The organism is Rhodoluna sp. (genome assembly GCF_044232805.1).
Taxonomy (GTDB): Bacteria; Actinomycetota; Actinomycetes; order Actinomycetales; family Microbacteriaceae; genus Rhodoluna.
In genome coordinates this window covers 57672-98711 of the sequence record NZ_JBIILG010000001.1, presented here as the reverse complement: position 1 = coordinate 98711, position 41040 = coordinate 57672, and the positions used below count along the sequence as shown (strand labels likewise).

Annotated in this window: 53 protein-coding genes (1 of these 53 cut by a window edge); 13 read left to right on the top strand and 40 right to left on the bottom strand. The window is 47.5% G+C overall.

The features are described 5' to 3' along the window. From AC9UES_RS00535 to AC9UES_RS00475, 13 genes are all read right to left on the bottom strand, one after another. On the bottom strand, positions 1-225 hold a 225-nt coding region (locus AC9UES_RS00535; RefSeq protein ID WP_509525572.1), incomplete at its 3' end, for an HU family DNA-binding protein. 108 nt (positions 226-333) lie between these two features. Beyond that, positions 334-639, bottom strand: a complete 306-nt coding sequence (rpsN, locus tag AC9UES_RS00530; protein WP_509522843.1) for a 30S ribosomal protein S14 — start codon at positions 637-639, stop codon at positions 334-336. 2 nt (positions 640-641) lie between these two features. Beyond that, positions 642-809, bottom strand: a complete 168-nt coding sequence (rpmG, locus tag AC9UES_RS00525) for a 50S ribosomal protein L33 (protein ID WP_509522844.1) — start codon at positions 807-809, stop codon at positions 642-644. Between the two features lie 10 nt (positions 810-819). Further along, complete coding sequence (gene rpmB, locus AC9UES_RS00520) at positions 820-1056, bottom strand: 50S ribosomal protein L28 (RefSeq protein WP_509525570.1); 237 nt, start codon at positions 1054-1056, stop codon at positions 820-822. 138 nt (positions 1057-1194) lie between these two features. Further along, positions 1195-2682: a glycosyltransferase gene (locus AC9UES_RS00515; RefSeq protein ID WP_509525567.1), complete on the bottom strand. Its 1488-nt coding sequence runs from the start codon at positions 2680-2682 to the stop codon at positions 1195-1197. Positions 2683-2750: 68 nt separating this feature from the next. Further along, a complete protein-coding gene (locus AC9UES_RS00510) occupies positions 2751-3155 on the bottom strand; it encodes a Fur family transcriptional regulator (protein ID WP_509525564.1) in 405 nt (134 codons plus the stop codon). After that, positions 3156-3992: a metal ABC transporter permease gene (locus tag AC9UES_RS00505; protein WP_509525561.1), complete on the bottom strand. Its 837-nt coding sequence runs from the start codon at positions 3990-3992 to the stop codon at positions 3156-3158. Next, the gene (locus AC9UES_RS00500; RefSeq protein ID WP_509525585.1) at positions 3992-4774 is read right to left on the bottom strand and encodes a metal ABC transporter ATP-binding protein; all 783 of its coding nucleotides are present in this window, start codon (positions 4772-4774) and stop codon (positions 3992-3994) included. The genes AC9UES_RS00505 and AC9UES_RS00500 overlap by 1 nt, the downstream gene beginning before the upstream one ends. 23 nt (positions 4775-4797) lie before the next feature. Further along, positions 4798-5769 (bottom strand): metal ABC transporter solute-binding protein, Zn/Mn family, encoded by a 972-nt coding sequence (locus AC9UES_RS00495; protein WP_509525559.1) that lies wholly within the window; start codon positions 5767-5769, stop codon positions 4798-4800. Between the two features lie 51 nt (positions 5770-5820). Next, entirely contained in the window at positions 5821-6030 is a 210-nt protein-coding gene (locus AC9UES_RS00490; RefSeq protein WP_509525557.1) for a DUF4287 domain-containing protein, read from the bottom strand. Positions 6031-6042: 12 nt separating this feature from the next. After that, on the bottom strand, positions 6043-7389 hold the full coding sequence (locus AC9UES_RS00485; protein WP_509525555.1) for a dihydrolipoamide acetyltransferase family protein: 1347 nt from the start codon (positions 7387-7389) through the stop codon (positions 6043-6045). A gap of 14 nt (positions 7390-7403) precedes the next feature. Beyond that, entirely contained in the window at positions 7404-8387 is a 984-nt protein-coding gene (locus AC9UES_RS00480) for an alpha-ketoacid dehydrogenase subunit beta (protein ID WP_509525552.1), read from the bottom strand. After that, positions 8384-9472 carry a thiamine pyrophosphate-dependent dehydrogenase E1 component subunit alpha gene (locus tag AC9UES_RS00475; protein WP_509525583.1) on the bottom strand — a complete coding sequence of 363 codons (1089 nt, stop codon included), beginning with the start codon at positions 9470-9472 and terminating at the stop codon, positions 8384-8386. The genes AC9UES_RS00480 and AC9UES_RS00475 overlap by 4 nt, the downstream gene beginning before the upstream one ends. Positions 9473-9546: 74 nt before the next feature. Here AC9UES_RS00475 and AC9UES_RS00470 point away from each other — a divergent pair, with 74 nt between their 5' ends. After that, the gene (locus AC9UES_RS00470; RefSeq protein WP_509525550.1) at positions 9547-9972 is read left to right on the top strand and encodes a phage holin family protein; all 426 of its coding nucleotides are present in this window, start codon (positions 9547-9549) and stop codon (positions 9970-9972) included. On the opposite strand, the gene AC9UES_RS00465 is transcribed toward AC9UES_RS00470, so the two are convergent. After that, positions 9959-11017 carry a PGAP1-like alpha/beta domain-containing protein gene (locus AC9UES_RS00465; RefSeq protein WP_509525548.1) on the bottom strand — a complete coding sequence of 353 codons (1059 nt, stop codon included), beginning with the start codon at positions 11015-11017 and terminating at the stop codon, positions 9959-9961. The genes AC9UES_RS00470 and AC9UES_RS00465 overlap by 14 nt on opposite strands. Continuing rightward, positions 11014-11175: a hypothetical protein gene (locus AC9UES_RS00460; protein ID WP_509525546.1), complete on the bottom strand. Its 162-nt coding sequence runs from the start codon at positions 11173-11175 to the stop codon at positions 11014-11016. The genes AC9UES_RS00465 and AC9UES_RS00460 overlap by 4 nt, the downstream gene beginning before the upstream one ends. 97 nt (positions 11176-11272) lie before the next feature. Between AC9UES_RS00460 and purB the strand changes: the two genes are divergently transcribed. Next, a complete protein-coding gene (gene purB / locus AC9UES_RS00455) occupies positions 11273-12655 on the top strand; it encodes an adenylosuccinate lyase (RefSeq protein ID WP_509525581.1) in 1383 nt (460 codons plus the stop codon). Here purB and AC9UES_RS00450 read toward each other — a convergent pair. From AC9UES_RS00450 to AC9UES_RS00430, 5 genes are all read right to left on the bottom strand, one after another. Then, positions 12652-12864, bottom strand: coding sequence for a hypothetical protein (locus AC9UES_RS00450; protein ID WP_509525544.1), 213 nt, complete (start codon positions 12862-12864; stop codon positions 12652-12654). The genes purB and AC9UES_RS00450 overlap by 4 nt on opposite strands. Before the next feature lie 15 nt (positions 12865-12879). Beyond that, complete coding sequence (locus AC9UES_RS00445) at positions 12880-13392, bottom strand: hypothetical protein (RefSeq protein ID WP_509525541.1); 513 nt, start codon at positions 13390-13392, stop codon at positions 12880-12882. A gap of 13 nt (positions 13393-13405) precedes the next feature. Continuing rightward, complete coding sequence (gene dnaB, locus AC9UES_RS00440; RefSeq protein ID WP_509525539.1) at positions 13406-14761, bottom strand: replicative DNA helicase; 1356 nt, start codon at positions 14759-14761, stop codon at positions 13406-13408. A gap of 308 nt (positions 14762-15069) precedes the next feature. Next, a complete protein-coding gene (locus AC9UES_RS00435; RefSeq protein ID WP_509525536.1) occupies positions 15070-16059 on the bottom strand; it encodes a hypothetical protein in 990 nt (329 codons plus the stop codon). 3 nt (positions 16060-16062) lie between these two features. Further along, positions 16063-17352: a glycosyltransferase gene (locus tag AC9UES_RS00430; RefSeq protein ID WP_509525534.1), complete on the bottom strand. Its 1290-nt coding sequence runs from the start codon at positions 17350-17352 to the stop codon at positions 16063-16065. 148 nt (positions 17353-17500) lie between these two features. On the opposite strand from AC9UES_RS00430, the gene AC9UES_RS00425 reads away from it, so the two are divergent. Then, positions 17501-18568: a glycosyltransferase family 2 protein gene (locus AC9UES_RS00425; RefSeq protein ID WP_509525533.1), complete on the top strand. Its 1068-nt coding sequence runs from the start codon at positions 17501-17503 to the stop codon at positions 18566-18568. Here AC9UES_RS00425 and AC9UES_RS00420 read toward each other — a convergent pair. Then, positions 18501-19430: a glycosyltransferase family 2 protein gene (locus tag AC9UES_RS00420; RefSeq protein ID WP_509525530.1), complete on the bottom strand. Its 930-nt coding sequence runs from the start codon at positions 19428-19430 to the stop codon at positions 18501-18503. The genes AC9UES_RS00425 and AC9UES_RS00420 overlap by 68 nt on opposite strands. A gap of 53 nt (positions 19431-19483) precedes the next feature. Beyond that, on the bottom strand, positions 19484-20056 hold the full coding sequence (locus tag AC9UES_RS00415; protein WP_509525527.1) for a dTDP-4-dehydrorhamnose 3,5-epimerase family protein: 573 nt from the start codon (positions 20054-20056) through the stop codon (positions 19484-19486). A 52-nt stretch (positions 20057-20108) separates the two neighbouring features. Here AC9UES_RS00415 and rfbD point away from each other — a divergent pair, with 52 nt between their 5' ends. Beyond that, positions 20109-20942: a dTDP-4-dehydrorhamnose reductase gene (gene rfbD, locus AC9UES_RS00410; RefSeq protein ID WP_509525525.1), complete on the top strand. Its 834-nt coding sequence runs from the start codon at positions 20109-20111 to the stop codon at positions 20940-20942. Here the strand turns inward: rfbD and rfbA are convergent. Beyond that, entirely contained in the window at positions 20931-21791 is an 861-nt protein-coding gene (gene rfbA, locus AC9UES_RS00405) for a glucose-1-phosphate thymidylyltransferase RfbA (protein ID WP_509525579.1), read from the bottom strand. The two genes, rfbD and rfbA, sit on opposite strands and share 12 nt — an antisense overlap. An 85-nt stretch (positions 21792-21876) precedes the next feature. On the opposite strand from rfbA, the gene rfbB reads away from it, so the two are divergent. Then, a complete protein-coding gene (rfbB, locus tag AC9UES_RS00400; protein ID WP_509525523.1) occupies positions 21877-22827 on the top strand; it encodes a dTDP-glucose 4,6-dehydratase in 951 nt (316 codons plus the stop codon). Between the two features lie 18 nt (positions 22828-22845). Here the strand turns inward: rfbB and AC9UES_RS00395 are convergent, their stop codons facing one another. The 7 genes from AC9UES_RS00395 to AC9UES_RS00365 all read right to left on the bottom strand — a co-directional run bounded on the left by AC9UES_RS00395 (position 22846) and on the right by AC9UES_RS00365 (position 27687). Then, the gene (locus AC9UES_RS00395; protein WP_509525520.1) at positions 22846-23586 is read right to left on the bottom strand and encodes an ABC transporter ATP-binding protein; all 741 of its coding nucleotides are present in this window, start codon (positions 23584-23586) and stop codon (positions 22846-22848) included. A gap of 2 nt (positions 23587-23588) precedes the next feature. Continuing rightward, a complete protein-coding gene (locus AC9UES_RS00390) occupies positions 23589-24347 on the bottom strand; it encodes an ABC transporter permease (RefSeq protein ID WP_509525517.1) in 759 nt (252 codons plus the stop codon). A gap of 61 nt (positions 24348-24408) precedes the next feature. Then, entirely contained in the window at positions 24409-24861 is a 453-nt protein-coding gene (gene rplI / locus AC9UES_RS00385) for a 50S ribosomal protein L9 (RefSeq protein ID WP_509525515.1), read from the bottom strand. Between the two features lie 11 nt (positions 24862-24872). Continuing rightward, complete coding sequence (gene rpsR / locus AC9UES_RS00380; RefSeq protein ID WP_506557816.1) at positions 24873-25130, bottom strand: 30S ribosomal protein S18; 258 nt, start codon at positions 25128-25130, stop codon at positions 24873-24875. 23 nt (positions 25131-25153) lie between these two features. Beyond that, positions 25154-25660 (bottom strand): single-stranded DNA-binding protein, encoded by a 507-nt coding sequence (ssb, locus tag AC9UES_RS00375; RefSeq protein WP_509525512.1) that lies wholly within the window; start codon positions 25658-25660, stop codon positions 25154-25156. 2 nt (positions 25661-25662) lie between these two features. Then, positions 25663-26148, bottom strand: coding sequence for a 30S ribosomal protein S6 (gene rpsF / locus AC9UES_RS00370; RefSeq protein WP_509525510.1), 486 nt, complete (start codon positions 26146-26148; stop codon positions 25663-25665). 123 nt (positions 26149-26271) lie between these two features. Beyond that, on the bottom strand, positions 26272-27687 hold the full coding sequence (locus tag AC9UES_RS00365) for a CCA tRNA nucleotidyltransferase (RefSeq protein WP_509525508.1): 1416 nt from the start codon (positions 27685-27687) through the stop codon (positions 26272-26274). 81 nt (positions 27688-27768) lie between these two features. Here AC9UES_RS00365 and AC9UES_RS00360 point away from each other — a divergent pair, with 81 nt between their 5' ends. Genes AC9UES_RS00360 through trxA form a run of 5 tightly spaced genes read left to right on the top strand, consistent with a single transcriptional unit; the run spans position 27769 to position 31705 of the window. After that, positions 27769-28224: an NUDIX hydrolase gene (locus AC9UES_RS00360; protein WP_509525505.1), complete on the top strand. Its 456-nt coding sequence runs from the start codon at positions 27769-27771 to the stop codon at positions 28222-28224. Further along, positions 28221-28724 carry a DUF6049 family protein gene (locus tag AC9UES_RS00355; RefSeq protein WP_509525502.1) on the top strand — a complete coding sequence of 168 codons (504 nt, stop codon included), beginning with the start codon at positions 28221-28223 and terminating at the stop codon, positions 28722-28724. The genes AC9UES_RS00360 and AC9UES_RS00355 overlap by 4 nt, the downstream gene beginning before the upstream one ends. Positions 28725-28733: 9 nt before the next feature. Beyond that, complete coding sequence (gene murJ, locus AC9UES_RS00350) at positions 28734-30362, top strand: murein biosynthesis integral membrane protein MurJ (protein WP_509525499.1); 1629 nt, start codon at positions 28734-28736, stop codon at positions 30360-30362. 52 nt (positions 30363-30414) lie between these two features. After that, on the top strand, positions 30415-31338 hold the full coding sequence (gene trxB / locus AC9UES_RS00345) for a thioredoxin-disulfide reductase (protein WP_509525577.1): 924 nt from the start codon (positions 30415-30417) through the stop codon (positions 31336-31338). Positions 31339-31378: 40 nt separating this feature from the next. Further along, positions 31379-31705 carry a thioredoxin gene (gene trxA, locus AC9UES_RS00340; protein ID WP_509525575.1) on the top strand — a complete coding sequence of 109 codons (327 nt, stop codon included), beginning with the start codon at positions 31379-31381 and terminating at the stop codon, positions 31703-31705. Positions 31706-31786: 81 nt separating this feature from the next. Here trxA and AC9UES_RS00335 read toward each other — a convergent pair whose 3' ends face one another. The 10 genes from AC9UES_RS00335 to rpmH form a co-directional block, all read right to left on the bottom strand. After that, on the bottom strand, positions 31787-32374 hold the full coding sequence (locus tag AC9UES_RS00335) for a hypothetical protein (protein WP_509525497.1): 588 nt from the start codon (positions 32372-32374) through the stop codon (positions 31787-31789). 160 nt (positions 32375-32534) lie between these two features. Next, entirely contained in the window at positions 32535-33467 is a 933-nt protein-coding gene (locus AC9UES_RS00330; RefSeq protein WP_509525495.1) for a ParB/RepB/Spo0J family partition protein, read from the bottom strand. Next, complete coding sequence (locus AC9UES_RS00325) at positions 33460-34374, bottom strand: ParA family protein (RefSeq protein WP_509525492.1); 915 nt, start codon at positions 34372-34374, stop codon at positions 33460-33462. The genes AC9UES_RS00330 and AC9UES_RS00325 overlap by 8 nt, the downstream gene beginning before the upstream one ends. After that, entirely contained in the window at positions 34358-34516 is a 159-nt protein-coding gene (locus AC9UES_RS00320) for a hypothetical protein (protein ID WP_509525490.1), read from the bottom strand. Before AC9UES_RS00320 ends, AC9UES_RS00325 begins: the two co-directional genes overlap by 17 nt. Further along, the gene (rsmG, locus tag AC9UES_RS00315; protein ID WP_509525488.1) at positions 34517-35158 is read right to left on the bottom strand and encodes a 16S rRNA (guanine(527)-N(7))-methyltransferase RsmG; all 642 of its coding nucleotides are present in this window, start codon (positions 35156-35158) and stop codon (positions 34517-34519) included. A gap of 6 nt (positions 35159-35164) precedes the next feature. Further along, positions 35165-35659: a Jag family protein gene (locus AC9UES_RS00310; RefSeq protein ID WP_509525486.1), complete on the bottom strand. Its 495-nt coding sequence runs from the start codon at positions 35657-35659 to the stop codon at positions 35165-35167. A 9-nt stretch (positions 35660-35668) separates the two neighbouring features. Then, entirely contained in the window at positions 35669-36622 is a 954-nt protein-coding gene (yidC, locus tag AC9UES_RS00305) for a membrane protein insertase YidC (RefSeq protein ID WP_509525484.1), read from the bottom strand. A gap of 4 nt (positions 36623-36626) precedes the next feature. Continuing rightward, a complete protein-coding gene (gene yidD, locus AC9UES_RS00300) occupies positions 36627-36929 on the bottom strand; it encodes a membrane protein insertion efficiency factor YidD (protein WP_509525482.1) in 303 nt (100 codons plus the stop codon). Continuing rightward, positions 36926-37252 (bottom strand): ribonuclease P protein component, encoded by a 327-nt coding sequence (rnpA, locus tag AC9UES_RS00295; RefSeq protein WP_509525479.1) that lies wholly within the window; start codon positions 37250-37252, stop codon positions 36926-36928. The genes yidD and rnpA overlap by 4 nt, the downstream gene beginning before the upstream one ends. 8 nt (positions 37253-37260) lie before the next feature. Beyond that, positions 37261-37398, bottom strand: a complete 138-nt coding sequence (gene rpmH / locus AC9UES_RS00290; protein WP_509525476.1) for a 50S ribosomal protein L34 — start codon at positions 37396-37398, stop codon at positions 37261-37263. Between the two features lie 300 nt (positions 37399-37698). Here rpmH and dnaA point away from each other — a divergent pair, with 300 nt between their 5' ends. The 3 genes from dnaA to recF form a co-directional block, all read left to right on the top strand. Continuing rightward, positions 37699-39117, top strand: a complete 1419-nt coding sequence (gene dnaA / locus AC9UES_RS00285; protein WP_509525474.1) for a chromosomal replication initiator protein DnaA — start codon at positions 37699-37701, stop codon at positions 39115-39117. A gap of 296 nt (positions 39118-39413) precedes the next feature. Continuing rightward, the gene (gene dnaN / locus AC9UES_RS00280) at positions 39414-40556 is read left to right on the top strand and encodes a DNA polymerase III subunit beta (protein ID WP_509525471.1); all 1143 of its coding nucleotides are present in this window, start codon (positions 39414-39416) and stop codon (positions 40554-40556) included. A 27-nt stretch (positions 40557-40583) separates the two neighbouring features. Beyond that, positions 40584-41040 carry the start of a DNA replication/repair protein RecF gene (recF, locus tag AC9UES_RS00275; protein WP_509525469.1) on the top strand. It continues 707 nt past the right edge of the window, so only the first 457 of its 1164 coding nucleotides appear in the window; it begins with the start codon at positions 40584-40586; its stop codon lies beyond the right edge, outside the window.

Sequence of the window (41040 nt, the reverse complement as noted above, 5' to 3'; positions counted from 1 at the left end):
GTTTGAGGCTGCAATCTGGATTGTTGCACCAGTCTGTGGGTTACGGCCCGCACGTGCTGCACGGAAGCCCTTCTCCACTGATAGCCAACCTGGAATGGTCACCTTGGTGCCACCTCTGATTTCCTTGGCAATAGTGTCAAACATTGCGTCAACAATGCGGTTTACGGCTGCCTGTGACTCGCCAGTGCTATCTGCGATTGCAGCTACTAGTTCGCTCTTGTTCATGTGGTCCTCCTGGACGATCTCTACGTGACTTGATGTCCGAATCAATCTAACGGCGGCCTAATGGCCTGGACCCTTTATTTCGAGACGGCGTGTTGCTATGGCTAAAAACTACCAGCTGGACTTGGTAATGCCAGGCAACTCGCCTCGGTGCGCCATATCGCGGAATCTGATGCGGGAAACGCCAAATTTGGCCAAAACTCCCCTTGATCTTCCGTCGATTGAGTCGCGGTTACGAAGTCTTACCGGGGAAGCGTTCCTTGGAAGCTTCTGAAGGCCTAGGCGAGCTTCCTCGCGCTGGGCATCGGTGGAATTAGGGTCTACTAGGGCCTTTTTCAGGGCTAGACGCTGCTCGGCGTAGCGCTCAACCACGATCTTGCGCTGTTCGTTACGGGCAATCTTGCTTTTCTTGGCCATTTTTAGCGCTCCTCGCGAAATTCGACGTGCTTGCGCACAACAGGGTCATACTTTTTCAAAGTAATACGGTCTGGGTCATTACGACGGTTCTTCTTGGTGACATAGGTGTATCCAGTGCCAGCAGTGGAACGCATCTTGATGATTGGACGGATGTCCTTTTCTTTGGCCATTTAGCTGTCCTTAGATCTTCTCGCCGCGGGCAAGCATTTCGCTAACCACAGACTCGATGCCACGGGCATCGATGACCTTGATTCCGCGAGCGGATAGTTGCAAAGTTACGTTTCTCTTTAGAGAAGGAACGAAGTAAGTCTTCTTCTGGATGTTTGGGTTAAAGCGGCGCTTGGTCTTGTTCTGAGCGTGCGAAACGGCATGGCCAAACTGTGGTTTGGTCTCAGTTACCTGGCAGTAAGCTGCCATCTGTTCCTCCTACTGGGCAAAACAAGCCAAAACAAAGAAAAATTTGCTTGAAAGCTTTTATTTGATTTGTGAATAAACCCTCACAACTCCTGCCAGTCTAGGCCAATTTCTGACCTGTTTGCAACTTTTTTCTAAGGCCTAGAGCCCTGACCTGGGTCCCGAGGCAGTGACCTGGGTGAGTAGCTTTTCCCAAGAAGCCAGGGTTTTCTTAGGGCCAGCCGATTTGGCCCATTTGATAGCCTCGGCCGAGAGTTTCGAGGCAAGCTTTTGATCCCCAAGGATCTTGACAATTGCACTGGCCAAAGAATCAATGTCGCCACTTGGCACCAACAGGCCAGAGAGCCCGTCTGAAATCATTTCTGGCGGTCCATAGGAGATCTCATAAGAAATCGATGGGCAGCCAAGAGCCATGGCCTCTGCGATGGCCAGAGACTGGCCTTCGTAGCTGCTGGTCAGGATATGACAGATAGCGGTGCGAGCTTGCTCGCGCGCGTTTTCAAGGTAGCCATGCAAGGTGACTTTATCTTCGAGCTCTAGTGAGTGAATCAGGTCTTGGAGTTGATCTTTTTCTGGACCGTCACCGTAAATATCTAACTTAGCTCCGGGAAGTGATTGAACAACCTTCTGCCAAGCTCTAATCGCATGGTCAACTCTTTTGACAGTAACAAGTCGCGTGATCATGATTGCGCGAAGCGGTTTCACTGTTTCCCCGCTAGCAATTGAATTCAAAATGCTTTCCGAATCCGCCGGAATAGTTGGCGGGTTTTGAATAACGAAACTTACCAGCTCTGTTTTACCCAAGCGCTTTTCAACATCTAAGCTCTGTTGTTCGCTCAACCAGACCACGGCGTCGTATTTGTGCGCGCCACTTAGCCATTCGCTCCAGATTTTATCCATCGGGCTATCCCAGTTATGGGGAGCTAAGGTGTGTGAGCTGTGAACGGTGTGGACAAGGTAGACACCCTTGTAACCAAGAAAGAGCTCGCCCACCTGTCTGGCTTCGGAAATGGCAACAATTGGGGCAGTGGGCTTTAGTTCCCGAGTTTGCGAAACTACCACATCCCACCAAGCCCGATACAAAGCTCCAAAACCTGCAAGGCCGCCAACGCGGGTTGGGTTCTGATTGTTTTTAGCGGCGTCGAAGACGTCGATAACTATCGGAGCTCGCCACCAATCCACTTGCTCAACAAACGGTAATCTAAAAAGTAGAAGGCCATTGCTGTCAAAAATATCTGTATAGACAATTGCTCCATCCGACAATCGCGAGACCTGTCGCCATGCAATGCCTTGCTCATCAAGCTCAACCTCGTCGGCAACTGCTTCTTTGTTGGAAAGACTAGTTTCGAGGAACGGTTTAGCAGCTTTTCGAAGAATATCCGGTGACGTGCGAACTTCTTCTAGAAAGTTTCGAATTTTGGTTTTTTCAGTAGCTAGGCCGATGGAGCGAAACTTATCCAGAAAGGGCTGGTAGTTAGGGTGAAGATCAACCGTGACAAGGGTCACCGGCAATCCAGAATTTGCAAGGAGCATTGCTCGTTGAAGAGTGGAGACGGTATGACCACCGTCAAGTCCAGGGCGAAGCCGACTTGTCAATACAAGAACAGAAGCATCCGCAGTTTCCGACATGCTCGAATCCTAACAAATCTCAATAAGTTGCCGTATGGAAAGAAACTGCACGCGCAGGTTGATTGGAACTACTTTGCTAGTTTCTTTCTGCAACTAGAGCAGTCGCCAAAGATATCAATCACGTGACTCGAGTTTGAAAAACCATGCTCTCTTGCAACCTGGTCGGCCCAGGATTCGAGTTTGTTTGCTTCAATTTCTACAGTCTTGCCACAGTTTCGGCAAATCAAGTGATGGTGGTGTCCACCACCGCAGGCTCGATAGAGCATCTCGCCATCGGTAGATTGCAACGAATCCGCTTCACCAACAGAAACCAAATCACTTAGCGCACGATAAACAGTTGCTAGACCGATTGCTGGACCTTTGTCTTTGAGCGATGAATGTAGTTGTTGTGCAGAACAAAAACCAGCCGATTCAGAAAGAGCTTCCTTGACGGCTGATTTTTGCCAGGTGTTGCGCTTTATCCCTTGAGACATTTACTTCACCGCTTTCCACGACTTAGATTTTTCAATAACTCTGGCAACTAAATAGATTGCAAAAGACAAAGTTGTAACGTACGGGCTAATTGGCAACCCGCCACCCAGTGCTAGCAATATTCCCCCAACTACAGATACCACCGCAAAGCTAACGCTAAGAACCGGAACCAATACTGGGGAGGAAGTTAGTCTAAGCGCTGCTGCTGCGGGGGTAACAAGCAAAGTCATCACTAGCAGTGCTCCAACAACCTGAACTGATGCCGCTACCGCTAAAGCCAGCAGCAGCATAAAAACAATTCCAAGCGTCTTGGTAGGTACTGCTCTAGCTTCAGCGACTTCCAGATCCAAGCTCGCAAAAGAAAGTGGTCGCCAGATAACTAGCAAGGCGCTCACCACAACAAGCGAGGTTGCGATCAGCCAGAAAACCTGAGGGTCATCAACTGCAATTATCTGCCCGGTAAGCAACCCAAACTTGTTTGCTGCCCTTCCTTCATACAGGGCAAGGGCCAAGATTCCAATACCAAGTCCAAATGGCATCAGCACGGCAATTATTGAGTTTCGATCCTTAGCCCGAGATCCCATGATGGCAATAATTACCGCGGCAACTATTGAGCCAAGGGTTGCACCGAGTGCAATGTTGAGTCCGAATAGTAAAGCAAGCGCAGCGCCTGCAAAAGATAGTTCGCTGATGCCATGAACCGCAAAGGACATGTCTCTTGTCATTACGAACACACCAATTAGTCCACCCATGAGACCAAGTAGTGCGCCGGCAATGAGCGAGTTTTGAACCAGCGGAATTAGCTGGTCGTAATCAGAAAAGTCAAACAATCTGTCCATTAGATCCACTTCTCATTCTCGTGATGATCGTGATTCGAAGAACCTAAAACTGCAATACGTCCCTGGTTTCTAACAACATCGACATCGCGGCCGTAGAGCTTGGACAAAACATCGGATCTTAAAACTTCATCCGGCGTTCCAATTCGGAACTGCCCGTTAGCTAAATACAGCACTCTGTCGATGTAATCAAGAACCGGGTTCACATCATGGGTGACAAACAACACCGCAGCGCCACTTAGTTGGCGCTGATTATCTATCAGTTCCGCCACCACAGACTGCTGTTTTAGATCAAGTGCGCTAAGTGGCTCATCCGCCAAGATTAACTTCGGCTTATCGATAACTGCTTGAGCGACTCGGATGCGCTGTAGTTGTCCACCGGAAAGTTGACCTATTGGAGTGTTAGCAATATCGCTTGCTCCGACCATTTCTAAAACTTCTGCAATTCGCTTGTTGGTTTTTGAAGAAGGCAGTGGCAAACCAAAACGATGACCGTCTAAACCCATGCGCAGCAAGTCTTTGGCTCTTAGTGGCACTCCACTATCTGCTTGGCGGTGCTGGGGGATATAGCCAACGTTTCTGGAGCCGTGACGAACCGGTTCGCCAAATAGTTCAATCGATCCAGCAGATAAAGCAAGCTGCCCCAAAATTGCTTTTAGTAGCACTGTCTTTCCTGAAGCATTCGCTCCAATTACCGCAATGAACTCACCTGGTTTTACGCTCAGGTCTAGATTGCTCCAAACACTCTTTTCAGCAAAACCAAGGCTTGCGTTTTTGACCTGCAGTACGGCCTCGTTGGAAGAAGTGATTACTTTAGACCTGCCTCAATTGCGGAGATGTTTTGTTCCATCCATGCGAGATAGCCTAAACCTTCAGGCAAAAGCTCGCTCACCTGAATTACTGCTACCCCGTTAGCTTCCGCCAGTTCAACTAGTGCGTCAATCTGAACCGATCCGGTTTGGATGTTCACAACGAACAGGTTCACCGAGTTTGTTGAAATAAGGTTCTGAATTTCTAGCAGATCCGCAGGAGAGACATCTAGCTCCTCCTCAATTGCTTGAGAGAAGGACTCGGGCGTGATGTTTGTTAGGCCCAATTCAGCAAGTAGGTAATCGGCCACTGGCTCTGATGAAATTACCTTCGCGTCAGAAACCGAACTAGCAACAGCCGCTGCACGTTCTTCTAAGGATTCAATTCCAACTAGGAACTCTTCAAGGTTTGCTGTGTATTGCGCAGCGTTGTCTGGATCTAGAGTCCTTAGCTGCTCAGCTAGTCGAGTTGCAAAATCCTCCACCACGTGGAAGTCGTACCAGACGTGTTCGTTACCGTGAGCATGATCGTGGTCGTGGTTGCCTTCTTCTGTGGCGTGGTCCTCTTCTGCAGCGTGGTCCTCTTCTGCAGCGTGGTCCTCTTCCTTGCCCTCTTCAGGTAGGTAGGCATAAACAACGTTGCTGTTGCCAGCGGCCTCAGCCAGGGTGTCAATGAAAGAGTCATAGCCGCCGCCATTAGCAACAACTACATCGGCATCGTTGACTGCAAGCTGATCTCTAGCTGACGCCTCATAGGAGTGTGGGTCCTGGGAGAAGCTATCGATGATTGAGACCACCTGAACTAGGTCTCCGCCTACCGACGAGGCGACATCGCCCCAGACGTTGGTGGAAGAAACAATGGTGAGCCCTGCAAAGGGCTCGTCTGTGGCATCTGAGGTCGAATCAGTGGCTGCACAGCCTGCAAGAAGAAGGACTGTGGCGGTTGCTAGGGCAAAGGTTTTAGTTTTCATACCCACAAGATAACACTTATTGATAATGATTGTCAATAAAGATAGTGAAGGCTATAGACCGTTCTTTTTCCGGAACACCGCAACAATGGCGTTTGCGTGCCCGTGGCCCATTTCGAATTTTGTCTTTAGGTGAGCTACTTGCTCCATGTGGGTGAGCTTTATAACCTTCTTGAGCTCTTTCATCCAGTGCTCAATTGGCTTTCCGTACTTCGCCTCAATCGAAGGAAAATACGAGGCTGGGCCAGTTACCTTTTCTGCCATTGCTTTGTCTTTCTAGTCCAGCAGCAGCGCCGGTTCTTCGATTACCGATGCTACATCTTGAACAAATCTGGACGCAACATCTCCATCCACAACGCGGTGGTCGAATGTGGCACCGATGGTTGTTACCTGGCGAATTACGATCTCGTTATTCACAACCCATGGCTTTGGGCGAATCGATCCGAGGGCAACGATTGCAACCTGACCTGGGTTCAAGATAGGGGTTCCGGTGTCAACACCAAAGACACCGATGTTGGTGATGGTGATAGTTCCATCCTTCATGTCTTCTGGTGTTGTCTTTCCTTCACGTGCAGTTGCAGCCAAAAGCTCTAGTTGACGAGCTAGCTCAAGCATCGACATACGATCAGCGTCTTTGATGTTTGGAACGATCAAGCCTCTTGGTGTTGCGGCAGCAACACCAAAGTTCACAAAGTTGTGGACAATGATTTCTTTGTCTGTCCAGGTGGAGTTAACGGTTGGGTTTCTTCTAACCGCCCACATCATCGCCTTTGCCATAAGAAGCAATGGGGTAACTTTCACGCCAGCAAAGTCAGTTGATGCTTTGAGTCTCTTTACGTATTCCATGGTTCTTGTTGCATCGACATCAACAAAGATCGAAACGTGGGGTGCAGTGAAGGCAGACTGCACCATGGCTGTTGCAATGGCCTTTCTAACGCCCTTGACTGGAATGCGCTCTTCGCGCTCCGACGGAATTGCAGGTGTGGTTAGATTTCTAAATACCGAAGCTTGAGTCGCTGCATTGACAACATCTTCTCTAGTGATTTCGCCGGCTGGACCCGTAGCTACAACTTTGGAAAGATCCACGTTTAGATCTTTGGCAAGTTTGCGAATTGGTGGCTTTGCGATTACGTCACCACTTAGCGCAGATGGAATCGCAGAAGTGGCAGTTGGTATCGCGCTTGCCAATGAAGCCGTAGCAACAGCGCCAGAGCGTTTACGCCTGGTTGCGCCGTGACCTGAAGAACCGTAACCCACCAAGTTGGGCTTGGTTTCATCTGATGCAACCGATGAGGCAACATCGGCGACCGCTTCGTGCATGGTGTCAGACTCGCTAATTATCGGAATAGAGCTGGTGGCAGGACCTGCCACCAAGATGTTTCCTTCGGCTTGCACCGAGATGATTGGGTTACCAACCAAGACAGTGTCGCCTTCCTTGGCAAAAAGTTTTTCGATTGTTCCTGCAAACGGACAAGGAAGCTCAACGATTGATTTTGCAGTTTCAATCTCGCAAATTACTTGGTTCACGGTTACCTGGTCGCCAGCAGCTACTTTCCAAGAAACAATTTCGGCTTCAGTTAGACCTTCGCCAACATCGGGCAAGTTGAATACTGCAAGTGACATCTTCTTACCCTTTCTTAGTAGGCGAGCGAGCGATCTACTGCTTCTAGAATCCGATCAGCATCGGGTAGGAACAGTTCTTCAAGTTTGGCAGGTGGATATGGCACATCAAAACTTCCAACCCTTATAACCGGTGCCTCGAGGCTATAAAAGGCCAATTCGGCCACCCTTGCGGCCACTTCAGATGCAACCGAGTATGAAGTTGAGGCTTCCGAAGCAATTACCAAGCGACCGGTTTTTCGAACCGAGTTCAAGATAGTTGGAAAATCTATTGGAGAAATTGATCGAAGATCAATTACCTCCAAGCTGATTCCCTCAGCGGTGGCAAGGTCTGCAGCTTGCAAAGCGGTAACCACCATAGGTCCATAGCTAACAAGCGTTACTTGAGTTCCCTCGCGCAAAACTTTTGCCTGGTGCATGGTGGCTGGCGGTGTATCTAGATTCACTGTTCCTTTGAGCCAGTAGCGTCTTTTTGGTTCAAAGAAGATTACTGGGTCGTTTGATTCAATTGCTTGCTGAATCATCCAGTAAGCATCATTTGGATTTGAAGGGCTGATAACTCGAAGTCCTGGAGTGTGAGCAAAATATGCTTCGGGGGATTCACTGTGATGCTCGACGGCACCGATTCCTCCTCCGTAAGGAATACGAATGACAACCGGCATGCTCAAATGGCCTTCAGATCTGTTTGTTAGCTTCGCAAGCTGCGAAACAATCTGATCAAATGCCGGATACACAAAACCTTCAAACTGAATCTCCGCTATTGGTTTGTAGCCGCGCATTGCAAGACCAATTGCAGTTCCAACAATTCCCGATTCGGCAATTGGTGAATTGAAAACTCTCTTGTTGCCAAACTCGGCTAGTAATCCTTCGGTGACTCTAAACACGCCACCAAGTTCTGCAACGTCTTCTCCAAAAACCAAGACCTTGGAATCTTTTTGCATTTGCTTCTGAATGCCGGCGTTGATCGCTTTTGCAATACTCATCTCAGCTGTGTTGGTCATTTGGAATCCTCCTCGAAAGAAGATTCGTAGTTTTCAAGCCAGGCCTGCTGTTCTTGAACCAGAGGGTGCGGATCGGTATAGACGTGCTTGAAGATGTTCTCCAAAGGAGGGTTAGGCATAGCAAAGGTAGCTTCCCGAATTTGAGTCGCTAGATCATCGCCGGCTTGAGCAACCTCTTGGAAGAACTCGTCGCCGACACCTTGGCGGCGAAGGAACTTCTCAAATCGGGTTATTGGGTCTCGGGCAATCCAGTAGTCAGTTTCTTCTTGAGGTCGGTACTTCGAAGGATCATCGCTGGTGGTGTGCGCTCCTACTCGGTAGGTCAGTGCCTCGATAAGTGATGGGCCGAGTCCATTTCTGGCATCATCCATGTGTTTGGCGGTTACCGCGTAACAAGCCAAAACGTCATTGCCGTCAACTTGGATTCCAGGAACCCCAAAGCCTTCACCTCGAAGATATAGAGGAACTACCGTTTGGGCAGATACTGGCGAGCTAATTGCCCACTGATTGTTCTGACAAAAGAAAACCAATGGCGATTTGTTGACTGCGGCAAACAAGAGGGCTTCGCTCACGTCACCCTCAGCGGTAGCACCATCACCAAAGTAAGTAATTACTGCTTGGTCAACCTCCGGGTCACCAGTTCCAACATTGCCATCGAAGTTGACTCCCATCGCATAACCGGCTGCGTGCAGCACCTGAGTTCCTAGAACGATTGCATAAAGATGAAATCTAGTTTCTTCGGGATTCCAACCACCGTGATTCACACCGCGCATCATCTTGATGATCGACATCAAATCAATTCCGTGGGTTATTGCCACCCCGTGCTCTCGGTAGCTAGGAAACATGTGATCGTTCTTGCCAACGGCGTAGCCTGAACCGATTTGAGCGGCTTCTTGACCCACTGCTGGAACCCAGAGACCCATTTGGCCTTGGCGTTGTAATGCGGTGCACTCGTTATCAAAGCGACGAATTCTCGCCATGTCGCGATAGAACTTCAAAAAGTCGTCGAGGGTTAGCTTTTCAATGTATTTGCCATAGTGTGCGTATTCGCTAGGCACCTCAAACACGCCATCCGGAGACAGCATCTGAACTTGTGGCACGCGGCCCGCCGAGGTAGTCACAGGCTCTAATTTAGCTCTAATGCTGCGACAATAGAAAAATGATTCGTTTCTTTGTCTCCACCTCAATAAACGCGCTAGCTCTATGGGTTGCAACAATCCTTATTCCAGCCATAACTCTCACCCCTTACGGTGGTGAAGGGCTCTGGCAGCGAATTGGTTCCTTCTTACTTGTTGGAGCGATCTTTGGTTTAGTGAACGCGATAATCGCACCGATTATCAAAGTGCTGACGTTCCCGCTTTACATTCTTACTTTTGGTCTGATCTCATTTGTTATCAATGGAGCGCTTCTTCTGTTTGTTGCCTGGCTTTCATCTCAGATTGGATCCGACATCTTCACAATCGATGGCTTCACTTCTGAAGGTCTAACGATTGAGTCCATGGGTTGGGCAATCTTGGGTGCGGTAATCATTTCGATTGCTTCCCTAATTGGTCGCTGGATTTTCAAGATTCTTAGAATTCTCTAGCAATAACGAAGTCCATTGCCTTTCCAACAGGCGCCCCCTGCACCTGAGACAGTAGCTGCTGCTTGATGTTCAAAATCCCCTTATTTTTCGACGCGTCCACTTCTTGAGTTGTGTTCTTGTAACTTTTCAAAGAATGAGAATGCATCGGGGCATCTGATTCCAAAGCCTGTGAAGTGCGTTGAATAGTCACCCAGTTTTTAGTTAGTGGATTTACTTTCCCGGAAACATTTGGGATTGGGTCATTCACATGCTCGATTGCCATCACCGGAACCTTGGTTAATTTCAATTGCGCAATCGGAGCGCCGATAGTTACCAAACCAGCGGTTATGTAATCGGCTGGGTGCTGAGCTAGATTGCCCGCCACCATGCCTCCTTGTGAGTGACCAACAAATATCACCTCGTCGGTTTCCGCAATTCCTGCTTGGTTCATCGCCTCCAACACTGCCCGCTCGCTAGCTGCCAAACCGTTACCCTGCATTGCCAAAATGTTGGACTGCAGATCAAGCGGATTTGACCCATCTCCAAGGCCTAGGGTTTGTGTGCCAGGAATGTAAACAATTGCGGTTCTTTGATCCGCTGTTTGGAAGAAGTCAATGCCAACCGTAGGTTGCTTTTTTGATGACACCTGCGACAAGCGGTCTAGTAGTTGCGTAATCGAATTTGGGGAACGGGTGGCGACGGTGCCCGTCTTGGTTGCAGAAACCGAGTGGTCTAATTTCCAACCGAAAGTTGTGGCGATGTTGGTGGCGATTCCCGCAAGGGCTGGAACAAAGTGAATTTCAAATCGCCTATGGATTTGAGCCTCGGTCGAGAAGTACTGTTCGGAGGCGACCAGGCAATTACTGTGAAGGCGCTCTAGTTTGGCAAGCACGTTCACTGTTGCCGCTCGATACTGTAACTGTCGAAGTGGGTTCAACAACAACGATTCGATCGAGCTAAAGGCAGCTAGTTGCTCCGCTGCAAGTTTTATCTCGAAAGCAACACGTTGTATTTCTTCGCGAGTAGCGACAATGTCTGGATTTCCCCCGTAGCTATCGATGCTCACCAGCTCAGGGATTGCCCTAGGGCAATTAGTTCAGACTCTAGAGCTGCCAGCTGCGAGGTAAGAAAAATGGCAGCTGCTCCAGACCAGTAGCCAGGCTCAGGCTTGGCAAGCCTAATTCGATAGAGGCTTTGCTCAATTTGAAACTGAATCTGATCCACGCAAATACTCTGCGCTGTTTGATTAGATTTTTGGCATCAAATTTGCAAATTGTTGAAAGCCCGAAGGCAATAACGGCCCTCGATGCGCCAGAATAGTTTGGTGAGCCTTTCTTCGCAGCCAATTAGCCCGCTAGACGGTCGTTATGCACCGGCTGTTTCTGGGCTTTCACTCTTGCTATCCGAAGCCGGTCTAAACCGCGCCAGGGTGCAAGTCGAAATTGAATGGCTCTTGTTGCTTGCAAAATCCGATATCTTTGGTCGTGACAGGTATGTCACTGAAGAACAATCCAAAGTTCTAAGAAATACTTTTGAAGACTTTAGTGACGAAGATGTCAAGGCACTAGCCTCCATTGAAGCCACAACCAAACACGACGTTAAAGCAGTCGAGTACTTCGTTAGAGATAAGCTCACCAAACTAGATCGTGAAGACTTACACGAGCTAACTCACTTCGCGGCAACCAGCGAAGACATCAATAATCTCTCCTACGCTTTGACCATCAAGGAAGCCGTAAACACGGTCTGGCTACCAAAAGCTAAAGCAGTTGTTCAGGAGCTTTCCCAACTAGCTAAGTCCTCGGCTGGCGTCTCGATGCTTTCTAGAACACATGGCCAGCCAGCAACGCCAACCACCATGGGTAAAGAAATGGCGGTGTTTGTTCACAGGCTCCAAAGACAAATCTCTCGCATTGAAAAAACCAGCTACCTTGGCAAATTCTCTGGCGCTACTGGAACCTACTCTGCACATATGGTTGCGGTGCCTGATTTTGACTGGCAAGCATTTGCAAAGAAGTTTGTCGAGTCACTCGGTCTCGAATTCAACCCACTAACCACCCAGATTGAATCGCATGACTGGCAAGCAGAGCTTTACCAGGGTGTTACTCACTTCAACAGAATCTTGCACAACTTAGCTACCGACATCTGGAGTTACATCTCCATCGGATACTTCACCCAGATACCCGTTAAGGGCGCAACCGGTTCTTCGACCATGCCTCACAAAATAAACCCGATCAGGTTTGAAAACGCAGAGGCCAACTTGGAGCTATCTAACGCCGTACTAGACAACCTGGCCCAGACCTTGGTCACCTCACGGATGCAAAGAGATTTGTCTGACTCCTCGGCCCAAAGAAACATTGGGGTTGGCTTTGGTCACTCACTAGTTGCAATAGATAACATTCATAAAGGCCTAGGGGAAATCAAGGTGGCTGACGCAGCAATCGCTGCCGACTTGGCAGATAACTGGGAAGTTTTAGCCGAGGCTATTCAGACAGTTATTCGAGCTGATGTTGCAAGCGGTAAGTCAGATATCACGAATCCCTACGAACTACTAAAAGACCTGAGTCGAGGTAAAAGACTTACGCGTGAAGACCTGGCTGATTTCGTTTTGAAGCTAGACATCCCTCAGGCATCAAAAGATAGATTGCTTTCCTTGTCCCCGAAGGATTACACGGGGCTTGCTAAGAAATTGGCTGAGTCGATCTAACGAAGAACGGGCTTATCCGGATCGTTGTTTTGCTCCGGAACCATAAGGGCCAGGGTTGCTATTCCAACCAAAGAAACAATAAAAGTTACTCCGGACGCTATTAGAGCCATGTCAACTTTTCTGACTCCAAAAAATACCAAAACACCAACGAAAGCTGCAGCTACTGCAGACAGGGTCAGAAACGTTGAAGCAGATAGTTTTTTGGGCATGATCCAAGCCTAAAGCTATTTCTGTGGGGTTAGAGCAGCAATGCCTAAATGCACACCGCAGATAACTAAATAGGCTCCAAAGAAACCAACAGCGCTAACGATGTCTAGTGGTGCAATCAGAAAAAGCAATCCAATAGCTAAGCCAAGAACTGCAGTGATTAAGCCGTCTTTGCCGGCACGAGTTCTAAAGCCACTTCGATTCGCAAGATAAAGCTCGAGCGCTCCAGACACAACTGCCCAACCAGCTACCAAATAGACAAACGCTAACGCTTCAGCTGTTGGATCAGTCTGGGGGATTAGCGCTGCAAATAAACCAGCTGCCAGGGATATCAGCGTCAGGGGAAGTGAATCGACCGATAGGTAATTTCTTTTGTCCCAGATGGTTGACGCAATGTTGACTACCGCTAATCCAATTCCAAAAATAGCTAAGGAAAATAAGCCTGTTGCCGCTGAGTGCGACTGAGTGAATGTAATAAGTAGTCCAACTGCAACAAAGATTGCAGCTCTTACGCCAGGAACTTTTTGCAAGGCTAAATTCTTGCTAGTTCTTCATGTTTACAAAGCGCGAGTAGTTACCCTGGAAGGCAACAACCACTGTTCCGGTAGGACCCGAGCGCTGCTTGGCCAAAATAAGGTCTGCTTCTCCCGCTCTTGGGTGATCGCTGTCACCTGCTGCTTCACGGTGAAGCAACACAACGACGTCGGCATCTTGTTCCAGCGATCCGGATTCACGAAGGTGAGAAAGTTCTGGCTTCTTATCCTTTGTCTGCTCTGCTTGACGGTTCAGCTGTGACAGAGCGACAACTGGAATACCTAGTTCTTTAGAAAGCAGCTTTAGAGCACGAGAGAACTCACTAACTTCTTGCTGTCTGGATTCAACTTTCTTTCCAGAGGTAAGTAGCTGCAAGTAGTCGATGATCACCATCTTCAACCCAACTCGCCCTGCAAGTCTTCGACACTTCGCACGAATTTCGGCAAGAGTCATGTTTGGTGAATCGTCAATGTAAAGGGGCGCGTCGTTGATGTTGCCACGGACCTGCGCCAACTTGGTCCAGTCGCTGTCTGCGATGTTTCCTTTACGCATCGACTGCAATGGAATCATCGATTCTGCAGAAAGCATTCTCATGGCAATTTCTGCACGACCCATTTCCAGAGAGAAGAAAAGTGTTGGCTTGTCACACTTGATGGCCGCGTTGCGAGCTAGGTCAAGAGCAAATGTCGACTTACCCATCGCAGGTCGTGCAGCAACAATAATTAGTTGTCCTGGGTGCAAACCATTTGTTAGTGCGTCGAGTTCTGTAAAACCAGTTGGCACGCCTACTAGATCTCCGTCTTTGGCAGACGCTGCTTCAATTTCAGCAATGGCCGCTTCTATGGAGTCATTGAGTGCAACGAAGTCTTCGCTAGAGCCAGTGCGAGTCACTGAATAAACGTCTTCCTGCGCTTGGTTTACAAGGGATTCGACTTCACCTTCGTTGGCGTAGCCAAGCTGTGCAATTCTTGTTCCAACTTCAACCAGTCTTCGTAATGTTGCTTTTTCCTGAACAATTTTTGCGTAGAAGGCTGCGTTTGCTGCAGTCGGAACAGTGCTAGTAAGTGTGTGAAGGTAGTCAGCACCACCTGCCCGCACTAGGGTTCCAGTTTTTACTAATTGATCAGTAACGGTAATGACGTCGGTTGGTTCACCCATTCCGTAAAGAGTTAGCAATGCATCAAAAACAATCTGGTGTTTTGGTGCGTAGAAATCATTTCCGCGGATATGTTCAAAAACTTCCGCTACTGCTTCCTGGGAAAGAAGCATCGCACCCAAAGTGCTTTGTTCTGCGAGAAGATCGTGCGGCAAGACTCGGTCAGTTGAGCGCCCGGGTTCAACCGGAAGTACTGGCGCCAATGACATTTAGTGCTCCTGAATGGAAATGAGTTTTTCGGGTAAAAAGCTTGCGCTTACTGACTTGTCTAGCATCCACCACTGACAACTATCGATAAAGCCACGGTGTGTATAAAGCTGTGGATAAACCTGGGGAAACACTCTAATAACTGCCCTTTACCTGTGGAGACAGCTGTGGGTAAATATGGGCTAGAAGACCCGCTGCTTAGTGATCTGTTGGGCACTGGATGTGGAAAACAAATATGGCTGAAAGTCTAAAGACCCCCCTGAGGGTCTATAGATGTGTAAAAACTCGCCCATCCCCCCATGGTCGCCACTTAAAGAGGGCGCAGAGACTCATCGATTCTGTCAATAATTTGCTGAGTCACAAATGGCCCCGACCAAGCCTCTTCAACACCGTCAGACTTTAGCCAGGCGAGAACCGAGGTTCTCCAAGATTCCAAGTCGATTGTCCTAGCTTGCTCAATCGCCTTCATTATCGAATTGATGTCGGGCTTTGAGTGAATGGAGACAAATTCAGGTATTCCAAAATCAACTGGATTTGGGCCCACGTAGATGGGAAAAGTACCGGCAAACAAAGAATCAAAGAGTTTTTCTGACATGTACTCGATGCTGTTTTCAATCACCAGCGCGTACTTATAAGAAGCCAGGGTGGAAAGCTTGTCCTTGCTGGTGCCCTTAAATGAGAGAGGCGATTTAAACCAGCCATTGATCGCAGCTGGTTTGATTCCAAAACCATGTTTTAGGGGAATCAATAACTCCTCGAAAGCCTTAGTGGCTCTCCTAAACCAAGGCATGTCCCAATCAAAACCCCAGACATCTATGTCTGTGGAGTTCTGAGCGGCGATTCTGCGGAGGGTGTAAAGCTCTCCTTTAGCGAAGCTCATTTTGTTGGCGTTAATTATTGCAAAACGATCGATTCTTTCACTGCTGGCGATCTTGGGTGAGACTAGGTGTTCTAAGGTCCAACGTTGCGGCCAGTTAATTCTGGACTTTGACGCAAAGGGGGATCGGCCAACATCAATCACAATGCTCATGTGTTTTAGGTAATCAGTTCTATAGTTTTGCGGCCTAACAACACTTGGTTCTTGCCGAATCAATACAGCAGGTGCTCTCACATCGTTCTTTGGCAATTTCTCGGATGGGTCGTTGTCAAAATCCAGAAAGACATAAACACCTGGTTCGCTGCCTTCTGGTGGATTTCGACCAAGAGACTGCACGAATTTCGCAAAGCTCTCATCATCTGGCTTAGTTGTTGTGCCACTATTTGGACCTAGGGGCATTATCGTCTTGAACGAGTTTCCCACTATCTAAAGGGTCCCTTTGGGTTTTGATTGTGACCTCGAGGTCATCGAGTTGTAAAGCTTGAAAATTCTTCGTCGCATAAAGTAGGGCAACCGACCAACTACTTGATACAACAAAGACAAAAGCGTCCACTTTCTTTTTTTTATTGTTTGCGTCGATTCACTTAAGTTATTACCTGTTCCCATTGAGTTCGGCGATTTAGCATCGGTGGTTTTCTTCTGATAGTGACTAGCGGTGTCTAATTGGGAGAGGATGGCGTTGAGAATGTCTGGCGTGTATGACTCGCCCAAAATATTGAAAACATCCCGTGTAGCTGTTGTGCTGTTTGGTTCTTCGTACTGCCAGGCAACATTTAGCTGCTCTAAGGCCGTGGTCCAAACTAAATCGGCAAAAGCTGAGTCAAGAATTCGACGTCGAATGGCGTCTTCTAGTTTTGCGACGAATGGACCGCGGTCATTAGATGAAATCTTGCGAGCGTAATCAATAAACAGATCAGACGCAAAGACCTTGAGTAGACCGATGGTAGCCGAGAAGGTCCTCACTTTTGCTCCCTGGGTGTGGGACTCGCTGATTGGGTTTTCTCTGTATAGGACTGTCTGCTTCTTTATAAACTCATGCTCGCCTCGCATAAGGCTCTTGAGTGTTTGTTCTGAGTCAGAGAAAGCAACGGTGTGCATCGCGACTTGGTCTGCTTCAAAAATTGCTTTGCGCATTGACAGTGACGCAAATGGAACAACTTGTTCAGCTACATTGGCAAGAAAGGTGGCTTGTTCACTGCTGTTGTCGATAAACCAGTTTGCCCTTGGTGGCACAGGAACTTTCTTGCCTTCTGAATTAAGTGAGCCTAGATCTGTAGACACTGAGCTAAGCGATTCATTTCCGCTTTTTATTGCTTGTAGGTGACTTTCAACGTGGTTAGGGAGGTATTTGTCATCTTGGTGAAAAAATGTGATCCAGGCTGTAGGCACCAAATCCAGATTCAACTGAAACGAACCGAGTCCGCCCAAATTGATCGGGTTTTGAACAAGTTTGTATCGGTTAGCAAATTTCTTGGATGATTCAAGAAGGTTACTTAAAGTACTCAAATCGAAACCAGGAGAGCAATTGTCAACCATGACAAGATAGAAATCCTGGGAAGTTTGCGCTTCCAGGTCTTGAATGCGCTCCTTGATGTATTGCTCACCTTTGTAAAGTCCAAGGAAAACAGTTGTATTCAAATGAAGCCCGAGATCCAAGCTCCCAAGTGTTTTCCTGCCAACTCTGAGCCACGCAAGATTAGCGGTCTGGTCGTTCACTTAATTCGTGCCTCCGATCACTTACGAGCTTACAAGAATCGCAAATTCCAAGTTTCTTATATACGTGGAGGAAAGTGACCTACTTAGTCCCAGTAAGGCATGAGCTATTATTTAGTGAGGCAAACGACTACTAAACCTAGGAGATTTCTTGGCTAGCACGAGTGTTTCGGTAGTCATCGCTTTCTACAACGGCTCTCGTTGGATAGAGCGTGCTCTAGAGAGTATTCAAAATCAAACAATTCAGCCTAGCGAGGTGATTGTGGTTAATGATGGCTCAAGCGAAGATGAGTCGGGGTTTCTAGTCAGTCTCCAACAGCGCTTTGATTTTCGAATTCTTAACCAAGAAAATTCTGGCCAGTCTTCTGCCAGAAATTTTGGAATCTCCGAAGCAACCTCAGATTACATTTGCTTTCTGGATCAAGACGATTACTATCTTCCTAAACACAATCAAATCCTTCTGGAAAATGCCGATTTCGATGATCCGAAATTTGGCTTTTCTTATGGTGACCTATGGCGATCGAGTGAAGCCGGCCAAATTCTTTCGCACTCCTCTGTAAACGTGAAAATGAAACACCCGCACAAGGACTTAAGGACTCTGGTCGGAAAAAACATGTACATAGTTCCTTCAGCCACGCTGATAGACAAGAAAGCTTTCTTGGCTGTTGGAGGTTTTGATCCAGAACTGCGCGGTTACGAAGACGATGATTTATTCTTAAGGTTCTTCTTGGCTGGATATTCAAATAGGTTCACTCCGGAGGCGGTAACGGTCTGGACAATCAACACCTCAAGTACATCTTTCACCGAATCTATGGCCCGGAGTAGATTCATTTACTTTAAGAAGTTACTCAAGACGTTCCCGGAAGGCTCGGTGGAGGGCATACATGTTTTTGGGACCCTAATGTATAAGAGGTTTGCCTACCGTTTTTCAGGTGATGTTATTGAGGCTGCCTTTAGTGGCGGTGAAAACTATTTGGAGAGGCTTTCCAGACTTATCGAGTTTAGGTCCCTCGTAAAGTCAAGCAATGAAGTGAGCTCTTACACAAAATTCAGATACCTCTTGGTCACATTACCGTTAGTAAAATTGAGTGCCAAATATCTCAGATTTTTTGCGTTGATAGCGCTTCGATCAGGAATTTTGTCAATTTTGTCTATTTTTTCTTTCGTGGGCTTTGCGGCTTACGTCCGTAGGTATGCGGTTCGAAAAAAGACTCTCTGATCTTTCCAGGGTGCTTTCGAAGAATGGCTATTACATCTTTGACTGCTTGCCAGAAACCTTTCGTGCTTAGAGATTTTGCTCTTGTTTGAGCCTCGCGGTGAATTAGCTCAGCCTTCACGCAAACGATGTTGTTGTATTTATGGTTTGAGCTGCGAATAGAGACATCCACATCGTTAAATCCTGATGGGAAGTTCTCATCTAGCACCCCTATTTCCCAAAACTTTCTTCTCGCGATCATCGCGCAGGCAAAAGTTACTGCACTAACTTGGAAGCAACTTTCTGGAACACAGTCATATTTGGATTCTCCGCGATATGGATGACCCGCAATTCCGGTATAGCCCAGAGCTATCCCCGCGTGTTGAATGGATCCATTTGGATAGCTAAGAACGGCACCCACTAATCCAGCACTACTTGTAGACGCGTGCTCGACCATGGAACTTAGCCAGTTACTGGAGATCACTTCAGTGTCGTTGTTAAGAAAGCAAAGGTACTCACCCGTGGCCTTGGTGGCAGCAAAGTTGCAGATTGCCGAGTAGTTGAAGACTCCAGGGTGTTTCAGGATTGAAACCCCTTCGGATTCATAATGGGCTAGAAGATCTTTTGTTTCGTGTTCGATTGAAGAGTTATCAACAATTAGAAGTTCGTAGTGCGAGTAATTCGTATTTTCTCGAATCGAATCAATGCAGGCTCGAAGCAGTTTGGGCTTGTCTCTAGTTGGAATAATGATTGAAACTTTAGGTTCGAGATTTATGGTGTTGGACCGCGTGTCGTGGTCGTTATCGAAACTAACCAGATTTGAAAGGTGCCAGCTTCTGGTGTCTAACTTGCGAGCCAAATAACCAACTACTGAAGAAACTAACAAGTCACACCTCCTTGTCACCTTAGAATTCCAGTTTTTTCACACCGGGCTTGGGTTTAATAATTTGGAAGAAGTCCTTTTAGATTTGCTTCTGCTAGAGAGTAAGCGTTTGTGTCCTTTGGGCTGGTCAAAAATTCTGATTTGCTCCATTTGTCAGCAAATGGGATTCCAATCTTTTCGTCCAGTGGATTTATCTCGTGCTCGGCACTTGGGTTGTACGGTTCGCTACACAGGTAGTTCACGACCGTGTTCTCTTCGAGCGTTAGAAAGACGTGCCCCAAGCCCTCTTTTATTAAAACTGCTTTCCCGTTTTTTTCTGAGATCACATCGGCATCCCATTTTCCAAAGGTTGGGGAGCCGACTCTAATGTCAACGACAATGTCCCAGATTGACCCCCTGGGGCAGAACACATACTTTGCCTGCCCTGGAGGAACATCCGCCCAATGAATACCTCGAATTACTCCGGCTTTGGAAACAGATTGGTTGACTTGCTTCACCTGAAAATCGAATCCTAATGTTTCCGATATTGCGGGTAGCTTGAACACTTCATGAAACGAGCCGCGTTCGTCGTCAAATTTTTGAGGGGTGAAAACCCAGGAACCCTGGATGCTAAGCGGTGTGAAGCTCATTTGTCCCTCTGATAGTTTGATTATCCTAAGACTACCGAACGAAGGGATTTCCATGCGATTTGCTGTGATTGGAAATCGCGGGATGTTAGGTTCGGAGATGATGCTCGTTCTGGCCGATAGAGGCTATGAGGTTTTGGGGCTTAATCGCGAGACGCTCAATCTAGATGATTCAATCGACAGCATTGCTCCTGCGCTAGAAGGTTTTGATGCTGTAGTAAATGCTGTTGCTTACACCGCAGTGGATAAGGCTGAGTCACAAAGCGAACTAGCAAACCTTGTGAATGGCGATTACGCGGGCAAGCTAGCCCAAGCATCAAAATTGGTTGGTGCTAAGTTTCTGCACCTTTCTACCGATTACGTATTTGATGGTAACTCTGAGATTCCTTACGCAACTGATGCGATTCCAAATCCACAAGGCGCCTATGGTCGCTCTAAGTTACTCGGTGAAAAGCTCGTTGAAGACTCAGAAGCCAATTACACAATTTTTAGAACTGCCTGGCTCTATGGTGCACACGGAAGATGCTTTCCAAAAGTTATGCATGAGAAAGTATTGCAGGGTGACCCGCTAAGAGTTGTAGACGATCAGTTTGGACAACCAACCTGGACCAGAGACCTAGCGGAACAGATTCTTAGTTACGCCCAACTAGAGAACGCACCCGCCATTGTCCACTCCGTATCTTCGGGAAGAGCCAGCTGGTTTGATTTTGCAACTGAAGTAGTTGGTGAGTACCCGATCGAAGCAGTTTCTAGCGGCGAGTTTGTAACGGCGGCAAAGCGACCGAAATACAGTGTTTTGGACAACTCGAGCAATTTGGTTGTGCCGATTGCTGATTGGAAAGATCGTTGGCTTGCAGCCAAAGACGATGCCTTAGGACTACTGAAGTAAATCCATCAGGTACTTGCCATAGCCTGATTTGAGAAAACGATTTGCCTCTGCTTTTAGTTGGGCATCGTCGATGTAACCAAGTCGCCAAGCAATTTCTTCTGGAACAGAGATTTTTGTTCCCTGTCGGTGTTCAATAACCTTTACGAATTCTGCGGCTTCGTGGAGAGAATCAATGCTGCCGGTATCCAACCAGGCGGTACCACGATCAAGTTTTTCTACCTGTAATTCGCCTTTGTCCAGATAAGCCGTGTTCAGGTCCGAGATTTCAATCTCACCGCGGGCTGAGGGCTTGAGTTTCTTTGCAATCTCAGAAACTTTGTGATCGTAGAAATAGAGGCCTGGAATTACATATTTACTCTTCGGCTTGGCTGGCTTTTCTTCAATCGAAAGTACTTTGCCCGATTCATCAAACTCGATGACTCCATAGTCCTGTGGGTTTTTTACTCGGTGGGCAAACACTGTCGCGCCTGGGCGAATCTTCATTCGACTAAGTGTTTGACCTAAGCCACTGCCGTAGAAAATGTTGTCTCCAAGAATCAGTGCGACATTTTCGCCATCAATAAACTTTTCACCAATAACAAATGCATCGGCAAGGCCTTTGGGTTCGGGTTGTTCTGCATAGCTAATTTTTATTCCCCACTGTGAACCATCTTTGAGAAGTCTCTTAAATTGCTCGGCTTCGTGAGGCGTGGTGATCACCAAAATTTCGACGATTCCTGCAAGCATCAGTGTGCTCATCGGATAGTAAATCATCGGCTTGTCGTATACCGGCATCAGCTGCTTAGAGTTTGCGATGGTGAGGGGGTAGAGCCTGGTTCCGGATCCGCCGGCAAGAATTATGCCCTTCATTTTTCCTTTCACCGCGCTAAAGCTTTCAGTGCTCATTGTTCCCCCCAAAACATGAATCGCCCTGCTGATAGCCTATTACAGAGTCATGGGAGGCATTTTGAAGGTCGTTGTCACGGGTGGAGCTGGATTTATCGGCTCGAACTTTGTCCGCAGGACACTCGCAACTCGCCCCGATGTAAAAATCACCGTTCTAGATTCTCTTACCTACGCTGGGCGTCTCTCAAACTTAGAAGGGCTCGAGGGTAAATACAAGTTTATTCAAGGGGATATCTGCGACTCGAAAATCGTGGAATCTGTTGTCGCAAAAGCAGATGTCGTTGTTCATTTCGCTGCCGAGAGTCATAACGATAATTCATTGAAATCTCCGCGCCCGTTTATTGAGACAAACGTTTTCGGAACTTTCGAACTTATTCAAGCGTGTGTAAAGAACAATGTTCGAATGCACCACGTTTCAACTGACGAGGTTTTTGGAGACCTGGCCCTTGATGGAGCAGACAAGTTCACTAGAGACACCCCATACAACCCTTCGTCTCCATACTCTGCTTCCAAAGCTTCGAGTGATCACCTGGTTAAGGCCTGGGTTCGTTCTTTTGGCCTTCGGGCAACTATCTCTAACTGCAGCAATAACTTTGGTCCATACCAACACGAAGAGAAGTTAATCCCGCGCATGATCGGGCTAATCAACTCCGGAGCCAAGCCTGAGCTTTATGGCAATGGGGCAAATGTTCGGGACTGGATCCACGTCGATGATCACAACGATGGTGTTTGGGCTGTTATTGAAAAGGGTGTTATTGGCCAGACCTATCTTCTGGGTGCAGACAATCAACGCTCGAACCTGCAGGTTGTTCAAGCGTTGCTTGAAATCATGGGCAAACCGAAGGACTGGATCGAATTTATTGGTGATCGCCCAGGCCACGACTTGAGATACGCGATTGATGCTTCAGCGACAGAGGCTGAGCTTGGGTGGAAACCAACACATGGAAACTTTGAGGAAAAGCTAGCTGAGACCGTGGGATTCTACGCGGCTAACCGATGAGCCCAAGTGAAGGATTTTCTAGCCGAAATAGTCTTGAACGATTTCTTTGGTGGGGCCAACTTTTTTAATTACTCCGTGTTCCATCCACACGACCTTGTTGCATGTTTGCTCGATCAGCTCTTTGTTGTGACTTGCAATAACAAGTATTTCTGACTGATTCACTAAATCTTGCAGCCTCTTGCTCGCTCGCTCGGCAAAAGCTCCATCTCCAACAGAAAGCCACTCGTCCATAATTAGGATGTCTGCAGACATTGATGTCGAAACCGAAAAAGCTAGCCTCAAAAGCATTCCAGAGCTATAAATGCGAACTGGCAAATTCACGTAATAGCCGAGTTCGGAAAACTCAATGATTTCGTCAATCTTTTGATTGATTTGTTTCTTTGAAAGACCCATGAGCTTTCCACGAAGAAGGATATTTTCCCTTCCGGTGTTTTCTGGATTAATGCCAAGAGAGATATCCACCAAGGAGGAAATGGTGCCTGATCGCTCAACCGTTCCGGAGCTTGGCTCGAACACTCCAGTAAAAAGTCTTAATAGAGTGCTCTTTCCGGCACCGTTGTGACCGATTATTCCTACCCTGTCGCCAGATTTAATCTCAATATTCAGTTCTTTCAAGGCTTCAATACTTAGGTGGCCGCCTCGTTGAGCAGTTAGAGCTCCTCCGGTAGCAGCACTCACAAGAGTATTAGTAAGTGATCTGGCAGACGAGTTATATATGGGAAGTACTACGGACGCGTTCTTTAGTCTTATGTGTGCCATGTCTATACCCAATACGCAATTCTTTTTTCGTACTTCTTGAATAACAGAAGTCCTATTGTCCATAGGGCTATTCCCAACACCACAACCCATATCCAGTTTTCAAGAGACGGGTATTGACTGATCAATGGCAGTCTCATTACCTGCAAAATGTGATACAGCGGATTTAGGCTCACGATGGCCTCAACTAATTCGTTATCCCCAAGGCTTTCTTTGATCCAAATAACTGGTGTTATGTAGAAAGCAACGGTCAAAGCAGCACTGATAATTTGAGGGAGATCTCTAAACCTTGTTGCCACAATTCCAAAAATCATTGCCATTCCGGATAGAGCGAACACGGCCAGCAAAATTCCAAGCGGCCACAAAAGTAATGCCCAGGTAATTCCTCCTCCAAAGAGGAGAATCACAACTGGCATAATCACGATGTTGTGCGCAGACACAATAATGTTCCGCCAAACAACGCGAACCACATAAACAATCTTTGGTAGTGGCAGCTGCTTGATCATTGCCTCTGCGACGATAAACGCCTGGTTGCCTTCATTAAGAATTCCGGCAATCAAACCCCAAGTAATTAGTCCAGAAGCCAGGTAAGGAAGAAAAACTTCTAGTGGAGTGTTGAATATCGTTCCGAAGACTATTCCAATAGCAGAAATTGTTACTGCCATACCGATAGTTATCCAAAGCTGACCAAAAACACTTCTTCGGTATGACTGCCTGATATCTTGCCAGCCAAGCATCAAGCCAATTCCAAGCGTTTTTCTCACCTGTTTTGACTCTCCTCTTAGTTAGAGTGCAGAAACTTTGTAGCCCTAAAGCAATAGCAGTTTACTTCTTGGCTACAACTTTTAGCTTGATGGTTGCAACTAGGTCACCGTGTAATCTCACGGTTGCTAGGTACTCACCAACAGAGCGAATTGGGTTTGGGATTTCAACCTTGCGCTTGTCGATCTGACCGAGGCCAGCTTCTGAAACAGCAGCAGCGATGTCGCCAGTTTTCACAGAACCAAACAGTCTTCCGCCAACGCCGGCTTTGACTGCAAGCTTCACGGAATCCTCTTCAAGTCTTGCCTTTAGAGTTTGTGCTTCTTCGACTGTTGCTAGTTGACGTGCGTCACGAGCTGCGCGGATAGAGCTAACTTGCTTTTCTCCACCCTTGCTCCAAGTAACGGCAAATCCTCTAGGCAGTAGGTAATTGCGTGCGTAACCGTTTTTTACTTCAACAACGTCTCCAGCGGAGCCAAGGCCAGAAACCTCATTGGTAAGAATGATCTTTGACATGGGGTTTCTCCTTAGCGGCCAGCGCCAGCGTATGGCAACAAAGCCATCTCGCGTGCGTTCTTGATAGCGGTTGCAATTAGGCGCTGCTCTTGAACAGAGACGCCGGTAATTCTGCGAGCGCGAATCTTTCCGCGGTCAGAGATGAACTTTCTCAGGGTTGCAACATCTTTGTAATCGATTATGCCAACCTTCATGAACTTAACTGGAGCTAGTTTGTCTAGCTTCGAGTTTCTAGTGGGTTTACGACGTGGGTCGGTTTTTCCAGCCATTTATTTCTCCTAGTTTCTAATCTTTAAAAAGGTGTGTCGTCAGATGCAGGTGCACCTGGGTTAGCCCAGCCGTCATCGGCCTTGGCAGCTGCCGGAGCAGCTGGAGTGTTTGCCCATGGGTCTGATTGAACTTGTGCAGCTCCACCAGCTGGTCCACCCTCGCGAGCGCGACGGGTAACAGCTGCCGTTGCATATCTAAGTGATGGACCGATTTCTTCGATTTCCATCTCTAGTGATGCACGAGATTCTCCCTGAGCACTCTGGTAAGCAGAAGGTGCCTTTAGGCGACCAGAAACTACAACACGAGAACCTTTGGTTAGGCTCTGAGCTACGTTTTCTGCAAGTTCACGCCAAGCGGTGCAACGAACCCAAACAGTTTCGCCGTCTTCCCAGGTGTTTGTGGTTTTGTTCATAGCTCGAGGAGTTGAACCAACTCGCACGCTGCAAACTGCAATGCCGCCTTGGGTGTAACGAAGTTCTGGGTCGTCAGCCAAGTTGCCAACGACAGTGATATTTACTTCTCCAGCCATAATTACTCGACCACCGCTGCTACTTCAGCCACAGCTTCTTCCTTCTTGTATGAAGGCTTGCTGTCTGAACGGGAATCTGAACGAGAGTCTGAACGAGAGTCTGAACGAGAGTCAGATCTTGAATCTGAGTCACCCTTTTTGGCATATGGCTTGCGGGCCGGGCGCTCTGGAGAGTATTCAATAGGTGTGATGGTGAACTGAACGTCTTCTGCGCGCAATACCTTGGTGCGCATAACGGCTTCAGAAATGTTTAGCTGACGGTCGAGCTCAATAACAGCTTCTGAAGGTGCGGTCATGTTGATGACGGCGTAGATACCTTCGGTCTGCTTCTTGATTTCGTAAGCCAGGCGGCGTCTTCCCCAAATGGAAAGGATGTCGATTGTTCCCTTGGCGTCAGTGATGACCTTAAGAAACTTCTGAATTGATGGTTCAACGGTCTTTTCCTCAACTGTTGGGTCGAGAATTACCATTACTTCATACTGATGCATAGCTAACCCACCTCCTTTGGACTAGAGCGGCCATGGACGTTCCATGACAGGAGGGTATGTGGCATCTGTTTTCTTGATTTCATTTCTTTATTTCAGAGCCGAAATCTAGGCAACTTCAAGAGTCTAGCCCTTAGAGTGCCACTCCAGCAAGGCCCTCTTGGCAGCCTCTGGGCCAAGTGGGCCATTTTCGATCCGAAGCTCCAAAAGGTACTTATAGGCCTTGCCTACCTTTGGACCTGGCTTCAGATTCAAAATCTCCATTATTTCCTCGCCAGTTAGATCAGGCCTCATGGCATTGAGCTCTTCTTGCTCCATGACAATTGCAATTCTTTTCTCAAGATCGTCATAGGCGTGGGAAAGCTGGTCAGCTTTGCGCTTATTTCTTGTAGTTACATCGGAACGAGTAAGTATATGTAGCCGAACAAGCTGCTCCCCAGCATCGCGCACGTACCTTCTTATTGCGGCATCGGTCCAGGACTGATCACTGTAGCCAAAGAACCGCAAGTGAAGCTCTACGAGCTTGGATACGGCTTTTGTAGTGTCGTTATCGAATCGAAGCGCCTTCATTCTCTTGGAGGCAAGCTTGGCTCCCACCACATCGTGGTGGTAGAAACTAACTGCCCCGCCTGGTTCCAGTTTTCTTGTTGCCGGCTTTCCTATGTCGTGAAGCAGTGCTGCAAATCGCAACACGAAATCTGGCTCTAGGTTGTAATCCTTTTCGTAGTCGATTGCTTGCTCGACAACAGTGAGGGTGTGTTCGTAGACATCCTTATGGTGGTGATGTTCGTCGGTTTCGAGCTTTAGAGCAGGAAGCTCCGGCAAGACTATTCCTGCAAGCCCCGAATCAACTAGTGCCTCAAGACCCTTTCTTGGATTTGCCCCAAGCATAAGTTTTTGTAATTCAACTTGAATTCTTTCTGCAGAGACAATTTCGAGTCTTTGGCGCATTGCCTGCATTGCCTCAAAGGTTGCCGGTTCAATTTCAAACCCAAGTTGAGATGCGAACCTGGCTCCACGAAGCATTCGTAAAGGATCGTCTCCAAAAGAGTCTTCTGGCTTACCTGGGGTTTTCAGAACCTTGTCACCCAGATCACGCAACCCTCCAAATGGGTCAACAAACTCCCGAGCAGGAAGAGTTAGAGCCATGGAGTTTACGGTGAAGTCACGGCGTTGTAGATCGTGCTTCAAATCCGTTCCGAATTTTACTTCAGGTTTTCTTGAGTCAGAATCGTATTTATCGGTTCGATAAGTTGTAATTTCAATTTGATTGTCGCCGATTCGGCAGCCGATGGTTCCAAATTGTTTTCCGATTTCCCAGTGGGTATCGACTTTGCCCTTAATGACTTCAAGAATCTGTTCTGGAGTGGCGTTTGTGGTTAGGTCAATATCAGGTGCTACTCGACCAAGAATTGCATCTCTGACCGGTCCTCCAACAAGGGCTAGCTCATACCCTGCGCTTTCAAACATTGCTCCGAGCGAATCAAGAAGCGGTGTTTTTGTAACACGCTCGAGGTTTTTCATGGCGTCGGATGAATGCATATGTTCAACCTTGCCACAACGAATAGGTGGTTTCTATCAGGCAAAATAGGCCCATTTGTTCTTGAGGTTAGGCTTAACAATATGACCCGTGAAAAGCCAGCTCCCGTTGTTGAAGTCTCGGCTGGTGGTTTTGTGGTTTCTAAAACTGATTCCACTCTGGTGGCGCTTATGGCGAGGTTTAATCGTGGTGGAAAACTCGAATGGTGTATTCCAAAGGGACATTTGGAGCCCAATGAAACCAATGAGCAGGCAGCACTCCGAGAGGTTTTTGAAGAAACGGGCCTGAGTGCGGAGATCACAGATTACCTAGGGGATGTGAGCTACACCTTTAATCAAAAAGGTAAGAACGTCTCCAAAACTGTGCACGTCTACCTAATGAATCAAGTATCCGGTGAGCTAACCATGGAGCACGATCCAAATCATGAGGCAAGTGAACTAGCTTGGGTAAAATTGAGCGAGCTTATCAATAGGCTCTCTCATGTAAATGAGAAAAGAATTGCCAAAGTGGCTCTAGAACTTATCGAGGTTCGAAGTTGAAGAAAATAACAATTGTCCTAATTGTTGCCATCGCTGCCTCACTTGGGTTGGCAGCAATGCCTGCATTCCCAGCTGAGAGAACAGTGGTCCCCGCTGATGGTGTTTCGATTCTCGGCGGATCCGATATCACGCTGGTTGCTAGAGAATCAAGTTTTCCGGTGGTTGTGAATAATAGCCAGGGTAATCCGGTGCGAGTAATTGTGCACCTAGTTTCTACCAGCCCGAAACTTATTGTTGAGGAGACAACCCATTGGCTAATCATTCAACCGGGTTCAACTGTCAACGCTCAGTTTCCAGTTTCTGCAATCGGTAGCGGCGATGTGGTTATGGTGGCTTGGTTGACTTCGATTAGTGGAGTTGAAATCGGCCCAAAGGTGCCAATCAAACTCACTGTTAATCCCGATGTTGAAGCTTGGGCAATAGGGTTGTTTTTTGGATTAGTTGCTTTGTTGTCAGTCGTGGGATTTATTCGAACATCGCGTAAATCAAGAACTAGCTAGGGGAAACTTATGAGTGTCGCCAAATCATCATTATTGATGGCCGGTGGAACAATAGCCTCCAGAATTCTTGGATTTATACGCACCGTGGTTTTGGCACTAACAATCGGTGTTACTACCGATGCCGCAGATGCCTTCGGAGTTGCAAACCAGCTTCCCAATAACGTTTACGCGATTATCGCTGGTGGTGTCCTGTCTGCGGTGCTGGTACCTCAGATAGTAAAGGCTAGATCTCACAAAGATGGTGGCCTTGGCTACATTGACCGCCTATTAACTTTGGCGATTGTGGTTTTTGCTTCGGTGACCGTAGTTGCTACCCTCGCGGCACCTTTCTTGATTTCCATTTACACAACCGGATGGTCTCCGGCTCAGTTGGCACTTGCTTCCGCGTTTGCTTACTGGTGCATTCCGCAACTTTTCTTCTACGGTCTTTACGCGATGCTTGGGGAAGTTTTAAACGCTCGAAGTGCATTTGGTCCTTACATGTGGGCTCCAGTTCTAAATAACGTTGTTGCGCTAATTGGTCTGATTGGTTTCTTTGTGGTTTTTGGAGCGGACCCAGTCGGGGCTAGGTCTGTCGAAAGTTGGGGACCAGATCAAATTGCTCTTCTGGCAGGTTCTGCAACCTTGGGCGTCGCATCCCAAGCACTCATATTGTTTTTGTCTTGGAAGAAAATCGGAATAAATTTTTCGCTGAACTTCTCTTGGCAAGGGGTTGGACTTCGTCCCGCGATGAAGGCGGCCACTTGGACAATTGGAATGGTCTTGGTTTCACAAATTGGTGGTTTGGTTCAGACCTTCGTAGCGTCTCGGGCAGTAGCGGATAGATCAGAGGATCTAGCGATTGCATCAGTTGCAGCCATGTTGATTGCTTGGTTGCTTTTCATGCTTCCTCACTCCGTAGTGACAGTTTCGATAGCTACGGCTTACTTCACAAAGATGAGTGAGCATGTTCACGACAAGAGAATCGATCTAATGAAGATTGATCTTCGTGCCGCTCTTCGAGTGGTTGTTTTGGTGAATGTGTTTTCGTCAATAGCCCTTATTCTTCTTAGCTATCCGGTTGCCAGGGTGTTTGTTGGAGAGTATCCATCAACAGTTGCTTTAGGCAACGTGTTGTTTACAACCATGTTTGGTTTGGTCCCCTTTGGTTTGGTGTTCATGTTTCAAAAGGCATTTTTTGCCCTTGAGGACACCAGAACGCCATTTGTTTTCACAACTATCCAGATAGCAATTCACATCGCCGGTTCAATCACCTTGTTTTTCACTATGACCTCTGAATTTTTGGTTATGTCACTTGCTGGGCTCACCAGCGCAACCATATTGATCCAGGCGCTGGTTGCTTACTTGTTCTTAAGAGCACGGATCGGTCTCATTGGAACTGCGCCAAAGGGTGAGGGCCTGACACTAAGGGTGCTGGTTGCAGCTGTTACTGCTGCTGTGGTTGGCTACGGGATGACTCTGGCCTTAGGTGGAACCGCTGAAGGCAGTTTGGGCCTCGGTTCTATAGCCGGTGCTCTCATGGTTATCGTTGCCACGGGAACAGCCATGCTTCTTGTTTACGTCTTGGTTTTGAAGCTTCTAGGTGTTCGGGAAATAGATAGCGCCCTTAAGGGAATTCGCGGAATACTGCGTCGCTAAACTTAGTTCTTGTTGAGTGGTCGCCATTGCCGCCACACTAAGAAAGAAGAAGATGCGCGAAGTCATCATTATCGGATCAGGCCCCGCCGGATACACCGCGGGAATCTATGCCGCAAGAGCAGGCCTGAAGCCTCTCCTTATTGCTTCCAGTGTCGAAGCTGGCGGTGAGCTTATGAAGACCACCGATGTTGAAAACTTCCCTGGTTTCCCAGATGGACTCATGGGACCAGATCTAATGATGAAGTTCCAGGCTCAAGCAGAACGCTTCGGAACAGAGATCTTGTTACAAGACGTGGTGGAAGTCGACCTCAAGGCAAACCCAAAGATCGTCAAGATTGGCACCGGAGAAACCTTTGAAGCCAAGGCTGTCATTTTGGCTACCGGGGCTGCCTACCGTGAGCTTGGTTTGCCTAAGGAAAAGGAGCTCTCTGGTCACGGTGTGAGCTGGTGCGCAACCTGTGATGGTTTCTTCTTTAGAGAAAAAACTATTGCTGTTGTCGGTGGGGGAGATTCCGCCATGGAGGAAGCTAACTTCCTAACCCGTTTCGCATCAAAGGTTTATGTCATTCACCGAAGGAATGAGCTCAAAGCCTCAAAGATTATGCAGGATAGGGCAAAGGCCAATCCCAAGATTGAGTTCATCTGGAACGCAGGCGTTGAAGAGCTTCTTGGCGAAGGCAAGCTAACCGGAGTGAAACTCAAGGACACGGTGACAGGAGCTGAGTCCCAACTGGATTTAGATGGCCTATTTATTGCCATCGGAAACGACCCACGAGTCTGGTTGGTTGAGAACCAGCTGGAACTAACTGAGGACAAGTTCATCAAGGTAGATGGTCGAACCTCAAAGACTTCGCTACCTGGGGTTTTTGCATGTGGCGATGTGATTGACCCGACCTACCGTCAGGCAATCACAGCAGCGGGTTCGGGTTGTGTCGCAGCGTTAGACGCTGAGCATTTCCTCACAGATAACTCATAGGCTCGCAGTAGATTTAGAACAGATCGATTATTTAGGAGAAATCATGGCACCCAAGAATGTAACCACCGCTTCTTTCCAGGCGGATGTGCTGTCAAACCCGAAGCCGGTAATGGTGGACTTCTGGGCCGAGTGGTGTGGGCCATGTCGCATGGTTTCCCCAATCCTTGACGAGATCGCAGCTGAGTACTCAGACAAGATCGAAATCGTAAAAGTAAACGTGGACGAAGAGCCACAACTAGCCATGCAATATGGCGTTACTGGAATCCCTCTTATGGGTATTTTTCAGGGTGGCCAACTGGTCAAGCAAATGGTTGGAGCAAAGCCTAAGCAGGCAATTGTTGCTGACCTTGCTGAATTCCTTGCCTAAAAGACACAAAAGGTAATCAATGGAATTTTGTTCGCGACCCGCGGTCTAGGATTCTGAGACTAGATGCTATTTTGAAAAAATTTACAGAATTGTCTTTGCAATAAAAATATCTTGCTCGATGGTCCACGGCAAATTATTTGCTCGGGCCCAATTCACTAAAACGTCAATGTCCGGATATGCCGGATCCTGCAAAGCAGAAGCGGTGTTACCAAAAAGGCGGATATCATCAACCATTACACACACCCCATGAAAGTTTTTCATGTTGTCAGTTATCGCTTTAAGTTCGTCAACTATTGGAGTCTCTTGAGGGCCGAGGTGTGTGGGTCCTGCGGAATAGTGGCCATCTAGCCAGAAGTTCACTCTGCCTTGAATTGTCGGCAAAAGAACAGGAAAGACATCTTCGCTTAGCCCGTTTATGATTTCGACGTTCTTTACTTCAGCAAATCTTTGCTGGGCCTTTTTGAATAACTCTGGCTGTGGCTCAATACTTACTACTCGCTTGGCTGTCTTTGATAAGAAGTTGGTGGTCTCCCCCCAAAAAGTTCCAGTCTCAATCCACGTAGCGTCTATAAATCCATGTCTAGTGAGGCAGCCACGCTTTACCAATCCGGGAGCTGGTACTGAAAAGCCTCTCTTTGCCCAACGTAGTTGTTCTCTTAGTATCGACATACAGCTCACCTTTCTTCCGTAAAATTCTAATGTCTAATATTTCCGGGTTTCCGATAATTCGGGTGTGTCAGACAAAATTGGCATGAAAGTGCAGGGTGGGTGAAATGAGATTCGGATCTAATGTTTGGCTGAAACTGTATCGGCCCCGAGGGTGGTTATTCTAAAAGCCCTTTTTTTTATAACCAATCTCATCCAAGATTCGGTTCAAATCCGCGACCGTTGCGAAGTCAATAATCAATTGACCCTTCTTGCGACCAAGAGCGATCTTCACAGTCGTGTTTAGCTGGTCGCTAAGTCCCTCGGCAATTTCCTTCAAAAGATCTTGACGGGTCCCCTGGATAATTTTTGGCTTCTTGTTTTCTGGCTTATCGATGCCAACAATTTCTTCCAAAGATCTAACTGACAAACCCTCGTTTATTGTTTTGGTCGCGAAGTACTCCATGCGCGATGCATCTGCTGCACCAAGAATTGCCCTTGCGTGACCGGCAGATAAAACGCCCGATGCGACCTGTCTTTGAACGCTCGCCGGTAACTTCAACAAACGCAGGGTGTTGGTGATTTGTGGACGCGATCTACCAATGCGCTCAGCGAGCTGTTCTTGAGTAATTCCAAAATCTTCCAAGAGCTGCGAATAAGCACTTGCTTCTTCGAGTGGGTTTAGATCACTGCGGTGAAGGTTTTCTAGAAGTGCATCGCGCAGCATGTTCTCATCTGCTGTTTCACGAATAACTGCAGGGATTTTTGTCAGTCCTGCTTCTTTGGATGCGCGAAGTCTTCGCTCCCCCATGATCAATTCATATTTGCCTTCAGATTTTTCTCTTACGACAATCGGTTGCAAAACACCTAGCTCGCGAATGGAATGAACGAGTTCTGAAAAAGCAACTGGTTCAAAAACAGATCTTGGTTGTTTTGGGTTAGGAACAATTGCTTGAACGTCTAGGTGACCAAAGCGTGCACCAGGAACTGGAACAAGGTTTGGTTCTCTTGTTCCACCGGCTGGAAAAAATATGTCCACCGGTCGTTCAGTAGTTTTATCTGAAGTTGGAATTAATGAACCAATGCCTCTACCGAGACCGCCTTTTTTCTCAGCCACGAACTGCTCCTCTGTTTGCCATTTCTATTGCTGCTTCCAGATATGCAATTGCACCTGGTGATGTTCGATCGTAAGAAATTACAGTGCGTCCATAACTTGGTGCTTCGGAAACTCGAACTGATCTTGGAATGATTGTTGAAAGAACTTGATTTGGAAAGTGAAGTTTTACCTCGTCCGCAACTTGCGAAGCAAGTTTTGTTCTTGAGTCATACATCGTTAGCAAGATTGTCGAAAGTTCAAGTGAAGGGTTAAGGTGCTTCTTGATCATCTCGATGCTCTTTACAAGTTGGCTTAAACCTTCGAGTGCGTAGTACTCGCATTGAATTGGAATTAGAACTTCTTTGGCCGCAACAAATGCGTTGACGGTTAGCAGACCTAAGCTTGGTGGGCAGTCAATCAAAACAAAATCTGGCGGTGTTGGGGTTGAGGCAATATACGTCTCGATCGCAGTGCGAAGGCGCTGTTCTCTTGCGACCAAGGAGACGAGTTCAATCTCGGCACCGGCGAGATGGATGGTAGCCGGCACACAGGTAACCCCTGGGCTCTCAGTGCTTACCTGAACCACTTGGGCCATAGGGACATCGTCAATTAGCACTTCGTAGATACTCTTGATGTCGGCGTGGTGATCAATTCCTAGGGCCGTGGACGCGTTGCCCTGTGGATCTAGATCTACGACCAGAACCTTCAAACCTTTAGAGGCAAGAGCAGAAGCTAAGTTAACTGTGGTAGTTGTTTTGCCCACACCACCCTTTTGGTTGGAAATAGTGATGATTCGAGTAGTTAAAGGTTTATCCACAACCTTAGACCCGGCCTGCTCCAAACGTTGAGAGTTTTCCACAAGCTCTCGAGCCAGCGGAGTATCAGCTAAGTCGGTCAAATTCGACGCTAAATCATCGGGATGTTTCACGTGAAACCTCCGAAATCTCAGACTTATCCACAAGCCATCCTGTGGGGTGTGGAGAACTCTCAAGTCGACCGTTAGGGTAGCCCAGGCCCTTTACAACACTCGGTTTGGTAACCGCTGTGGTCTCTGAAGGCTGCTCTGACATTTAGTTCTCCTTGGAAGAATCTAGCGTAGTTTTGACTACCGATGTGGGCTCAGCGAGAAACTTTTCACCACAAATTTGGATCTCAAACGAAGCAATTCCCAGCTTCTTTTGGAGCTTCTTCGCGGCCTCTATTTCTTCGGCGGCTTTAGATCCCTTAAGGGCAATCAGAGAACCCCCCGGTTTTAGAAGTGGCACGGTCAGCCGAAGGAGTTTATCCAGAGCGGCCACCGCCCTCGCGGTGACGATGTCAAACTTTAGGTCCAAGACCTCTTCGGCCCTAGCTCTTCTAACCTCAACGTTGGTCAGACCCAGTTCCTGAATTACCTCTAACATCCAAGTAGACCTTCGTTCCATCGGTTCAATCAGAACAAAGTGAGCCTCTGGCAACGCAATTGCCATTGGGATGCCTGGGAGTCCTGCACCTGACCCGACGTCGGCAACATGGTCCCCTGGTTTGACGGTTTCGGCCACCACAGCTGAATTCAGGATATGCCTGGACCAGAGCTTGTCCAGCTCCCTTGGTCCAAGAAGACCTAGGTCTTCACTGTCGTTAGCAAGCTTTTGGGCAAAGGCTCGGGCCTTCTCTAATTGGGGGCCAAAGATTGCCCTGGCTGATTCTGGCTCAGCCTCAAATTGTTTCACGTGAAACTATTCAGGCTTGGAAATTACGATGTGGCGGTCGCGTCCTTCGCCTTCGGACTCCGAGCTCAAACCAGCTTCGCCGATCAAGTCGTGGGCAAGTTTTCTCTCATAAGAGCTCATTGGCTTAAGGTGCTTTGGCTCGCCAGTTTCTTTCACCTGGCTGATGAACTTCTCAACCACTTTGGTGAGCTGGTCGATCTTGGCCTGTCGTGAGCCGCCAACATCGAGGATCAGGCGGGAATAGCTAGAGGTCTTGACCTGGACAGCGAGACGGGTTAGTTCCTGAAGAGCCTCGACGGTGTCCGGATGGGAGACCAAAGCTAGGTTGGAATCCTTACTAGCGGTGACCGCTAGATAGGCTCTGCCCTCACGGACATCGATATCAATATCGCCATCCAAATCTGTTATGTCAAGTAGTTCTTCGAGATAGTCAGCGGCGATGTCGCCTTCTTCCTCGAGCTGCTTTACAGTTCTTTCTTTGCTTTCTTCTAAATCTGCCATCTTGGTTTCCTACTTCTTCTTTTTCTGGTCTTTTTTGGCCCGTTTCTTTGAAACTGGCTGGTCTCGTTGAGCCTTTTCGGCTGCTTCAGCTGCTGCCTGGGCAGCGTCGTCGGTGTCCTTCTTTTCCTGAAGTTCCTTCGGAAGCTTGCCCTTCTTGGCTAAGCGCTTGATACGGGCGTGATATGCCGGGGAGCCTGCTGTTGGCATGTTGCGGATAACAATGAACTGCTGGCCCATGGTCCAGAAGTTAGAGGTTAGCCAGTAAAAGATAACCGCAATAGGGAAGGAGACTCCGGAGATTACGAAGATTAGAGGGAACACGTACAACAGGATCTTCTGGGTCTGCATGTATTGGCTGTTTTGGACATCAGGATTCTGGTTCTTGGCGATGATCTGCTTCTGGGTGATGAACTGAGATGCAGACATCAAAACCACCATGATTCCAGCCAGGATTTGGACTTCGATTCCGGTAGCGGTCAGGAAGGTTTCAGAGAGCTTTGCGCCGAGGAGGGTGGCGTCTGAGAACTGGGTTGCAAGGGTGGAGTTCATTAGGCCGACACCAGATTTTTGGGCCTGGGCGTCGTTCAAAACGAAGAAAAGGCCCGTAAAGATAGGGATTTGAACCAAGATTGGAAGGCAGGAGCTCAGGGGGTTAGATCCGGTTCTTTTGTATAGATCCATCTGCTCTTTGGCAAACTTCTCTCTGGATTCACGGTCGTTTTTGCCCTTGTATTTCTTTTGGAGCTTCTGAAGCTCTGGCTGGACTAGCATCATGTTTCGCTGAGATTTAATCTGCTTAACAAACAGTGGGATAAGAGCTGATCGAACGACCAGAACTAGGCCAACAATGGCCAAAACCCAGCTCAAACCAGACTCTGCGGCTATGCCAAAAAAGGTGAAAAAGGTGTGAAAACTGACCAAAATCAGCTCAATTACCCATTTAATTGGAAACAGCAGATCCATCTAATTACCTTCCTTGGGGCTTTGGCGAAACAAAGCCGTTTTCTAGCACAAAAAACCTCTGGTTTGAGGGCTTGACCTGGTCAATTCCCCCTTGGGACCAAGGGTTGCATCTGACAATCCTTACCGTTGTCAACACGCTACCAACAATCACTCCCCGCTGTTGGATTTGGCCTAAGCCATAAGCCGAACAGGTCGGGTAGTACCTGCAAACATCTCCATAAAGCGGAGATATAAACTTCCTGTACCCCTTGAGGAACAAAACAACCAGGTTCCTAGGAACCAGCCAAATTGTCCACAAGGCATTCATTTCAGCCCGCAGACCTTCTCAAAATCTTCGGAAAGCTGCTGAAAATCAAGTTCCGCGCTGCCCGGGAGGGTTCTGAGCACAACCTGGGAGCCAGCGGGAAAAGACTCCAATTGCTTCCTCACTAGGCTCCTAAGTCTTCTTTTCAAAAGATTCCTCTTGACAGCTCCGCCACTTGCCTTCGAAACCACCAACCCGAATTTTTTAGGTTGGTCTTCTTCGATTAGTCGATACCCGACCAAATGGCTGGTGGATTGTTTTTTGCCGATTCGCATTATCTTGCGAAAGTCATCGCCTCGAACTAGTCGGTTGGACCGATCCAGCATTTTGGTTTTTAGGCCGAAAGTTCTTTGCGACCCTTGCGACGACGTGCAGCCAAAATTGCCCTGCCGGCGCGGGTTGCCATGCGAAGTCTGAAGCCGTGCTTTTTTGAGCGACGACGGTTATTTGGCTGGTAAGTGCGCTTGCTCATTTGAATACACTCCGAAAATTTATTTAGGAACCAGGTGAGTCGGCTAGTGGCCTTTATTTTATTGGGCTGTTGGTTCCTTGCTACAGCGCAACCTCTCAAATCTAGAGCCTCGAGGGGTGTTTGGTCAAGTCGAAAACCTACCAATTTTTTGTCTAGAAAAATCACATTCACAAATCTTGGATTTGCTTTTAATCCTAGATTTCAGTTGACTACTTGTCTGGTGTTCGATGTTTTCCACAACCCTAAAAATGTTTGTTAATTATGTGGAAAACTATTCAAATTGACGAGAGGGGGATCTAAGTGAGTGAGTTAGACGAAGTTGCAAAACAATGGACATCGGTAGTTTCAAGACTCACAACCAAAGGATCCCTCAGCCCCCAACTTGTGGGTTTTTTGACCCTTGTGGAACCAAAGGGTGTCCTAGCGGACACTCTGTATTTGGAGGTTCCAAATGACCTCACCCGCGGAATGCTAGAGCAGCGGATCCGAACCGACATCCTTGAGGTTTTGCAAGAGGGCGCTCTCATGGGCGGGCCAACTAACTTTGCCGTTGTGGTAAACCCAGACATTGAGGGAAAAACCAACGTTTCTGAGACCCCTGAAAATGTCTTTCCAATTGGATCCGCACCATCCCTTCAGTCTGAGGAATACCCTAGAAAAACCGGGTCTGTTGGGGTAGTTTTTGACACCAGATTAAACCCTAAATATAACTTCGATAACTTCGTAACCGGAGGTTCCAACCGCTTTGCCCACGCCGCAGCTTTTGCCGTTTCGGAAACTCCGGCAAAGGCATACAACCCGCTCTTCATTTATGGTGGGTCTGGTCTTGGCAAGACTCACCTTCTGCACGCCATTGGCCACTACGCCCTCAGTCTTTATCCAAAAATCAAGGTTCGGTACGTTTCCTCCGAAGAGTTCACAAATGACTTCATTAACGCCATCCAGAACAACCGAAGCTCGGCCTTTCAGGCTGAATATCGGGATATTGATGTTCTTCTGATTGACGATATCCAATTCCTTCAAGGAAAAGACCAGACCCAAGAAGCCTTTTTCCACACCTTCAACACTCTGCATGATCACAACAAGCAGGTTGTCATCACCTCTGATTTGCAGCCAAAAGAGTTAACAGGTTTTGAGGAGCGGATGCTTTCCAGGTTTGAATGGGGTCTAATCACTGACATCCAGGCTCCTGAGCTAGAAACCCGAATCGCCATTCTTAGGAAAAAGGCCGAGAACGAGAAAATCAAGGTCCCAGACGAGATCCTTGAGTATATGGCCGCTCGTGTTGCCTCCAATATCCGTGAACTTGAAGGCACTTTGATTCGAGTCACAGCCTTCGCTGCCCTAAACAGAACCAGGGTGGATATGAACCTCGTTCAGATAGTCCTAAAGGATGTTGTCCCTTTAGGGGAGCAGAACATTATCGTCCCCAACGACATCATCGCGGAGGTGTCAAAGTATTACTCAATCACCCCAAGTGACCTTTTTGGCTCCTCGAGGCAGCAAGCTGTGGCCCAAGCAAGGCAGATTGCCATGTATTTGATTAGGGAACAGACCAACTTGTCGCTTCCAAAGATTGGCCAACTGTTTGGAAACCGGGATCACACCACAGTGATGTATGCAAACAAGAAGGTTACAGACCTAATGAAGGAGCGTAGGGCGCTTTATAACCAGGTCACCGAGATCCTCAACAGAGTTAAGCAAAAGTCCCGTGGATAACCTGTGGATAAGTGTGTAATTGGCTGATTTAAGGCCAAAAACCAACCCTGTGGACAGTTAAAGTCAACAGGATAGGTGCTTATACACAGGTTTATCCACAACTGTGTAAACAAGTTTCAAAGATGTAGTTTCTTAGGAAATAAAGGGATGTAGCTAGTTATCCACAGTTTCAACAAGGGTTAATGTGATTATTACTTAAATAGCTTCTAAGTAGATCTATAACCCTTATAAAACTACTGGTCTAAAACCATTATAAAAATGTGCCAAGATTGAAGACCTACTAGGAGGGGAACCAATTGAAGTTTCAAGTCAATAAAGACGTACTAAACGAGGCTGTGTCGTTTGCGGTGAGATTACTCCCTCAAAGAACCACCCTCCCAATCCTTAGTGGAATCCTTATCGAGGCAGATGCTAGTAACCTCCGGTTATCGGTCTTTGACTACGACACCTCAGCCCAGGTAGAAATAGCGGCCAAAATAGAACAGTCTGGCAGGGTGTTAGTTTCTGGTCGCCTTCTAGCCGAGATCGTAAATAAACTCCCCAACTCAGTTGTTGATTTTGCAACCGATGGGTCAAAAGTTCAAGTGAATTGTGGCTCAGCCAAATTCTCACTGCTAACCATGCCAATTGATGAGTATCCAACACTTCCAGCGATTCCGGAAACTTCAGGTCAAGTTTCTGGTGAAGACTTCGCTTCTGCCATTTCCCAGATTTCTGTTGCGGCTTCCAAAGAGGATGTGACACCAGTTCTCACAACAGTTCTACTTGAAACCTCGAGTGACAACATTTCTCTTGTAGCAACAGATCGTTACCGTGTGGCGGTTCAAGATATCCCTTGGAAGTCAAAAACCCCTGGTGCTAATCAGACAGCATTAATTCCAGCAAAAACCCTGCAGGAAATCGCCAAGACATTTGCTAACCAAGGGGAAGTTTCAATTTCAATTAACCCATCTGATGAGAAAGATTTGATTGCTTTTAAGGCAAACAATCGCTCCGTTACTTCAAGACTTATCAAAGGAAACTTTCCCGCAGTAAAAACCTTATTCCCGGAAAAGATTGAAAACTTCGCGATCATCAACACGCAGGATTTACTAGATTCAACCAAGCGAGTTTCCCTGGTGCTAGAACGAGAAAGTCCAATCAAGTACGTATTCAGCTCAACTTCCTTGAATCTAGAGGCCGCTGGCGGCGAAACCGCCCAAGCCTCTGAAAGCATTGATGTTCAAGTCACCGGTCCAGATGTAACAGTTTCTCTAAAGCCACAATTCTTGATAGATGGTTTAGCTGGTGTTAAGACTGAGTTTGTGAAAATTGGCTTTACCAATAGCGACAACCCAAATAGACCAAGTCCAGTTCTAATTACCAACCACCAGGCAAAAGAAAAATCGGCTAGCGATAGCTACATGTATCTTTTGCAACCAAATCTTCTTGGCCGCTAAAAAGACAAATAAAGCTCTCTCGAGAAGATGTTTGCAAAGCGAGTAAAACTCACCAACTTTAGAAACTACGAGTCAGCAGACATTGAGTTTACTTCCGGTGTAAATCTGATCTACGGCCCAAACGGCCAAGGAAAAACCAACCTGGTTGAAGCCCTGAATTTCTTTGCCGCGCTGGATTCACATCGAGTGGCTGGGCACACCCCACTAATCAAGCAGGGTAAATCAACTGCGATTATCTCCCTTGAGTTATCTCATGAAAGCAGGGACTTACTTCTCGAGTATGAGATCAACGCAGATTCATCAAACAGGGCCAGACTCAATAAGTCTGAGGTTGCCAAAACCAAAGACATACTGGGTTACCTGAACTCAGTAATCTTTGCCCCCGAAGACCTAGACATAGTAAAGCGCGACCCAAGTAACAGAAGGGCTTTTCTAGACCAACTGATTGTTCAGTTCAACCCCCGGATGCAAGGTGTTTATGCCG

What these genes read in the sequence shown, in the direction of transcription:
- rnpA (WP_509525479.1), bottom strand. Translation starts at nt 37,252, where the DNA reads ATGCTGGATCGGTCCAACCGACTAGTTCGAGGCGATGACTTTCGCAAG.
- rpsN (WP_509522843.1), bottom strand. Translation starts at nt 639, where the DNA reads ATGGCCAAGAAAAGCAAGATTGCCCGTAACGAACAGCGCAAGATCGTG.
- AC9UES_RS00310 (WP_509525486.1), bottom strand. Translation starts at nt 35,659, where the DNA reads ATGGCAGATTTAGAAGAAAGCAAAGAAAGAACTGTAAAGCAGCTCGAG.
- trxB (WP_509525577.1), top strand. Translation starts at nt 30,415, where the DNA reads ATGCGCGAAGTCATCATTATCGGATCAGGCCCCGCCGGATACACCGCG.
- dnaB (WP_509525539.1), bottom strand. Translation starts at nt 14,761, where the DNA reads ATGTCATTGGCGCCAGTACTTCCGGTTGAACCCGGGCGCTCAACTGAC.
- AC9UES_RS00480 (WP_509525552.1), bottom strand. Translation starts at nt 8,387, where the DNA reads ATGACCAACACAGCTGAGATGAGTATTGCAAAAGCGATCAACGCCGGC.
- rpmB (WP_509525570.1), bottom strand. Translation starts at nt 1,056, where the DNA reads ATGGCAGCTTACTGCCAGGTAACTGAGACCAAACCACAGTTTGGCCAT.
- rfbD (WP_509525525.1), top strand. Translation starts at nt 20,109, where the DNA reads ATGCGATTTGCTGTGATTGGAAATCGCGGGATGTTAGGTTCGGAGATG.
- AC9UES_RS00510 (WP_509525564.1), bottom strand. Translation starts at nt 3,155, where the DNA reads ATGTCTCAAGGGATAAAGCGCAACACCTGGCAAAAATCAGCCGTCAAG.
- AC9UES_RS00360 (WP_509525505.1), top strand. Translation starts at nt 27,769, where the DNA reads ATGACCCGTGAAAAGCCAGCTCCCGTTGTTGAAGTCTCGGCTGGTGGT.
- AC9UES_RS00365 (WP_509525508.1), bottom strand. Translation starts at nt 27,687, where the DNA reads ATGCATTCATCCGACGCCATGAAAAACCTCGAGCGTGTTACAAAAACA.
- rpsR (WP_506557816.1), bottom strand. Translation starts at nt 25,130, where the DNA reads ATGGCTGGAAAAACCGACCCACGTCGTAAACCCACTAGAAACTCGAAG.
- yidC (WP_509525484.1), bottom strand. Translation starts at nt 36,622, where the DNA reads ATGGATCTGCTGTTTCCAATTAAATGGGTAATTGAGCTGATTTTGGTC.
- AC9UES_RS00320 (WP_509525490.1), bottom strand. Translation starts at nt 34,516, where the DNA reads ATGTCAGAGCAGCCTTCAGAGACCACAGCGGTTACCAAACCGAGTGTT.
- rplI (WP_509525515.1), bottom strand. Translation starts at nt 24,861, where the DNA reads ATGTCAAAGATCATTCTTACCAATGAGGTTTCTGGCCTTGGCTCCGCT.
- AC9UES_RS00485 (WP_509525555.1), bottom strand. Translation starts at nt 7,389, where the DNA reads ATGTCACTTGCAGTATTCAACTTGCCCGATGTTGGCGAAGGTCTAACT.
- rpmG (WP_509522844.1), bottom strand. Translation starts at nt 809, where the DNA reads ATGGCCAAAGAAAAGGACATCCGTCCAATCATCAAGATGCGTTCCACT.
- AC9UES_RS00515 (WP_509525567.1), bottom strand. Translation starts at nt 2,682, where the DNA reads ATGTCGGAAACTGCGGATGCTTCTGTTCTTGTATTGACAAGTCGGCTT.
- AC9UES_RS00505 (WP_509525561.1), bottom strand. Translation starts at nt 3,992, where the DNA reads ATGGACAGATTGTTTGACTTTTCTGATTACGACCAGCTAATTCCGCTG.
- AC9UES_RS00495 (WP_509525559.1), bottom strand. Translation starts at nt 5,769, where the DNA reads ATGAAAACTAAAACCTTTGCCCTAGCAACCGCCACAGTCCTTCTTCTT.
- AC9UES_RS00395 (WP_509525520.1), bottom strand. Translation starts at nt 23,586, where the DNA reads ATGGCACACATAAGACTAAAGAACGCGTCCGTAGTACTTCCCATATAT.
- murJ (WP_509525499.1), top strand. Translation starts at nt 28,734, where the DNA reads ATGAGTGTCGCCAAATCATCATTATTGATGGCCGGTGGAACAATAGCC.
- AC9UES_RS00490 (WP_509525557.1), bottom strand. Translation starts at nt 6,030, where the DNA reads ATGGCAGAAAAGGTAACTGGCCCAGCCTCGTATTTTCCTTCGATTGAG.
- rfbB (WP_509525523.1), top strand. Translation starts at nt 21,877, where the DNA reads ATGGGAGGCATTTTGAAGGTCGTTGTCACGGGTGGAGCTGGATTTATC.
- AC9UES_RS00415 (WP_509525527.1), bottom strand. Translation starts at nt 20,056, where the DNA reads ATGAGCTTCACACCGCTTAGCATCCAGGGTTCCTGGGTTTTCACCCCT.
- rpsF (WP_509525510.1), bottom strand. Translation starts at nt 26,148, where the DNA reads ATGCATCAGTATGAAGTAATGGTAATTCTCGACCCAACAGTTGAGGAA.
- AC9UES_RS00450 (WP_509525544.1), bottom strand. Translation starts at nt 12,864, where the DNA reads ATGCCCAAAAAACTATCTGCTTCAACGTTTCTGACCCTGTCTGCAGTA.
- AC9UES_RS00475 (WP_509525583.1), bottom strand. Translation starts at nt 9,472, where the DNA reads ATGCTGTCTCCGGATGGCGTGTTTGAGGTGCCTAGCGAATACGCACAC.
- rpmH (WP_509525476.1), bottom strand. Translation starts at nt 37,398, where the DNA reads ATGAGCAAGCGCACTTACCAGCCAAATAACCGTCGTCGCTCAAAAAAG.
- AC9UES_RS00470 (WP_509525550.1), top strand. Translation starts at nt 9,547, where the DNA reads ATGATTCGTTTCTTTGTCTCCACCTCAATAAACGCGCTAGCTCTATGG.
- yidD (WP_509525482.1), bottom strand. Translation starts at nt 36,929, where the DNA reads ATGAATGCCTTGTGGACAATTTGGCTGGTTCCTAGGAACCTGGTTGTT.
- rfbA (WP_509525579.1), bottom strand. Translation starts at nt 21,791, where the DNA reads ATGAAGGGCATAATTCTTGCCGGCGGATCCGGAACCAGGCTCTACCCC.
- AC9UES_RS00335 (WP_509525497.1), bottom strand. Translation starts at nt 32,374, where the DNA reads ATGTCGATACTAAGAGAACAACTACGTTGGGCAAAGAGAGGCTTTTCA.
- ssb (WP_509525512.1), bottom strand. Translation starts at nt 25,660, where the DNA reads ATGGCTGGAGAAGTAAATATCACTGTCGTTGGCAACTTGGCTGACGAC.